The sequence below is a fragment of the Burkholderia sp. BCC0397 genome, assembly GCF_902832865.1.
GTDB lineage: Bacteria > Pseudomonadota > Gammaproteobacteria > Burkholderiales > Burkholderiaceae > Burkholderia.
In genome coordinates this window covers 710238-766869 of record NZ_CADFDL010000002.1, presented here as the reverse complement: position 1 = coordinate 766869, position 56632 = coordinate 710238, and the positions used below count along the sequence as shown (strand labels likewise).

Below are 56632 nucleotides of genomic sequence, written 5' to 3'. Positions count from 1 at the left end.
GTCGACGATCTCGAATGCGCGGACGCGCCGGCGCTGCCCGACACGCCGCATCCGGCGCTCGAAAAACTGCGCGACATCGATCCCGACGATCTCAAGCCGCGCGAGGCGCTCGACCTGCTGTACGAACTGCGCACGCTGGTCCGGTCGCACGATGCCGACGGGCACGCGTAAGCGCATTCCGCGGGGTCTGCCGGCCCGCGCCGCCGCCGCGCTCGCCGCGGCGGTGCTTGCGCTGGCGCAGGCCGGTGCGCTGGCCGCGCCGCCCAAGCGCAGCGCCGCGCCCTACTCGTTCGCGGTCGTGTCGAGCGTCATCAACGGGCCGGCGGACGAACCGGCCGCGCAGCGGCTGCTCGATGCGATCGCACGCGAGCGCAACCTCGCGTTCGTCGTCTACGCGGGCGATCTCAAAGACTCGAAGGAAGCATGCCGCGACGCGCTGTATTCGCAGCGCGGCGCGATCCTGGATTCAGCACGCGTGCCGCTCGTGTTCATTCCCGGCCACGACGACTGGATCGCGTGCAACACCGCGGCCGGCGGCGGCTACGACCCGGTCGAGCGGCTCGATTTCCTGCGACAGACGCTGCTCGCCGAGTCGGCGCTGCCCGACCCCGGTGCGCTGCAGATTACGCGCGAGAGCGAAGTCGCACGGTTCCGGCCATATCGCGAAAACGCACGCTGGATGCGCGACGACATCGTCTACGTCGCACTCAATGCGCCGGCGCCGAACAACCATTATTTGACGGCGGGCGGCCGCAACGGCGAATTCGAGGACCGCATCATCGCGAACGGCTTCTGGATCGACCACGCGGCCGAATATGCAAAGCGGCGCGAAGCGCGCGCGATGGTCGTGATGTTCGAGGGCGATCCGCAGTTCGAACGCTATGAACGCTCGGAGCGCTTCGCGTGGCTGCGTTTCAACCGGTCGCGCGTGCGCGACGGCTTCCGTGAACTGAAACGAACGCTGGTGAAGGCGGCGGCGACGTTCCGCGGCCCGATACTGGTGATGCACGCGAGCGGCGAACCGCTGGCGAACGGCTTTCTGATCGACCGTCCGCTGCATGCCGACGACGGTGAGCTGGTAGGAAACGTGACGCGGGTCGCGATCGGACCGCGCCATCCGGCGAATCAGTGGGTAAAGGTAAGCGTATCGCCGGCGCGGCAGACGATCTTCAACGTGAGCCTGCAGGAGGTGCCGAAGAACCTGCCGGTACCGCCCACCCTGCCGCTCGTGCCGCGCGACGACGTGCCGCTGCCGCAGATGCCGGAAATCCCCGCGCTGCCGGCGCTGCCCGACTCGTCGTCGGTCGCGCCGCCGTTGCAGGGCGACGGCGCCGCACCGGGCGGCGCGTCGTGGCCGGCACCGCCCCCCGCATCGGGGCCGGCGCCGGGCCTGCCGGCAAGCTCAGTGCAGGGTACGCCCTGACGGCGCTTCGCCGTCTTCGTCGTCATCCTCGTCGACGATCTCGAGCCCTTCCGCGCCATGCGCGTGCTCATGCTCGATTTCGTCTTCGGTGGCTTCGCGAACGTCCTTGACGGTCAGCGCGAAACGCAACGCCATGCCCGCCAGCGGGTGATTGCCGTCGAGCACGACCTTGTCTTCGGCGATATCGGTGACCGTATAGATCAGCGAGTCGACTTCCTCGTCAGCGTCTTCCGGCGTGCCTTCGAACTGCATGCCCACTTCGAGCGGCTCGGGAAAACGATCGCGCGGCTCGATCTTCACGAGCTCGGGATCGTAGTCGCCGAACGCGTCCTCCGGCTCGAGCTGGACCTGCGCCTGGTAGCCCGCCTCGTGCCCGTCGAGCTGTTCCTCGATCTTGGGGAACGTGCCATCATAGCCGCCGTGCAGATAGACCATCGGCTCGTCGCTTTCCTCGATCAGATTGCCCTGTGCGTCCGACAGCTTGTAAGTGACCGATACGACGGTGTTTTTTGCGATTTTCATCCAATTCTCCCAAATACAAGTCTCATTATACGATGCGCAACCGGTCTCAAGCCGAACCGCGGGATGCCGCTGCCGCCCCGCTCGGCGCACCGCACCCCGATCTTCCCACGCCGCTGCTCGGCGGTCTTACGCCGGCGCAATTCATGCGCGGCTACTGGCAAAAGAAGCCGCTGCTGATCCGCCAGGCGATCCCTGGCGTCGCGTCGCCGGTCACGCGCGATGCATTGTTCGAGCTCGCCGCCGACTATGACGCGGAATCGCGATTGATCACCCATTTTCGTAACAAGTGGCAACTGGCGCACGGTCCGTTCGAGCCCGACTCGCTGCCTGCGGTCACGCGCAAATCCTGGACCTTGCTCGTGCAGGGGATCGACCTGCACGTCGACGCGGCTCGCGCGTTGCTCGACCGCTTCCGCTTCATCCCCGACGCGCGGCTGGACGACCTGATGATCTCGTATGCGACGGACGGCGGCGGCGTCGGCCCGCACTTCGACTCATATGACGTATTCCTGCTGCAGGTCGAAGGCCGGCGCCGCTGGCGGGTCGGCGCGCAGAAGGATCTGTCGCTGCAGCCGGACGTGCCGCTGAAGATCCTCGAAAACTTCGAGCCGAGCGACGAATGGGTGCTGGAGCCCGGCGACATGCTGTACCTGCCGCCGCACATCGCGCACGACGGCGTTGCCGAAGGCGAGTGCATGACCTGCTCGATCGGCTTCCGGGCCCCGTCCGCCGGCGAGCTGGGCGCCCAGTTCCTGTACTACCTCGCGGAGCGCGGCGGCCTGCGCGACGCGGCCGGCGACGACCTCTACCGCGATCCGAAGCAGCCGGCCGTCGACGCGCCCGCGCAACTGCCGCCGGCGATGGTCGAACGTGTGACCGAGATCGTCGACGCGATCCGCTGGCGCAAGCGCGACGTCGCCGAATTCCTCGGCTGCTACCTGAGCGAACCCAAATCGAACGTCGTTTTCGACCCGCCCGAGCGTCCGCTGTCCGAAGCCGCGTTCGTCGCGCAAGCATCACGCCGTGGCGTGCGTCTCGACAGAAGGGCCGCATTGATGTATAACGCGCGCTCGTACTTCATTAATGGCGAGGAAGGACCGCTCGAGCAAGCCGATGAATGGCTGCCCGAACTGGCCAATCAACGCCAGATGGAGGCGAAACGGTTTGTAACACTATCCCGGGTTCCCTCGATGACAGCCTTGTTGCACGAGTGGTATCGTGCGGGCTGGCTACGGGTCGGCAGCCGGAATTAGTGTGAGTCGCCCCGTATGCCCGTACAGATCAAATTCTGTATGGGAAAGACAACGTATTGACCCCGCATTTGTCGACGGTCGATAGGAAAGTGCATATAATTTCCGCCCAAGCCGTAGGGAAGATTCACGCTCTAGAAGTGCGTCTCCACCAGCGGCCCAGGTCGGTGTTGGAGCACATTACCGGTATTGTTTCGCGCTGTTGCTTACCTTTAACCATAAAAGGACGTGATCATGAAGAAATCCCTCCTCGTAGCTTCCCTGTTGGCTGCTGTTGCACTGGCTGCTTGCAACAAGAGCGCTGATCAAGCTGCTTCGTCGGCTGCTAGCGACGCATCGGCTGCTGCTTCGTCGGCTGCTTCGGCAGTTGCTGGTGCTGCGAGCGACGCTTCGGCTGCTGCTTCGTCGGCAACGGCTGCTGCGAGCGACGCTGCTGCTGCAGTGGCGTCGGCTGCTTCGGCAGCGACGGCTGCTCCGGCTTCGGGCGCAAGCCAGTAAGCCTTCAGCATCAGCTGAAAAAAAACCGGCCCGAGGGCCGGTTTTTTTACGTCTGCCGCTTTCGCATCGAGCGCCCGGCAGCCGCGTGGGGCCGCCGCAGCAGCCCTTATCCGAGCGTCAACCAGTCGAAGCCCGCGTCCTGCGAGGCCACGATCACGTCTTCCCCGTCCGTCCCGAGTACGCCGCCAAACGCCTGGCGGGCCAGTTCCGGCTGGTTGTTCTGCTGGCTCAGATGGGCCGCGACCAGGTGCTGGAGACGGCTGCGTTCCAGCGACGCGAGGATGTCGGCCGCCGCGTCGTTGCTCAGGTGGCCGTGATTGCCGCCGATCCGCGCCTTCAGCGACTGCGGATAGCGGCTGGCGGCCAGCATCGCGGTATCGTGGTTGGATTCGAGCACCAGCGCGTCACAGCCGCTCAGGACGGCCGTGATGTGCGGCGTGGCCATCCCGACGTCCGTCAGCACGCCGAGCCGGCGGCTTCCGTCCATGAAGACGAACTGGAGCGGTTCCCGCGCATCGTGAGGGACCGTATAGGGCATCACGGCCAGATCGCGTATCGCGGCCGTCTCGTCGCCCCACAGCACGTGGAGATCGACATCGGCCTCGTCCGCGCCGACCGCGCGCGCGGTGCCCCAGCTCATGTAGAGCGGCAGCGACGCACGGCGCGCGAGCGTCAGCGCACTGCCGACGTGATCGCTGTGTTCATGGGTAATGAGGATCGCATCGAGATCGGCGATGCAGAGATTCAGTCGGCCGAGCCGGCGCTCGACCTCCTTGGCGGAAAAGCCGCAGTCGAGCAGCACGCGGGTGGTCGTCGTGCCGCTCGAGGCCTCGACGACCAGCGCATTGCCTTCGCTGCCGCTTCCGAGGCTGGCGAATCGCACGCGCTCAGTTCAGCTGCGCGTGCAGCAGCGAAATGAGCCGCTGCGCGTCCGACGAGTTGTCGACCTGGCCGTTCGCGCCGACCACCGCGACCTGCGTGCCGCCATTGCCCTGCGCGCGCACGTTGATCAGATATTCCTTGCCGGGCTTGGCCGCCGACGGGCCGCCGTAGAACAGCTTGCCGAACAGGCCGTCACGCTTGAGCTCTTCCATCGAATTCGCGTAGCGCACGGTGTACATGCCCTTCTCGCGGTCGCGATTGTCGACCGTGAAGTTGGTCCGGTCGAGCGCCAGGCCCACGCGCAGCCACGCGCGGTCGAACGACTCGGCCAGTTGCAGCGTCGCCGCGCCGCTGCTCGTATCGCCGACCTGCGCCGGCGCCGTCGCGGGGCGCGCATCGGTCAGCAACTGCTTCGCCTGCGCGTCGGTCAGGCCGAACTTCTGCATCAGCTTCGACAGGAACACGGCTTCGAGCACCGGGTTGCGCGGACGCTCTTCCCAGCGCGACGACGTGCCGCCCTGCGGGCCGACCATCATTTCTTCCATCGCGCTGTGCGTGATCGAGATGTCGGTGTTGCCGTCCGACGTCCGGTTCACGAGCGTGCGGAAGCGGTCGCGCGTACCCGACGAATAGGCGAAATCGATGACCTTGCCGATCGTGCGGCGGAACCAGTCGTCCGGAATGTTCGCACGGTTCTCGGCCCAGTCGGTGGCCATGATGCCCGTCGACGGTGCATCGGTCTTCAGCGAGAAGCCATTCTCCTGCCAGAACTCCTTCAGGATCGGCCACAACTGCTCGGGCGTCCGGCCGTCGACGACGAGCCAGCGGCGATCGCCGTCGCGCTCGATGTGCATGCCGAGCGGATCCTGCGCGCTCGGGATGCCGTCGGTCGCGTTGCCGGCCTGCGTGGTGGCCCGCGGCGGCAGCGTGCCGAGCCCGGCGTTGGTCGGCGGCGCGACGAACTGCTGCGTCGTCTGCACCGGCTTCAGGTCGCTCGGCACCGCGAGCGGCGGCGCCGAGCCGGTGTTCTTGTAGTTGACCCGGTCAGGGGCCAGGTAGTCGTTCAGCGTATCGCAGCCAGCGAGCGCGCCCAGCGCCAGCGCCACCACCGACAGCTGGATGGCGCGAGAGGAAAAGGCGAAACGTTTCATGAAATCCTTCGTCTTGCTAGAACGCTCGTCAGGAGCGGCGCCGGACGGAGCCGGCCGGTGCGGGTTGATCAGGGGTCGAGCCGGCGGCCGCAGGACGCGGCCGCCTCGGCATCAGGCGAGAACGCCGGCCTCGACGAGGGCCGAACGCACGGCATCGTGGCAGCGCTCGTCGAGCGCCGTGAGCGGCAGCCGGATGCCGCCCTGCATCTTGCCCATCGCCTGCAGCGCCCACTTCACCGGGATCGGGTTCGCTTCGATGAACAGGTTCTTGTGCAGCGACAGCAGCTTCATGTGCAGCTCGCGCGCCGTCGCTACGTCGCCGGCCAGCGCCGCGCGGCACAGCTCGCTCATCGCGCGCGGCGCGACGTTCGCCGTCACCGAGATGTTGCCGTGGCCGCCGAGCAGCATCAGCGCGATCGCGGTCGGATCGTCGCCGCTGTAGATCGCGAAATGCTTCGGCGCGGCCTTGATCAGGTGCGCGGCGCGATCGATGTTGCCGGTCGCTTCCTTCACGCCGATGATGCCCGGCACCTGCGCGAGGCGCAGCGTCGTCTCGTGCGTCATGTCCGCGACCGTACGGCCCGGCACGTTGTACAGGATCACCGGCAGGTCGACCGCTTCGGCGATCGTCCGGAAGTGGCGGTACATGCCTTCCTGCGTCGGCTTGTTGTAGTACGGCACGACCTGCAGCGTCGCGTCCGCGCCGACCGCCTTCGCCTGCTTCGTCAGCTCGATCGCCTCGGCGGTCGAATTGCCGCCCGCGCCCGCGATGATCGGGATGCGTTTCGACGCATGCTCGACCGCCGTGCGGATCATCAGGATGTGCTCTTCGACGCTGAGCGTTGCCGACTCGCCGCTCGTACCGACGACGACGAGCGCATCGGTGCCTTCCGCGATGTGCCAGTCGACCAGTTTGCGAAACGCCGGCAGGTCGAGACTGCCGTCTTCGAGCATCGGGGTGACGATCGCGGGGATGCTGCCGCGGATTTGAATGCCGTCTTGGGTGCCGTTAGCCATGAAACGCGATTGATTGATGTACCGGTAAACGTTGGATTGTAGCGGATTAGCCGGGCAGTTCGTAACGTGGAATTCCCGCCCCCGCCTTCGGGGTCGCGCCCTCGCGCACTGCGCAGAGACGCTGGACGAACGCCTCGCGCGGCGCGGCGACGAAACCGTCCTCGTACGCGACCACCCGCAGGTGGCCGTGCACGGCGTCCAGCAGCTCGCCCGGGGCGAGCAGGAACGCGGGGTTGGACGGTTTTCCGACCGTTTCGTTTCCTTGCGCGAAGGTTTCGTAGATCAGCACGCCGCCCGGCGCCACCGCATCGAGCAGATGGGGCCAGAGCGGACGATGCAGGTAATTCGTGACGATCACGGCCACGAACCGCTCGTCGGCCGGCAGCGGCCACGGCGCGCCTTCGAGATCGGCCGCGCGGGCGTCGACGCCGGGAATCGCGCGCAACGCGGCCAGCGCGGCCGGATCGCGGTCGAGCGCGACGACCGGATGCCCGCGCGACGCAAACCAGCGCGCATGGCGGCCGCCGCCCGCGGCGACGTCGAGCACCGCACCGCCGGCCGGCACGAGCCGCGCCCATTGCGCAACCCAGCGCGACGGCTCGGCCTGGCCGACGTGGCCGCCCGCGGCGGCGATGACGGATTCGCTCATGCGCCGGATCAGTTGTACGACAGGCCCATCGCGTCGCGCACGTCGCGCATCGTTTCCGTCGCGTACTTGCGCGCCTTGTCGCAACCGTCCGCGACGATCGCACGCAGCAGCGACGGATCGTCCATGTACTTCTGCGCACGTTCGAGCATCGGCTGCTGTTCGCGCAGGATGCCTTCGACGACCGGCTGCTTGCAGTCGAGGCAGCCGATGCCCGCCGAGCGGCAGCCCTTCTGCACCCATTCGTGCGTCGCTTCGTCCGTATAGACCTGGTGAAGCTGCCACACCGGGCACTTGTCGGGATCGCCCGGATCGGTGCGACGCACGCGTGCGGGATCGGTCGGCATCGTGCGGACCTTCTTCGTGATCGTCTCGGCGTCCTCACGCAGGCCGATCGTGTTGCCGTACGACTTGGACATCTTCTGTCCGTCGAGGCCCGGCATCCGCGACGCTTCGGTCAGCAGCGCCTGCGGCTCGACCAGGATGATCTTGCGTGAGCCTTCGAGATAGCCGAACAGGCGCTCGCGATCGCTCATCGACAGGCTTTGCGATTCCTGCAGCATCGCGCGCGCCTGTTCGAGCGCCTCGTCGTCGCCTTCCTGCTGATACGCGTTGCGCAGCTCGTGATAGAGCTTCGCGCGCTTGCCGCCGAGCTTCTTCGCGGCTTCGAGCGCCTTCTCCTCGAAACCGGGCTCGCGGCCGTACAGGTAGTTGAAGCGGCGCGCGATCTCGCGCGTCATCTCGACGTGCGGCACCTGGTCCTCGCCGACCGGCACGAGCGAGCCGCGATACAGCAGGATATCGGCGGCCATCAGCACCGGGTAGCCGAGGAAGCCGTAGGTGGACAGATCCTTGTCCTTCAGCTTCTCCATCTGCTCCTTGTAGGTCGGCACGCGTTCGAGCCAGCCGAGCGGCGTGCTCATGCCGAGCAGCAGCGCGAGTTCCGCGTGCTCGGGCACCTTGCTCTGGATGAACAGCGTCGCCTGCCCCGGATCGATGCCGGACGCGAGCCAGTCGATCAGCACGTCCCACACGTTCTTCTCGATGACCTCGGGCGTCTCGTAGTGCGTCGTCAGCGCATGCCAGTCGACGACGCAGAAGAAGCACGGGTACTCGGACTGCAGCTTCACCCAGTTTTTCAGCACGCCGTGGTAATGACCGAGGTGCAGCGACCCGGTGGGTCGCATGCCGGAGAAAATACGTTCTGGGAACATGATTGTCGTTAGAAAAGCGAGGCGAAGGGAGACAGGATGGCGCTCAGGACGGCGTAGCCGACATTGACGAGCGGGCGCAGCCAGAAATTCGTCAGCACGCCCGTCGTGACGAGCACGAGGACGATGATGAAACCGTACGGCTCGATGCGCGACAGCGCGATCGATTGCCTGGTCGGCAGCAACGCCGCCAGGATGCGGCCGCCGTCGAGCGGCGGCAGCGGAAACAGGTTCAGCACGCCGAGCACGAGGTTCGCGCTGACGCCGGCGAACGCCATCCGCGTGAAGAACGGCTCGTCGACGCCGACGGCCGGCAGCACGAGGGTCAGCAGGCCCCAGACCAGCGCCTGCACGAAGTTGCAGGCCGGCCCCGCGAGCGCGACCCACAGGCTGCCCCAGCGCGGATTGCGCAGGTTGCCGAACGATACCGGCACCGGCTTCGCATAGCCGAACAGGAACGCGCCGCCGGTCAGGAAATACATCGCGAGCGGAATCGCGATCGTGCCGAGCGGGTCGATGTGGCGCATCGGATTGAACGACACGCGCCCCATCGCGTAGGCGGTGTTGTCGCCGAGCAGGCGCGCGGCGTAGCCATGCGCGGCCTCGTGCAGCGTGATCGCGAAGATCACGGGCAGCGCGTAGACGGCGATGGTCTGTATCAGGGAAGCATCCATATCGCGTTATTGTAACAAGCGCACTCGCGCAAAAATGAACGGCACGCTTACGCGACCGAGAGTCCGAACGGTTCGAGCGCGCCGCGCCCCGCGCGGATGAGTTCGGGCGCATCGCCGGTCAGGTCGATCACCGTCGACGGTTCGCGCGGGCAGGCGCCGCCGTCGATCACGAGGTCGACCTGTTTCTCGAGCCGCGTGCGGATTTCCTCGGGATCGTTCAGCGGTTCGTCGTCCGGCGGCAGGATCAGCGTCGTGCCGAGCAGCGGCTGGCCGAGCGACTCCAGCAGCGCGAGCGTGATCGCGTGATCGGGCACGCGCAGCCCGATCGTCTTGCGCGACGGGTGCGACAGCCGGCGCGGCACTTCCTTCGTCGCCTGCAGGATGAACACGTACGGGCCCGGCGTCACCGACTTGATCTGCCGGTACTGGCGGTTGTCGACCATCGCGAAGTTGGCGAGCTCCGACAGGTCGCGCACGAGCAGCGACATGTGCTGCTTCTCGTCGAGGCCGCGAATCCGGCGCACGCGCTCGACCGCATCCTTGTCGTCGAGATGGCACGCGAGCGCATAGCTCGAATCGGTCGGCATCGCGATCACGCCGCCCTTGCTGACGATCTCCACCGCCTGCTTGATCAGGCGCGGCTGCGGATTATCCGGATGAATCCTGAAGAACTGGGACATGGGGACACGTAAAGAGGGAGAAGTCGGATTTGCGCCTCGGCGGCCACGCGGGCGGCCCGAAGCCGCCCGGCGTCAGAGCCAGCGCTCCCAGACCGGTGTCAGGTCGGGCGGCAACGGCGGCAGGCCGCCGAGCTCGACGCGGCCCTCGCCCGGCGCGTGGAAATCCGAGCCGCGCGACACTTCGAAGCCGAAGCGGCGCGCAACGTCCGCGTATTCGCGGTACTGGTCGGGCGTGTGACTGCCCGTGATGACCTCGATCGCGCGGCCGCCGAGATCGATGAACTCGCCGAAGAACGCGTCGAATTCGACCGGCGTATAGCGATAGCGGCCCGGATGCGCGACCACCGCTTCGCCGCCTGCCGCGCGGATCCAGCCGACCGCGTCGGACAGCGACGCCCAGCGATGCGGGACGAAGCCGGGCTTGTCGTCGCCGAGCAGGCGGTCGAACACGTCGGATGTCGATTCGGCGTGGCCGTTCTCGACGAGAAAGCGCGCGAAGTGCGTGCGCGAGATCAGGTCGGGATTCGATACGTATTTCAGCGCGCCTTCGTACGCGCCGGGAATGCCGAGCGTCGCGAGCTGCTCCGCGATCGCCAGCGCGCGCGCCGCGCGGCCGTGGCGCGTGCGGTACAGGCCGTCGACCAGCGCCGGATGGGCGGGATCGATGTGCAGACCGACGATGTGCACGGTGCGCGATGCCCACGTGACCGAGATCTCGACGCCGCTCAGGTAGCGCATGCCGAGCGCTTCCGCCTCGCTGCGCGCCGCCGCCTGGCCGCCGATCTCGTCGTGGTCGGTCAGCGCCCACAGGGTCACGCCGCCCGCATGCGCACGGCGCGCGACGTCGGCAGGCGACAGCAACCCGTCGGAAACATTGGAATGGCAGTGGAGATCGGCGTTCATTGTCGGCATGGCAGGTAAGGCCTCATTCTACTGCAACGCGGCAATTGCGCCGCCCGCCTGCCGTGCCGCCGGCACCACGCGTCTACGCGCAGAACGCCTCGATCAGCGCCGCGATCTGCGCGGGCTGGTCGTGATGCACCATGTGGCCGGCATCCTCGACGAGTTTCTCGCGCCAGTCGGGGAATGCGTTGAAGCGCGCCTTGAATTCGGGCAGCGGGATGTCGCCGGCGAGATGCGCGAGCGTCGGCGAATTGACGGCCTCGACGTGCAGCACCTTCGCGCGCACCTGCTTCCAGATCGCCATCACCTCGTCGAGCCGGTACAGCAGCGGGCCCGGCATCTTGTGCGCCGGGTCGGCCAGCAGGTGGTAGAGGCCGTCGTCGCCGCGTGTCGACCAGTGCGCGGCGAGAAACGCGGCGCGGCGCGGATCGAGCCGCGGATTGGTCTTGATCAGGCGGGCCGCCACGTCGTCGAGGGATGCGTACGGCCGCAGCGCGGGCGGCTCGCGCAGCTCGTCGAGCCAGCCGCGCAGCCGGCGCGGCGCCTGTTCGGCGCGGGCCGGCGCGAGCCCGAACCCTTCGAGGTCGACCACGCGGCGCACGCGTTCCGGCCGTGCGCCGGCATACAGGCACACGACGTTCGCGCCCATGCTGTGTCCGACCAGATTGACCTCGCCGGTCGGCGCATAGCGGTCGACGAGCGCATCGAGGTCGCCCAGGTACTCGTGGAACCAGTAGTGGCCGCCGCCCTGCCGCGCGACCGGCCAGTCGGACAGCCCGAAGCCGCGCGCGTCGGGCGCGATCACCTGCCAGTCGCCCGCGAGCGCATCGACGACGAACTGGAACGACGCCGCGACGTCCATCCAGCCGTGCAGCATGAACAGCGTCGGCGCATCGGGCCGGCCCCAGCGCCGCACATGCAGCTGGACGCCGCGCACCGTGACGAAATCGGAAACAGAGCTCGAGGCACTCATTGCAGCCGCCAAAAAAAGAATGGTCGTTCGATTATAGCGGCGACGCCCCGGTTCCGGCAGCCGGCGATCGAGGTAGCGCTCTAGCGGCGAGGTCGTACGGGCCAAGCAGGAAGATGCCATCGGCCGCGGGCACGCGAGCCCGCCGACGGCCGCCCCCGACGCAGCCGAAAGCGATCCGGCTAATGAGCGGCGCTCCCGTCCGCCGCGTCCTGCGCGGCCAGTTCGTCGAGTTCGGCCTGCTCGAAGCCGGCATCGCGCCGCGCATCGAAATTGAACGGGCCGCGCAGCCGCGGCGCGTGGTATTGCCCGGCGAGTTGCCGATAGGTCGGCACGGGGTCGCGGCCGGCTGCGTCGCACAAATGGCGGAACCAGCGGTTGCCGATCGCGACATGGCCGATTTCGTCGCGCAGGATCACGTCGAGGATCGCGGCCGACGCGTCGTCGCCCGCCTGCACGAGCCGCGCGCGGATCGGCGGCGACGCGTCGAGCCCGCGGGCCTCGAGCGTCCGCGGCACGAGCGCCATGCGCGCCAGCACATCGTCCTTGGTTCGCTCGCACATCTCCCACAGGCCGTTGTGTGCGGGAAAATCGCCGTATGCGTGCCCGAATGCCGCGAGCCGGTCGGACAGCAGCGTGAAGTGATAGGCCTCCTCGGCCGCGACCTTCAGCCAGTCCGCATAGAACGCGTCCGGCTGCCCGGCGAAGCGCCACACGGCGTCGAGCGCCAGGTTGATCGCGTTGAATTCGATATGGGCGAGCGCATGCAGCAGCACGGCGCGCCCTTCGGGCGACCGCATGCTGCGCCGCTCGAGCTGGCGCGGCTCGACGAGCGGCGGCCGCGCCGGGCGCCCGGGCAGATCGGCCGGTTCGCGCAGTTGAAGCGACGGCGCGATCGCGGCCTGCCCGGCCCGCAGCGCATCGTACAGCGCGCGCACCTGCGCGGCCTTGGCCGCCGGCTCGACAACACGCAGCGCATCGAGCGCCACGCTGCGCACACAGGCCGGCGCCTGGCCGAAAGAAGAAGACGCGATGCTCATAAACGGGGACACCTTGCGTACGCATCGCGGGAGCACAGGCACGCGACGGTTTACAATATGCGTTTGCTCCGCGGCGCCATGCGCCGGGCAAACCGGACGCGCCATTCTACCGGCGCCCATCATCGAACAGACAAGGAGACTCCGTGACGATCTACAAGCTGGGCGAGACGGCCCCGACGATCCACGAAAGCGTGTTCGTCGCCGATACGGCGGCCATCATCGGCAAGGTCGTGCTCGAGGAAAACGCGAGCGTGTGGTTCGGCGCGACGATCCGCGGCGACAACGAGACGATTACGGTCGGCACCGGCAGCAACGTCCAGGAAGGCGCGGTCCTGCATACCGACCCGGGCTTTCCGCTGACGATTGCCGAGAACGTGACGATCGGGCACCAGGCCATGCTGCACGGCTGCACGATCGGCGAAGGTTCGCTGATCGGGATTCAGGCGGTGGTCTTGAATGGAGCGGTCATCGGCCGCAACTGTCTGGTCGGTGCCGGCGCGGTCGTGACGGAAGGCAAGACGTTCCCGGACAACTCGCTGATTCTCGGCGCACCGGCGAAAGTCGTGCGCGAGCTGTCGGCCGAAGACGTCGCGCGGCTGCGCGCAAACGCGAAGACGTATGTCGAGCGACGCGCGCATTTCAAGGAGCAACTCGTGCGGATCGGGTGATTCGCACGGATTTCAAGGAAGAAGAGTGAGCGACCAGTTACAGAAATTCATGTTCAATGCGGCGCCCGTGCGCGGCGAGATCGTTTCGCTGCGCAACACGTGGCAGGAAGTGCTCGCCCGCCGCGACTACCCTGCCCCCGTGCGCACGGTGCTCGGCGAGATGATGGCCGCGTGCGCGCTGCTGTCCGCGAACCTGAAATTTCACGGCACCCTGATCATGCAGATCTTCGGCGACGGGCCGGTCCAGATGCTGGTCGTCCAGTGCGGGTCCGATCTGTCGATGCGGGCCACCGCGAAGTTCTCCTCGGGTGAAGCCGCGCAGACGATCGGCGACGACACGAGCTTCGCGGCGCTCGTCAATGCGAGCGGCCACGGCCGCTGCGTGATCACGCTCGACCCGGCCGACAAGCTGCCGGGCCAGCAGCCGTACCAGGGCATCGTGCCGCTGAACGGCGTCGACGGCCCGCTCGAATCGGTGTCGCAGGTACTCGAGCACTACATGCATCACTCGGAGCAGCTCGACACGCGGCTGTGGCTCGCGGCCGATCGCGACCGCGCGGTCGGCATGCTGCTGCAGAAGCTGCCGGGCGACGGCGGCATCGTGCCGCGCAACGCCGAAACCGATATCGACACGTGGGAGCGCGTGTGCACGCTCGGCGGCACGCTGTCCGCGAAGGAGCTGCTCGAGGTCGAACCGGAAGTCGTGTTCCGCCGGCTGTTCTGGCAGGAAAACGTGCAGCACTTCGAACCGGCCGGCACGCGGTTCCAGTGTTCGTGCTCGCGCGAGAAGGTCGGTGCGATGCTGCGCATGCTCGGTCATGAAGAAGTCGACAGCGTGATCGTCGAGCGCGGCCACGTCGAGATCCACTGCGAATTCTGCAACCAGCGCTACGAATTCGATCCGGTCGACGTCGCGCAACTGTTCGCGGCACCCGGTGTCGAAACCGGCATCGCGCCCGCGACCGATCAGCGTCACTGAGCCGCGCGCCCGTGCCCGCCACCGGCGCGGCACGGGCGCATAATGACGCACGAGCGCCGCATGCGCGGCTCAGGCGCCGGAGGCCCGGCCTTCCACGCCAGCCGCTTTCACGATCGGCGCGCTGCAGGAGAAACACATGAATCGCCTCCGCCCGTTTTGCACCATTCGCACCCTCGTCCTGACGAGCACGGCCGCCGGGACGCTCGCGCTTGCCGGCTGCGCGATGCCGCCGCCGACTTCCACGCTCCTGAGCCGCCTGCCCGAACCGGGTGCGTCGGGCGGCCAGCCGCCCGTGCTGTCGAGCGCCGAACGCAAGCGCTACGACGAGATCGACCGGCAGGTCCTGCGCGAGCAGAACAGCGCGATGGCAGCCGAAGCGGCCGCGCGCGCGTGGGCCTATTACTCGCCGCCGCCCGTGACGGTCTACGGCGGGTACTACGGCGGATGGGGCAATCGCTGGGGCACGGGCGTCAGTTACGGCTACCCGGGCTGGTGGTGGTGAGCAAGTATCGCCCGATCGATTGACGACTGGCAGGAAATAAAAAAGCGCGGCATTTCCCGCGCTTTTTCAATGGATTCGACATACCGCGCTCAGTGATGCGCCGCCTTGCCCTTGTCGCCGCCGTGATGCCGCGACGGCTTCGCGATCGACTGCGGATTCGGCACGACCCGCACCGGCGCCGCGGAGACGGTGCCGCGCGTCGACGTATTCGACGGCGTGGTGTTCAGCGGCCCTGCAGGCGCGTTCGGCGACACGAACTGCACGAATACTTCGCCGTCCTTCACCATGCCCATCTCGTAGCGCGCACGCTCCTCGATCGCCGCGGTGCCGCTCTGCAGATCCTGCACTTCGCCGGCGGTGCGCTCGTTGCGCAGCTTCTCGTCCGCGTTCTTCTGGAGCTGGTCGTCGAGCTGCTGACGCAATTCGTGCACCCGCAGCCAGCCGCCGTGTCCCCACCATAGGGGGTACTGAATGAGCGCCAGCAAGGCAATCAGGACGACAGTGACAAGCCGCATGTAAGAGACGCAGATATAAGAAGCGCCGCTCCGCGCACAGGCACAGAGCGGCGTCGAGATGACGAACCCGATAGTAGCGCGTTAGCGCAGGTTATAGAAAGCCGATTTGCCCGGGTAGCTCGCGATGTCGCCGAGATCTTCCTCGATACGCAGCAGCTGGTTGTACTTCGAGATGCGGTCGCTGCGCGACAGCGAACCCGTCTTGATCTGACCGGCGTTCAGGCCGACCGCGATGTCCGCGATCGTCGAATCTTCCGTTTCGCCCGAGCGGTGCGAGATCACGGCCGTGTAGCCCGCGCGCTTCGCCATTTCGATCGCCGCGAACGTTTCGGTCAGCGTACCAATCTGGTTGATCTTGATGAGGATCGAGTTCGCGATGCCCTTCTCGATGCCTTCCTTCAGGATGCGCGTGTTCGTGACGAACAGGTCGTCGCCGACGAGCTGCACCTTCTTGCCGAGGCGATCGGTCAGCAGCTTCCAGCCGTCCCAGTCGCTTTCGTGCATGCCGTCCTCGATCGATACGATCGGGAACTTGTCGGCGAGCGTCGCGAGGTAGTCGGTGAATTCGGCCGACGACAGTTGCAGGCCTTCGCCCGCGAGCTGGTACTTGCCGTCGTGGTAGAACTCGGATGCCGCGCAGTCGAGCGCGAGCAGCACGTCTTCGCCCGCACGGTAGCCGGCCTTCTCGATCGCCTGCAGGATCGTCGACAGGCACTCGTCGTTGCTGCCGAAGTTCGGTGCGAAACCGCCTTCGTCGCCGACGGCCGTGCTCATGCCGCGGTCGCTCAGGATCTTCTTCAGCGCGTGGAATACTTCCGCGCCGCAACGCAGCGCTTCACGGAACGTCGGCTGGCTGACCGGGACGATCATGAATTCCTGGATGTCCAGGCTGTTGTTCGCGTGCGCGCCGCCGTTGACGATGTTCATCATCGGCACCGGCAGTTGCATCGCGCCCGAACCGCCGAAGTAGCGGTACAGCGGCAGGCCGGCTTCTTCAGCGGCGGCCTTCGCGACGGCCATCGACACGGCCAGCATCGCGTTCGCGCCGAGACGCGACTTGTTGTCGGTGCCGTCCAGTTCCAGCAGCGTCTTGTCGAGGAACGCCTGTTCCGACGCGTCGAGGCCCATGATGGCTTCGGAGATTTCGGTGTTGATGTGCTCGACCGCCTTCAGCACGCCCTTGCCGTTGTAGCGGCCGGCTTCGCCGTCACGCAGTTCGATCGCTTCACGCGAGCCGGTGGACGCGCCCGACGGCACCGCCGCGCGGCCCATCGTGCCCGATTCGAGCAGCACGTCGCATTCGACGGTGGGGTTGCCGCGCGAATCCAGAATCTCGCGGCCGATGATATCTACGATTGCACTCATGGGTTTCCTCTGAGAATGACGATGGATTCTTCAAACTGCGACGGCGCGCGCGCCGGAACCGCTTTCGCTACAGACGCGCGAAGCCGTCGCAAGGTTCATTCGATCTTTAATTGAAATCGTTTTCCAGGAACGGATTGCGCTTCACCGCCTGGTCGAGCGTGACGAGCGTCTCCAGCAGCGCACCCATCCGGTTCAGCGGCACCGCATTCGGGCCGTCCGACTTCGCCTCGGCCGGATTCGGATGCGTTTCCATGAAGAGGCCCGCGACGCCCGTCGCGACCGCCGCACGTGCGAGCACCGGCACGAATTCGCGCTGGCCGCCCGAGCTCGTGCCCTGCCCGCCCGGCAACTGCACCGAGTGGGTCGCATCGAACACGACCGGCGCGTTCGTCTCGCGCATGATCGCGAGCGAACGCATGTCCGACACGAGATTGTTGTAGCCGAACGAGACGCCGCGCTCGCACGCCATGAAGCGGTCTTCCGACAGACCGGCCTCGCGTGCGGCGTCGCGCGCCTTGTCGATCACGTTCTTCATGTCGTGCGGCGCGAGGAACTGGCCCTTCTTGATGTTGACGGGCTTGCCCGAGCGCGCGCACGCATGGATGAAATCGGTCTGACGGCACAGGAACGCCGGCGTCTGCAGCACGTCGACGACCGACGCGACCTGCTCGATCTCGTCGATCGCATGCACGTCGGTCAGCACCGGCAGGCCGAGCTGGCGCTTCACCTCGGACAGGATCCGCAGGCCCTCGTCCATTCCGAGGCCGCGAAACGATTTGCCCGAGCTGCGGTTTGCCTTGTCGTACGACGACTTGTAGATGAACGGAACGTTCAGCTTCTCGCAGATCTCCTTCAGGCGGCCCGCCGTGTCGATCGTCATTTGCTCCGATTCGACGACGCAGGTACCCGCGATCAGGAAGAAAGGCTTGTCGAGACCGACCTCGAAATCGCACAGCTTCATGCTTGCACTCCACGCGCTTGCTTGTTGGCGAGCGCGGCTTCGACGAACGACTTGAACAGCGGATGACCGTCACGCGGCGTGGACGTGAATTCCGGGTGGAACTGGACGCCGACGAACCACGGGTGCATCGAACGCGGCAGCTCCATCATTTCCGGCAGATCCTCGCTCGGGGTACGGGCGCTGATGATAAGGCCGCCGGCTTCGAGCTGGGGCACGAAGCGGTTATTGACTTCATAACGGTGGCGATGGCGCTCGTTCACGTCCTTGCCATAGATCTCTGCGGCCATCGTGCCGGGCTTGATCGGGCAGCGTTGCGAGCCGAGGCGCATCGTGCCGCCGAGATCGGATTCCTCGGTGCGCGTCTCGACCTTACCGTCGCGGTCGTACCATTCGGTGATCAGCGCGACCACGCGTTCCGGCGTTTCCGCGTCGAATTCCGTGCTGTTCGCCTGCTTCAGGCCGACGACGTCGCGCGCGAATTCGATCACCGCGAGCTGCATGCCGAGACAGATGCCGAGATACGGCACCTTCGACTCGCGCGCGTAGCGAACCGCGGCGATCTTGCCTTCCGTGCCGCGACGGCCGAAACCGCCCGGCACCAGCACGGCGTCGAGATGCTTCAGGCTGTCGACGCCGTTCGCCTCGAGCTCTTCCGAGTCGATGTATTCGATGTTGACCTTGGTCGACGTGTGGATCGACGCATGGCGCAGCGCCTCGATCAGCGACTTGTACGACTCGGTCAGATCGACGTACTTGCCGACCATGCCGATCGTCACTTCGTGCTGCGGGTTCTCGAGCTTCTCGACGAGCTCCGACCACATGCTCAGGTCGGCGTCCTTCGGCGACAGCTTCAGTTCCTCGCAGATGATCCGGTCGAGGCCCTGGTCGTGCAGCATCTGCGGAATCTTGTAGATGCTGTCGGCGTCCCACACCGAGATCACGGCGTCTTCGGGCACGTTCGAGAACATCGAGATCTTCTTCGATTCGTCGTCGGGGATGCGGCGGTCCGCACGGCACAGCAGCACGTGCGGCAGGATGCCGATCTCGCGCAGCTTCTGAACGCTGTGCTGGGTCGGCTTCGTCTTCAGCTCGCCGGCCGTCGCGACGTACGGCACGAGCGTCAGGTGCACGAAGCACGCGCTGTTGCGGCCGAGGCGCAGGCTCATCTGGCGCGCGGCCTCGAGGAACGGCAGCGACTCGATGTCGCCGACCGTGCCGCCGATCTCGACGATCGCGACGTCCGGCTCGCCGCAGGTGGCCGATGCCGCCCCGCGCTCGATGAACGCCTGGATTTCGTTCGTGATGTGCGGAATCACCTGCACGGTCTTGCCGAGATAGTCGCCGCGGCGTTCCTTGCGGATCACCGATTCGTAGATCTGGCCGGTCGTGAAGTTGTTGGCCTTGCGCATCTTCGTGCTGATGAAGCGCTCATAGTGGCCGAGGTCGAGGTCGGTCTCCGCTCCGTCTTCCGTCACGAACACTTCGCCGTGCTGGAACGGGCTCATCGTGCCGGGATCGACGTTGATGTAGGGATCGAGTTTGAGGAGGGTGACTTTCAGACCGCGCGATTCGAGGATCGCGGCGAGAGAGGCGGCGGCAATACCCTTGCCGAGGGAAGAAACTACGCCGCCGGTGACGAAAACATATTTGGTCATCGCTGGATGCTCGCGGGAAAAACGGATTATACCGTAAAGCCCGCCCTTTTCTCAGCAATTGGCGCGATGATCGCGCCCTTTCGGGCCGACCCGCGCCGGCCCGCGCCGACCGTGCGCGACGGCGCGAACCGGCCGGCCGGTCGGCGCCGCGCGCATGCGCCGGCGGGCGTTCCGGCCGCCCGACGAAACGTCAGGCGCGCTTCGCGAGCGGCGCGCCGGCCTGCAAAGCGCTGCCCTCTTCCGCCTTCAGCGAATTCAGCATCCGCTGCAATGCGCGAGCGGTCTCGATCGGCCGTTCCATCGGGAACAGGTGGCTGCCCTCCAGCCATTCGATGCGCCCGCGCGTCGCGCGGCGCGTCGCATCGAGCCCGACCTGCCGCACCTCGCGCGAGCGCGTGCCGGCGAGAAAGCCGAGCGGCACCGGCGCGCCGTGCGCGAGCCGCGGGCCCAGCGTGTGCGGCAGCGTCCGGTAGATCAGGTATTCGACCTGCCGGTCGAATGCGAGCGCGCGCTCGCCGTCGGCGCCGGCCTGCGGGATCCCGTGGTCGATATAGTCGGCGAGCATCCGCTCATCCCAGCGCGCGAACGCGGGCTTCTCGCGGAAGTGCCGCCACACTTCGTCGCGGCTCATCCAGCGCGTGCGCCGGTTGCGCGTCGCCGCGGCCGGCGACAGCCGCTCGTCGAGCCCCGCCCACTGGCTCGCGCGCAGCGCGCCGGCACGCCAGCCCGCGATGATCGGTGAGTCGATCATCACGACGCCGCGCACCCACTGCGGCTTCTTCAGCGCAGCCATCAACGACAGGTAGCCGCCGAGCGAATGGCCGACGAGCCAGACCGGGCGCTCGTAGCGGCTGCCGATGTCGTCGAGCAGTTGCTCGACGAGATGCGGCCAGTCGCGCGTCACCGGGTAGCGGCGGTCGTGGCCGATCCGTTCGATGTAGCGCAGCTCGTAGTCGTCGGCCAGTTCGGCGAAGATCGTCCGGTACGTCGACGCCGGGAAGCCGTTCGCATGCGAGAAGTGGAGGATGTCCTTCAAAACGCCGATGTCTCCTTTGTCGGTGGGAGTAAGTGCTTCAGCACTTACTCCCACCCCATGCTTCGCGGTCGGCGGGAGTTGGTGCTTCAGCACCTATTCCCACCCCATGCTTCGCGGTCGGTGGGAGTGAGTGCTTCAGCACCTACTTCCACCCCATGCTTCGCGGTCGGCGGGAGTGGGTGCTTCAGCGCTTACGCCAGTCCCATGCTTCGTATTCTGTCGGAACCGTGCTTCGGCACGCTACGCCGGCCCCGCGCTTTCTGTCCTGATACGCCGGCCTTCGCCGCGCTTACCGGTCCATCCAGTACCGGCGCCGTTCGTCGCGATAGCGCGTGAAGGCGAACCCGCCGCCGGCCGGCGCGACGTCGAACCGCACGGCGCCGTCGCGATCGGTGCGCGGCAGCGGAATCCCGCGCGCCTCGTAGCGGGCGAGCACGGTCCGGTGCGGATGCCCGAAACGATTGCGATAGCCTACAGGAAATACCGCGACGCGCGGCCCGACCGAATCGAGGAAAGGCTCGATCGACGACGTGCGGCTGCCGTGGTGCGGAACGACCAGGATCTGCGCGGCCAGCGCGTCGCGCGCATCGGCCACCAGCCGGCGCTCGGCGGCGGCCTCGATGTCGCCCGTCAGCAGGGCCGACGTGCCGCCCGCATCGATGCGCAGCACGCACGATTGTCCGTTCGACGAACCCGTGCCCACCCCGCCCGGCGGCCACAGCATCGTGAAAACGACGCCGTCCCAGGTCCACCGCTGCCCGGCCGCACAAGGCAGCCGATCGGCCACGCCGGCCGCCTGCGCATCGCGCCACAGCCGGTGCCGCGGCGCAATGCCGGCCAGCAGCTGGCGCACGTCGGTGGCCGCATAGACGGCCGGTGCGCCGCCCGCATGATCGGCATCCGCATGACTGAGCACGAGCGAATCGATCGTCGCGATGCCGCGCGCCCGCAACGCCGGCGCGACGATCCGCGTACCGGCGTGGGACGACTCCGCACCCGGCCCCGCATCGAACAGCAAGGTCCGCCGCGCGGTTTCGACCAGCACCGCCGCGCCCTGCCCGACGTCGAGCACGGTCAGCCGGAAGCCGCCCGGCGGCGGTGCATCCGGCGTCGGCGCGACGAGCGGCAGCCACGTGAGCGGCGCCGCCCAGCGCAGCGGCCAGCCGCGCGGCATCAGCGCCCACACGACACCCACGCAGGCCAGCGCCAGCACCGGCCAGTCGGGCATGCGCAGCCAGAACACGCCGCCCGGCCAGTCGGCCAGGTGCCCGAGCAGCGTCATCATCGGTGCGAGCGCCGCATGCGCAAGCCGGAAGGCAGCCGCATCGAGCGGCGGCGGCAACGCGATGCCGGCCAGCACGACCGGCGTCACGACCGAGCTGACCCACGGAATCGCGAACGCATTGCCGAACGGGCCCGACAGGGAAACCTGCGCGAACCACGCGGCGGTGAGCGGCGCGAGACCGATCGTCACCGCGTACTGCACGCGCGTCGCCTCGGCGATGCGGCGCCGGCAGCGCGTAGCCCACCCGCGCAGCCGGCGCCGCAAGCCGGCCGTGCCGCTTTCCGCGCCCGCTTCGTCGATCTCGTCGCCCTCGTCAGCCTCGCGCACCGCGCGCCAGCCGGCGACGGCCAGCAGGATCACGGCGACCGCGCCGAACGACAGCCAGAATCCGGCCGACAGCACGGCCCACGGATCGGCGAGCAGCACACCACCGAGCGCCGCGCACAGCACCGCCGACGTCGGCACGCTGCGCCCGGCCAGATACGCGATGCCGCCGCCCGCGATCATCCACCATGCGCGCTGCGCCGGTACGTTGAAGCCGGCGAGCGCGGCATAGCCCGCCGCCGCGGCCAGCGCGGCGAGCGCGGCCGCGTACGGCGCCGGCAACACGAGCGTCGCGGCCCGCGCGCGCCAGCGCACGCGGCGCCAGACCATCGAGACGAGCCAGCCGGCGATCGCGCCGACCAGCCCGACATGTAGACCGGAAATCGCGACCAGATGGCTCGTGCCGGTGTTGCGCAGGACGCGCCAGTCGTCGTCGCCGATGCCCGACTGGTCGCCGATCGCCAGCGCGGCGACGATGCCGCGATGCGCGGCATCGATACCGAGCACCTCGCCGATGCGCGCCCGCAGCGTGTCGCGCACCCGATCGATCGATGCACGCCATCCCGATGCGCGCGCATCGAGCAATACCGCCCGACGCGGCGCACTGACATAGCCGATCGCACGAATGCCCGCGGCGAGCCACGCCGCCTCGCTGTCGCGCACGCCGGGATTGGCCTCGGCATGCGGACGCTTGAGACGCACGACGAAACGCCAGCGCTGGGCCGCATGCAAATCGGGCAGCGCATCGCGTGTCGCGGATGCGCCATACGCGCGCCACGACAACCGGATCAAGGGCGGAAAACGGGTGAGCCCCGCATCGTTCGATTCGACCGCGAACAGCAGCCGCGCGCCTGTCTCGTCGACGACGGGCAACCCGCGGATCACGCCCGTGACGACGATGTCGCGCCCTTCCCACTCTGCCGGCAGACTGTCGCGCAGCCGCCATTCGGCTCGCGCGGCCGCATAGCCGAACCCCGCGACGCAGGCCGCGAGCGCGCACAGCATCCAGCCGCACACGACGACCGCACGCGTGCGCCGTCGACGCACGCACCACGCGCCCAGCGCCGCGCAGCCCGCGAGCACGGCTGCTCCGACCGCCCATGCGATCGCCCCCGGCAACGCCGCCTGCCGCTGCAGCACGACGACGCCGAGCGCGAACGCGATCCACCACACGCGCATTCCGCCTCCTCGTCGACCCGGCGCCGCCCCTGCCAATGCGGCGCGTTCCGGCAACGATTATGCGGACGAAAGTGCGAGTCGCGGCAGCGCGGCGAGCGCGTTAGCCGAAGTGCATAGGGACAATTCGCCGGCATCGAGCCCGCGCAATTCGGCGAGCACGCCGCCGATGCGCGGCACCTGGTCGGGCGTATTGCGGGATTTGTATGCCCATTCGGGCGCGATGTCGGGCGCGTCGGTCTCGACGACGAGCGCGTCGAGCGGCAATTCGGCGGCGAGCCGGCGGATCTGCCGCGCGCGCGTGAAGGTCACGTTGCCGCCGAAGCCGAGATGCAGCCCCTGCGCCAGATACGCTTCGGCCTGCTGGAAACTGCCGTTGAACGCATGCGCGATGCCGCGCCGCACGCCGAAACGGCGCAGCCCGGCCAGCACGCGGTCCTGCGACTTGCGCACGTGGCACAGCACCGGCAGATCGAATTCCCGCGCCAGCCTGAGCTGGCCCTGGTAGAAGAACTGCTGCCGGTCTTCGTCGAGCCCCGGCACGAAATAGTCGAGCCCGATCTCGCCGATCGCGACGAAACGCGGATCGTCGAGGCTCGCCTCGATCTCCATGCGCAGCCGGTCGAGATCCGCGTCGCGGGCCTGCGGCGTATACATCGGATGGATGCCGAGCGCGTACGCCGCGCCCGGCGTGCGCTGCGCGAGTTCGCGCACCGTCGTGAAGTTGTCGCGCCCGATGCTCGGGATCACGATGCGCGACACGCCGGCCGCGTGCGCAGCCTGCGCGACCGCGTCGCGGTCGGCGTCGAACTCGGCGGCATCGAGATGGCAGTGCGTGTCGATCCACATGGCAGCGGTCCTGCGCCGTTGCGCCGCGCCGGACGAACCGGCGGCCGGCCAAAGGCGCGTTGCTTCTTACACCGGCAGCGCCGGCTCCTCGTGCAGCACCCCGTCGCGCAGCCGCATGATGCGGTCGCAGCGCGCGGCGAGATCCGGGTCGTGCGTGACGATCACGAAGCTCGTTTCGAGCGTCTCGGACAGCTCGAGCATCAGGTTGAACACCGTGTCGGCCGTCGTGCCGTCGAGGTTGCCGGTCGGCTCGTCGGCGAGCACGCAGGCCGGCTTCGTGACCAGCGCGCGCGCGATCGCGACGCGCTGCCGTTCGCCGCCCGACAGCTCGCCCGGCCGATGCTTCGCACGCGGGCCGAGCCCGACACGTTCGAGCATCGCCTGTGCCTGCTCGCGCGCGTCCTCGGTCGTCATCCGGCGGATGCGCAGCGGCATCGCGACGTTGTCGAGCGCCGTGAACTCGGGCAGCAGGTGGTGGAACTGGTAGACGAAACCGAGCGCGCGGTTGCGCAGCTCGTTGCGCTCGCGTTCGGCGAGCTGCGTAAACGGCTTGCCGAGCAACGACACTTCGCCGGCGCTCGGCTCGTCGAGCCCGCCCAGCACGTGCAGCAGCGTGCTCTTGCCGGAGCCCGACGCGCCGACGACCGCGAGCTTCTCGCCGCGCCGCACCGTCAGCTCGGTATTGTTGAGCACCTGCACGTTGAAGCCGCCCTGCACGAACGCCTTCGTGATCCCGCGCGCCTGAAGCACGTATTCCTGCATACCTGCCGAATCCTGTCTGTTGTGTTGTCGTGAATCCGCGAATGCGGTCGCGCGGTCATTCATAGCGGAGCGCCTCCGCCGGCTTCACCTTCGCGCCGCGCCAGCTCGGATAGAGCGTGGCCACGGCCGACAGCGCGAACGCGATCAGCCCGATCCGGATCACGTCGCTCGCGACGAGTTCGGACGGCAGCTCGCTGATGAAGTACACCGACGGCGGCAGGAACTGCACGCCGAACAGGTGCTCGATCATCGGGATCAGCCACGGGATGCTCCACGCGATCAGGCAGCCGAGCGCGACGCCGGTCGCGGTGCCGACGAAGCCGATCGTCACGCCCTGCACGACGAAGATCTTCATGATCGAGCCCGGCTGCGCGCCGAGCGTGCGCAGGATCGCGATGTCGGCCTGCTTGTTGGTCACCGTCATCACGAGCGACGACACGAGATTGAACGCGGCCACCGCGATGATCAGCGTGAGGATGATGAACATCATCCGCTTCTCGATCTGCACGGCCGAGAACCACGTCTTGTTCTGCTGGGTCCAGTCGCGGATGTACAGGCTGCCCGACAGCGTATGCGACAGCTCGACCGCGACCTGCGGCGCCTTCTGCATGTCGGTGAGCCGCAGCCGCACGCCGGTCGGCGCGCTCATCCGGAACAGCGCCTCGGCATCGCGGATGTTGATCATCGCGAGCGTGCTGTCGTATTCGTAGTGGCCCGACTCGAACACGCCGACGACCGTGAACTGCTTCAGGCGCGGCATCATGCCGGCCGGCGTGATCGAGCCTTCGGGCGCGACGAGCGTGACCTTGTCGCCGACCGTCACGCCGAGGTTGCCGGCGAGCGCGTCGCCGAGCACGATGCCGAACTGGCCCGGCACGAGCGCGCCGAGCTGGCCGGCCTTCATGTCCTTGCCGATGTCGGACACCTGCGGTTCGAGCGATGGCTCGACGCCGCGCAGCATCACGCCGCTCACCGCGTCCTGGCGCGTGAGCAGCGCCTGCGCGTCGACGTACGGCGCCGCGCCGATCACCGACGGATTGCGGCGCGCTTCCTGCGCGGTCAGTTGCCAGTCGGGCATCGAACCCGTCGGCGAGAACACCTCGACGTGCGCGAGCACCGACAGCATGCGGTCGCGCACTTCCTTCTGGAAGCCGTTCATCACCGACAGCACGACGATCAGCGCCGCGACGCCGAGCGCGATCCCGAGCATCGACACGAGCGCGATGAAGGAAATGAAGCCGTTGCCGGTCGTGCGTTTGCCGGCGCGCGTGTAGCGCCAGCCGATCTGCCATTCGTACGGAAGTTTCAAGCGAATCCTTTCTGCTGGTTACGGCGGACAGGCGCGCCGCGGCCGGACCGCCGCCGGGTGGCGGCCGGCAGCCCGGGCACGGTCGAAAAACGGCCGCCGGACGCGAACGGGCCGTCAGCCGGCCCGATCACGCGCGCAGTTTGCCATACAATGCGCACCATCATGCACGACCGACGCCTCCATTTTCTCGTTCCGTTCGCGCTGCCGTCGGCGGCCGATGCGGCCTCGTCCCTGCACACGCTGGACAGCCCCGCGCTCCAGAAGTTGCTCGCCCGCGCGAGCCTCGTCGAGCGCGTGGCCGGCGAGGACTTCCAGCGCACGCTGCCGCACGAGCGCTGGCTGGCAAGCCGGTTCGGCGCCACGCAGGGCAACGCCGCGGACGAGGCGCCGCTCGCGCCCTACATGCTGCTGGCCGACGGCGGCGATCCCGGCGCGCACGCATGGGCGTGCGTCGAGCCCGTGCACGTCGAAATCGCGCACGATCACCTGGTGCTCGTCGATCCGGCCGCCCTCGCGCTCGACGACGGCGACGCGGCCGCGCTGCTCGCGGTCGCGCGGCCGCTGATCGAGGAGCTGGGCGTGCGGCTCGAAGCGCCGAACCCGGCGCGCTGGTATCTGTCGAGCGACCAGCTCGCGCGCCTCGCCGGCGCCGCGCCGCTGCGCGCCAGCGGCCGCAACATCGAGATCTGGCTGCCGCACGAGGCGCATACGGGCGAGCGCTCGCGGATGTGGATGAAACTGCAGAACGAAGTGCAGATGGCGTGGTTCCAGCATCCGGTGAACGAAGCGCGCGAGGCCCGCGGGCTGCCGGCCGTCAATTCGATCTGGTTCCATGCACAGGGCACACTGAAGCCTGTGAGCAAGCCGTTCGCACGCGTGCTGTCCGCGTCGCCCGCCGCGCGCGGCCTCGCGCGCGCCGCGCAAACCGAAGCCGGCAGCCCGCCCGCGACGTTCGGCGCGCTGTCCGCTATCGACGGCGCGACGCTCGTCGAACTGCCGGCGCTGACCACCCCGTTCATCGAGCAGGACTGGGCGCGCTGGCACGACGGCCTCGCCGCGCTCGAGCGCGACTGGTTCGCGCCCGCGCTCGCCGCGCTGCAGAACGGCGAGCTGGCCGCCGTCGATGTCACGCTGTGCGGCGACACGAGCTCCGTGACGCTGCACGCGACGCGCGGCGACCTGCGCAAGTTCTGGCGCCGCCGCGCGCTCGCCTCCCTGTTCGAATAACCAGCAGACCCCGAATGACCCGGATCGTTACCCGCCCCGTCGCGCCCGCCGACGCCGAAGTGCTCGCGCGCCACGGCCTGCACCCCGTCCTCGCGCGCCTGTACGCGTCGCGCGGCGTGCAGTCGCCCGTCGACATCGAGACCGCGCTCGCGCGCCTCGTTCCGCCCACCGAGCTGAAAGGTTGCGCCGATGCGGCGGCGCTGCTCGCCGACGCGATCGCCGACAAGCGGCGCCTGCTGGTCGTCGCCGACTACGACTGCGACGGCGCGACCGCCTGCGCGGTGGCGGTGCGCGGCCTGCGGATGTTCGGCGCGCAGATCGACTACCTGGTGCCGAACCGCTTCGAATACGGCTACGGCCTGACGCCCGAGATCGTCGAACTCGCGGCCGCGCGCAAGCCCGACCTGCTGATCACCGTCGACAACGGGATCGCGAGCGTCGCGGGCGTCGAAGCCGCGAACGCACGCGGCATCGACGTGCTCGTGACCGACCACCACCTGCCCGGCGACGCGCTGCCCGCCGCACGCGCGATCGTCAACCCGAACCAGCCCGGCTGCGCGTTCCCGAGCAAGCACCTCGCCGGCGTCGGCGTGATGTTCTACGTGCTGCTCGCGCTGCGCGCCGAGCTGCGCCGCCGCGGCGCGTTCGCGAGCAAGGAAGCCGAACCGCGCCTCGACGGCCTGCTCGACCTCGTCGCGCTCGGCACCGTCGCCGACGTCGTGCGGCTCGACGGCAACAACCGCGTGCTCGTGGCCCAAGGGCTGCAGCGCATCCGCAACGGCCGCATGCAGCCGGGCATCGCCGCGCTGTTCCGCGCCGCCGCGCGCGAAGCGCGCACCGCGTCGGGCTTCGACCTCGGCTTCGGCCTCGGTCCGCGCCTGAACGCCGCCGGCCGGCTGTCCGACATGTCGCTCGGCATCGAATGCCTGATCACCGACGACATCGGCCGCGCGTGGGACCTCGCGCAGCAGCTCGACGTGATGAACCGCGAGCGCCGCGAAATCGAGGCCGGCATGCAGCAGCAGGCGCTCGCGGATCTCGCCGACGTCGATCCGGCCGACGCATGCACGATCACGCTGTTCAATCCCGAGTGGCACCAGGGCGTGATCGGCATCGTCGCCGGCCGGCTCAAGGAAAAATTCCACCGCCCGTCGTTCACGTTCGCGCACGCCGACGACGAAGGCAAGCGGGTCAAGGGTTCCGGCCGGTCGATCGCCGGCTTCCACCTGCGCGACGCGCTCGACCTCGTGTCGAAACGCGAGCCGGACCTGATCGTCGCGTTCGGCGGCCACGCGATGGCGGCCGGCCTCACGCTCGACACCGAAAACGTGCCGCGCTTCGCGGCCGCGTTCGAGGCCGTCGCGCGCGAATGGCTATCCGACGACGCGCTCGCCCGCGTGATCGAGACCGACGGCGAACTCGAGGACGCGTACTTCACGCCGCAGTTCGTCGGCCTGCTCGATGAAGCCGTCTGGGGGCAAGGGTTTCCGGCCCCGCTTTTCTCGGGCGAATTCGACGTCGTATCGCAATCGCTCGTGAAGGAAAAGCACCTGAAGCTACAGCTCGCGCGCGGCCGCCAGCGCTTCAACGCGATCTGGTTCAACCACACCGAGCCGCTGCCGGCGAGCGCGCTGGTCGCGTACCGGCTCGTCGCCGATACGTGGAACGGCGTCACGCGCGTCCAGCTGATCGTCGAACACGCGGCCGGCTGAGCACGCCACCCGGCCCGCGACGCGCCGCCGCACACGTGCGCGCCGCGCCGGACGGGGCCGTCAACACGCGTACAGGCACCGTTTGCGTCACCGGGCAAGCCTGCCGATCAGCTATAATTCCGCTTTTTTACGAAGCCGGAACAGCGAACGATCATGGAAGCGGAACGTCTCAACGCGATCGAAAGCTCCCTGCTCGACCTGCGCAATCGCGCGGGCGAGCTTCGGGGGTATCTTTGACTACGACGCCAAAGCTGCGCGTCTGACCGAAGTCAACAAGGAACTCGAAGACCCGAACGTCTGGAACGATTCGAAGAACGCCCAGGCGCTCGGCCGCGAGAAGAAGCTGCTCGAAGGCGTCGTCACGACGCTCACCGCGCTCGATAGCGACCTGCGCGACGCGCTCGACCTGTTCGAGCTGGCACGCGAGGAAGGCGACGAGGATACGCTGCTCGCGTCGGAGGACGACGCCGCGAAGCTCGAGGCGCGCGTCGGCGACATCGAGTTCCGCCGGATGTTCTCGAACCCGGCCGATCCGAACAACTGCTTCATCGACATCCAGGCCGGCGCCGGCGGCACCGAGGCATGCGACTGGGCGTCGATGCTGCTGCGCCAGTACCTGCGCTACTGCGAACGCAAGGGCTTCAAGGCCGAAGTACTCGAAGAGTCCGACGGCGACGTCGCCGGCATCAAGAACGCGACGGTCAAGGTCTCGGGCGAATACGCGTACGGCTTCCTGCGCACCGAAACGGGCATCCACCGCCTCGTGCGCAAGTCGCCGTTCGACTCGTCGGGCGGCCGCCACACGTCGTTCTCGTCGGTGTTCGTCTATCCGGAAATCGACGACTCGATCGAAGTCGAGATCAACCCGGCCGACCTGCGCATCGACACGTACCGCGCATCGGGCGCGGGCGGCCAGCACATCAACAAGACCGACTCCGCGGTGCGGATCACGCACATGCCGACGGGAATCGTCGTGCAGTGCCAGAACGACCGCTCGCAGCACCGCAACCGCGCCGAAGCGATGGCGATGCTGAAGTCGCGCCTGTACGAAGTCGAAATGCGCAAGCGCCAGGCCGAGCAGGACAAGCTCGAATCGAGCAAGACCGATGTGGGCTGGGGCCACCAGATCCGCTCGTACGTGCTCGACCAGAGCCGCGTGAAGGACCTGCGCACGAACGTCGAAATGAGCAACACGCGGGCGGTGCTCGACGGCGATCTCGACGACTTCATCAGCGCGAGCCTCAAACAGGGCGTGTAAGCGCCGCGGCGCGGCCAGCCCGCGCCGCCCTTTCCGTTTGCGTTGCCGCACCCCACTCCGAATTCCGACCATCATGACCGAACCGACCCAAACGCAGCCCGCCGTCACGGCGGACGACAACCAGATCATCGCCGAGCGCCGCGAGAAGCTGCGCGCGTTGCGCGAGCAAGGCGTCGCCTATCCGAACGACTTCCGGCCCGAGCACCACGCAGCCGACCTGCAGGCCAAATTCGCCGATTCGGACAAGGCCGCGCTCGAAGCGAACCCGGTCGAGGTGTCGGTCGCCGGCCGCATGATGCTCAAGCGCGTGATGGGCAAGGCAAGCTTCGCGACGGTGCAGGACGGGTCGGGCCAGATCCAGTTCTTCGTGACGCCGAACGACGTCGGCGCCGACACCTACGACGCGTTCAAGAAGTGGGACCTCGGCGACATCGTCGCCGCGCGCGGCGTGCTGTTCCGCACCAACAAGGGCGAGCTGTCGGTCCAGTGCAAGGAGCTGCGCCTGCTGTCGAAGGCGCTGCGGCCGCTGCCGGACAAGTTCCACGGCCTGTCCGACCAGGAAATGCGCTACCGCCAGCGCTACGTCGACCTGATCGTCACGCCGGAAACGCGCGACACGTTCCGCGCCCGCACGAAGACGATCGCGTCGATCCGCAAGTTCATGGACAACGCCGAGTTCATGGAAGTCGAGACGCCGATGCTGCACCCGATCCCGGGCGGCGCGGCCGCGAAGCCGTTCGTCACGCATCACAATGCGCTCGACATGCAGATGTTCCTGCGCATCGCGCCGGAGCTGTACCTGAAGCGCCTGATCGTCGGCGGCTTCGAGCGCGTGTTCGAGATCAACCGCAATTTCCGGAATGAAGGCGTGTCGCCGCGACACAACCCGGAATTCACGATGATGGAGTTCTACGCCGCGTACACCGACTACCGCTGGCTGATGGACTTCACCGAGCAACTGATCCGCCAGGCGGCGATCGATGCGCTCGGCACCGCGACGATCCAGTACCAGGGCCGCGAGCTCGACCTCGCGAAGCCGTTCCATCGCCTGACGATCACGCAGGCGATCCGGAAGTACGCGCCCGACTACACCGACGGCCAGCTGTCGGACGATGCGTTCCTGCGCACCGAACTGAAGCGCTTCGGCGTCGACGTGTCGCAGCCGGCGTTCCTGAACGCAGGCATCGGCGCGCTGCAGCTCGCGCTGTTCGAGGAAACGGCCGAAGCGCAGCTGTGGGAACCGACGTTCATCATCGACTACCCGGTCGAAGTATCGCCGCTCGCACGCGCATCGGATACGGTGCCGGGCATCACCGAGCGTTTCGAGCTGTTCATGACCGGCCGCGAGATCGCGAACGGCTTCTCGGAGCTGAACGATCCGGAAGACCAGGCCGCGCGCTTCAAGAAGCAGGTCGAGCAGAAGGATGCGGGCGACGAGGAAGCGATGTTCTTCGACGCCGACTACATCCGCGCGCTCGAATACGGGATGCCTCCGACCGGCGGCTGCGGGATCGGCATCGACCGTCTCGTGATGCTGCTGACCGACAGCCCGACGATCCGCGACGTGCTGCTGTTCCCGCACCTGCGCCGCGAAGACTGACGGCCGCAAGCGCGTGTGCGCCGCGCCCCGTGGCGCGCACGCATCAGCTTTGTAACGACGCGTAAATCCCGCCAGCCGGCGTATGCCGGCCCTCGATCCTCCCCCGTTTTATTCCCTCGTCGCGACGCCCTTCTCCGGGTTTTCCCGGAAACGGCCGCCGGCGCCCCGCTGCAATTCGTTACACCTTGATACGGCGCGCCGCTTGGCCGTGGACGACACTCCGGTTGCGTCACCACGCATGACCACGGGACCAGAACGAGGCGCCGGAACGCCAAGTCTGCTCGCTCCCGAGCGTGGGATCCTGCTCCGGCGCAGCGCGCCGATCCGGATCGACCTTGGAGAAAAAAATGGACAACCAGAATCAGACCACGCCGCAAAAGCAACGCCTCCACCCGCTCATCGCCACCGCGGCCGGCGCCGTCATCGTCGCCAGCCTCGCCGCGACGGCAGCGATCACGGGCGTATTCCCGAAAGCCACCAGCAGCAACGAACAGAACGGCCAGACCCAGGCCGCGCTGATCGCGTCGCAGCCGGCCGTCGATACGGCCGCGGCCGCCAGCGCCACGCTGGCCGCGCAAGCGCAGCGGCAGGCAGCGGAACAGGCCGCCGCGCAGCAGAAGGCCGCCGTCGCGCAGGCCGAGCCGAAGCCGGCCCCGCGCCCGGCTGCGCCGCACCGCCGTCACACGACCGCCCCGCAGCCGCCGCAATACGCGCAGCAGCCGTCGGCGCCTGCGCAAGCCTACTGCCAGAGCTGCGGCACGGTCGTCGCGATCACGCAGACGCGCACGCCGGGCCAGAGCTCGGGGATCGGCGCCGTGGGCGGCGCAGCGGCGGGCGGCCTGCTCGGCAACCAGTTCGGCAACGGCAACGGCCGCACCGCGATGACGATCATCGGCGCGCTGGGCGGCGGTCTCGCCGGCAACCAGGTCGAGAAGCAGGTCCGCGCGGAAACCGACTATCAGGTGCAAGTGCAGATGGAAAGCGGCGCGACGCGCACGTTCACGTACCACAACCCGCCGCCGTTCGGCCAGGGCCAGCGCGTGCGGATCGAGAACGGCACGCTGGTCGGCGCGTAAGCAGCTGATCGCATCATTGCCGGCGTCCCCTGCGCGCGTGTCGTGCGCAGGCAGCCCGCCAAAAACGAAAACGGCTCGCGAGCAAGCGCTCACGAGCCGTTTTTCATGGGCGCGGCGTGCACCGTTGCAGCGCACGCCGTGACCGGTCGGTCAGTCCTCGTCGTCGAAATCCGATTCGTCGATCCAGTGTGCCTGGATCGCCTCGAGGATCTTCTCGCCCGAGTGCGTCGGATCGTCGTCGAAACCGTCGAGCGCGAGCACCCACTGGCGCAGGTCGACGAAGTTGATCCGCTGCGGGTCGATGTCCGGGTGCTTGTCCGCCAGCGCAATGGCTATTTCACGCGAATCGGTCCATTTCATCGCCTGCCTCCGGTTCCTGTCAGTGATTTTCCTTCGCGTGGTTGATCGAGTACTTCGGGATCTCGACCACCAGGTCCGAATCTTCCTTCACGATCGCCTGGCACGACAGGCGCGACGTCGGCTCGAGGCCCCACGCCTTGTCCAGCAGATCGTCCTCGTCCTCCTCGGACGGCGTCAGATCGTTGAAGCCTTCGCGGATCACCACGTGGCACGTCGTGCATGCGCACGACTTCTCGCATGCATGCTCGATCTCGATCCCGTGATCGAGCAGGTTGTCGCAGATACTCTTGCCGGGCGTCGCGTCGATCACTGCGCCATCCGGGCACAGTTCGACGTGAGGCAGCACCACCAGTTGAGGCATGTCCGTTCCGTCAGTCAGGGTGCGGCGCCACGCGCCGCACGGTTCATCATCGCGCGGGCCGTTGCCGGCCGATGCGCGGTTCGTGGATTCAGATCTCGTCGAGCCGGCGGCCCGACAGCGCGCGCTTGATGCTCTTGTCCATCCGGCGCGCCGCGAATTCGTCGGTACCGTCGGCCAGCGCCTTGGTCGCTGCTTCGATCGCATGCGTATCGTCGCCCTGCGCGACCGCGCGCAACGCCCCGGCCAGCGCGTCGACCTGCTCGCGCTCGCCGGCATCGAGCAGTTCGCCGTCGGCCGCCAGCGCGGCCTGCGTCGCCTCGAGCATCCGCTGCGCCTCGACCTGCGCTTCGCGCAGCGCGCGGGCGCGCATGTCGATTTCGGCGGTCTTGAAGCTGTCTTCCAGCATCTTCGCGATGTCGTCGTCGGCGAGGCCGTACGACGGCTTCACGACGACCGATGCCTCGACGCCCGAGTGCTGTTCGCGTGCGAACACCGACAGCAGCCCGTCCGCATCGACCTGGTAGGTCACGCGAATGCGCGCCGCACCCGCCGTCATCGGCGGAATGCCGCGCAGCTCGAAGCGCGCGAGCGACCGGCAGTCGGCGACGAGCTCCCGCTCGCCCTGCACGACGTGGATCGCCATCGCGGTCTGGCCGTCCTTGAAGGTCGTGAATTCCTGCGCACGCGCGATCGGAATCGTCGAGTTGCGCGGAATGATCTTCTCGACGAGGCCGCCCATCGTCTCGACACCGAGCGACAGCGGAATCACGTCGAGCAGCAGCCAGTCGTCGCCGGTGCCGCGATTGCCCGCGAGCAGATCGGCCTGGATCGCCGCGCCGAGCGCGACGACCTGGTCCGGATCGAGGTTCACGAGCGGCGGCTGGCCGAAATACTTCGCGACCGCGTCGCGGATCACCGGCATGCGCGTCGCGCCGCCGACGAGCACGACGCCCTTGATGTCGGCCGGCGTGACCTGCGCATCGCGCAGTGCCTTACGGGTCGGCGTGAGCGTGCGCTGCACGAGCGGCGCGACGAGCGATGCGAAGGTGTCGTGCGAAATCGTCTGCACGAGGTGCGCGCCACTCGACAGCGTCACGTCGAGCGCCGCCTGCGGCGCGGACGACAGCGCTTCCTTCAGCACCCGTACCCGATCGAGCAGCAGGCGCACGTCCTCGGGCGCGAGCGTCTTCGCGTCGATATCGGCCTGCGCGAGCACGTGACCGAACAGCGCGTGGTCGAAATCGTCACCGCCGAGCGCGGAATCGCCGCCCGCGGCCAGCACCTCGAACACGCCCTTCGTCAGCTTCAGGATCGACAGGTCGAACGTGCCGCCGCCGAGGTCGTACACCGCGTAAAGGCCTTCGGCCGCGTTGTCGAGACCATAGGCGATCGCCGCGGCGGTCGGTTCGTTCAGCAGGCGCAGCACGTTGAGGCCGGCGAGGCGCGCGGCGTCCTTGGTCGCCTGGCGCTGCGCATCGTCGAAGTACGCGGGCACCGTGATCACCGCGCCGACCAGATCGTCGCCAAGCGAATCTTCAGCGCGATAACGCAGCGTCGCGAGAATCTCAGCCGATACTTCGACCGGGCTCTTCACGCCGTCGATCGTACGGATCTGCACCATGCCCGGCGCATCGACGAATTCGTACGGCGCGTTCGCCGCGCCTTCGACCTCGGCCTTGCCGCGGCCCATGAAGCGCTTGACCGACACGATCGTGTTGCGCGGATCGGTCGCGGCCTGCTCCTTCGCTTCGTGGCCGATGCGGCGGCCGCCCTTCTCGAGGTAACGGACCACCGAAGGCAGCAGCACGCGGCCCGCTTCGTCCGGCAGGACTTCAGGCACGCTGTTGCGCACGGCGGCGACGAGCGAGTTCGTCGTGCCGAGATCGATCCCGACGGCGAGTCGCCGCTGGTGCGGCGCCGGCGCCATGCCCGGTTCGGAAATTTGCAGTAAAGCCATCTTGGTTCGTTCGGGCGCTCGGCCCGTTTGCTGCGCGTGCCGCAAGGCACGCGGTTAAGTTTCGAGACGCTCGATCTGCGCGCCCACTTCCGACGCGACCCGTTCGATGAACATCAGCTGACGCACGGCTTCCGCGGCGGCCTGGTCGGCACCGCTGTCGAGCAGCGTGCCGAGGCGCTCGACGCGCACGCGCTTCTCGTCGCGCAACTCGGCGAGCAACGCATCGAGCGCGTCGACGTTGCGGGCGGCCGCGGCATCCTCGATGCCCTCGCGCCACTCCATCTGCTGCATCAGGAATGCCGGCTCCATCGCCGTGTTGTTTTCGGCGCCGATATCGACGCCGCGCAGCGACAGCAGATAGGACGCGCGCTTCAGCGGATCGCGCAGCGTGCGGTATGCCTCGTTCGCGCGGGTGGCCCATTGCATCGCGATGCGCTTTTGCGCATCGCCGGCCGCCGCGAAGCGGTCCGGGTGCACCTGCGTCTGCACCGTCCGGTAGGCGGCGTCGAGCGCCGTCTCGTCGAGCGCGAATTGCGCCGGCAGGTGAAACAGGTCGAAATGGCTGTCTTTCAGCGAAACCATCGTCGCGTTCAATTCCGGTTCGTCGCGCGGCAAACGCCGCACATTAAAAAGGCGGCCCGTGCCGCCTCTTGCCCGCATCGCGCGGAGGGAGCCGCGTCACACGCGGAACGATTCCCCGCACCCGCACTCGTCCTTCACGTTCGGGTTGTTGAACTTGAACCCTTCGTTCAGGCCTTCGCGGGCGAAGTCGAGCTCGGTGCCGTCGATATAGGCGAGGCTCTTCGGATCGACGATGACCTTCACGCCGTGGCTCTCGAACACCTGATCCTCGGGAGCCAGCTCGTCGACATACTCGAGCTTGTATGCGAGCCCCGAGCACCCGGTCGTGCGAACGCCAAGCCGCAGGCCCACCCCCTTGCCGCGACGGACGAGGTATTTCTGGACGTGCTGTGCTGCTTTTTCGGTCAGTGTAATTGCCATGATGTCCTTGCCGCGGCGTGCCACCGGGGCCCGCCGCGTTCCTTCCCTAGCCGCTCTCGATGCCGCTCAGGCTGCTGCCTGATCGCTTTCCTTGGTGTCGTGGCGCTTCTTGTAGTCGGCCACGGCTGCCTTGATCGCGTCTTCCGCGAGGATCGAGCAGTGAATCTTCACCGGCGGCAGCGCGAGTTCTTCGGCGATCTGCGTGTTCTTGATCGACAGTGCCTCGTCGAGCGTCTTGCCCTTCACCCATTCGGTGACGAGCGAGCTCGATGCGATCGCCGAACCGCAACCGTAGGTCTTGAACTTCGCGTCTTCGATCACGCCGTCCGCGCCGACGCGGATCTGCAGCTTCATCACGTCGCCGCAAGCCGGCGCGCCGACCATGCCCGTGCCGACCGTGTCGTCGTCTTTCGCGAACGAACCGACGTTACGCGGGTTTTCGTAGTGATCCAGAACCTTGTTGCTGTAAGACATGACTCAGACTCCTTGACTCGTTACGCCTGCGTGCGCGAACCCGCCCGCGAAGGTATTCAATGCGATGTTCAGTGTGCGGCCCATTCGATCGTTGACAGATCGATGCCGTCCTGGTGCATTTCCCAGAGCGGCGACAGCTCGCGCAGCTTCGCGATCTTGCTGTTCAGCAGGTTGATCACGAAGTCGACTTCCTGCTCCGTCGTGAAGCGGCCGACCGTGAAGCGGATCGAGCTGTGCGCGAGTTCGTCGTTGCGACCGAGCGCACGCAGCACGTACGACGGCTCCAGCGACGCCGACGTGCACGCGGAGCCCGACGACACCGCGACGTCCTTGATCGCCATGATCAGCGACTCGCCTTCGACGAAGTTGAAGCTGATGTTCAGGTTGTGCGGGACACGGTGATCCATGTCGCCGTTCACGTAGGTTTCCTCGATCTGCGACAGGCCACGCAGCAGCTTGTCGCGCAGCATGCGGACGCGCTCGTTCTCGGTCGCCATTTCCTCGCGCGCGATGCGGAACGCTTCGCCCATGCCGACGATCTGGTGCGTCGGCAGCGTGCCCGAACGCATGCCGCGCTCGTGGCCGCCGCCGTGCATCTGCGCTTCGATGCGCACGCGCGGCTTGCGACGCACGTACAGCGCGCCGATGCCCTTCGGGCCGTAGGTCTTGTGTGCCGAGAACGACATCAGGTCGACCTTCAGCTTCGCGAGGTCGATCCCGACCTTGCCGGTCGACTGCGCGGCATCGACGTGGAACACGATGCCCTTCTCGCGGCAGATCTCGCCGATCGTCTCGATGTCCTGAATCACGCCGATCTCGTTGTTCACGTGCATCACCGACACGAGGATCGTGTCCGGGCGCAGCGCGGCCTTGAACACGTCGAGGTCGATCAGGCCGTCATCCTTCACATCGAGGTAGGTGACTTCGAAACCGTCGCGCTCGAGCTCGCGGCACGTGTCGAGCACGGCCTTGTGCTCGGTCTTCACCGTGATGATGTGCTTGCCCTTGCCCTTGTAGAAGTTCGCGGCGCCCTTGATTGCAAGGTTGTCCGACTCCGTGGCGCCGGACGTCCAGATGATCTCGCGCGGATCGGCGTTCACGAGTGCGGCCACCTGCTCACGCGCTTCCTCGACTGCACGCTCCGCGTCCCAGCCATAGGCATGGCTGCGCGACGCCGGGTTGCCGAACTGCTCGCGCAGGTACGGCACCATCTTGTCGACCACGCGCGGATCGACGGGCGTCGTCGCGCTGTAATCCATATAGATGGGCAGGTGGAGAGTCTCTTGGGTCATCTGTCGCTCCGGGTATTCTGTGCAGGGACTATGTGCGTTATGGGGTATGGCGGGCGCCTTCGCGCTCACGAACTCGCGATGTTGAACACCGAATTGGGGCCGAGCGGCATCGTGCGCACGGGCTCGGCCGGTGCGGCGACGGGCTCCGGCGCGCGACGGTCGCGCAGCACCGCAGGGGCGCCCTCGCGTGCGCGCTGCTGATCGACGAGATCCTGCAGCGACACCGAATCGAGGTATTCGACCATCTTCTGGTTCAGCGTCGACCACAGCTCGTGCGTCATGCAATGGCCGTCGGGCTGCTTCGAGCCGTCGCACGTGCCTTTGCCGCCGCACTGCGTGGCGTCGAGCGGTTCATCGACCGCGATGATGATGTCGGCAACGGTGACGTCCTGCGCGCGACGCGCGAGGTTGTAGCCGCCGCCCGGGCCGCGCACGGATTCGACGATTTCATGCCTGCGCAGCTTGCCGAACAGCTGTTCGAGATACGAGAGCGAAATCCGCTGGCGCTGGCTGATGCCTGCAAGCGTCACCGGGCCCTGCTCCTGGCGCAGTGCCAAGTCAATCATCGCCGTGACGGCGAAACGGCCTTTGGTGGTGAGTCTCATGGTGTCTAGGGGACTGCAATCTTGATGATTTTGGTCAAGTATAAATATTTGACGAATTTAGTCAAGTATCCATGCCTTTGAAAGGGTATTCGCAGACCGCTGAATATCGCGCGGTCAGCGCGCCGTACGCGCGCGGAGCGTCTCCAGCAGGCCCGCGCATGCGCGCTCGACCTGGTCGAGCACCTGCTCGAAGCCCTGCGTGCCGCCGAAATACGGATCGGCCACTTCGGTTTCGGTCGCGCCCGGCGCGAATTCCATCAGCAGGCGCACCTTGTCGCGATGCTGCGGCGGGCAACGGCGGCGCAGCTCGGCGAGATTCGCTTCGTCCATCGCGAGCAGCAGGTCGAACTGCTCGAAATCCGCCGCGCTCACCTGCCGCGCGCGCAGCGCCGACAGATCGTAGCCGCGGCTGCGCGCGGCCGCCTGCGCACGCGTATCGGGCGGCTCGCCCACGTGCCAGTCGCCGGTGCCGGCCGAATCGATCGCGATCCGGTCGGCCAGCGCGGCCGCGTCGACCTGGTGGCGCATCACGCCTTCCGCGGTGGGCGAACGGCAGATGTTGCCGAGACAGACGAAACAGATCGCAACGCGGGTCATCGCACTATCGAAAAGCCGCGGCGGGCCGCGTGGGAGAAGAACGCGCCATTATACAAAGGCGACCGAAATCGCGCCGCCACGCAAAGCGACGGCGCCATGCGTTACAGCGCCTTCGGCACCGCGAGCACGATGTCGCCGGACGCCGCCGGCAGCGGCTGCGCCGCGTCGCCGACCAGCCCGAACGACACCGCGCGCGCCAGTTCGGCGGACGCCTGGTGAACCGCGAGCGGGCCGCGCGACGGCGCACCGGCCATCGCATGCAGATAGGCAACCGCTGCCAGCGGAACCACGATTGCCAGCGGCCAGTACATCGATATTGTCTTTTTCATGATGCGGACCTCCTTGACCTTCGTACCCCGAAACCCAATTCCGGGGACTACAGACGAGATTCTATAGACCGCATCTATCGAGATAAATATACAAATAGCGAACGCACTGTTGCCGCCCGCTGAACAGTGTCAGCCGAGGTGACTTTGCGACGCCGCGTACAACTCGCGGAACGTGCGTCCGGTCGGCGTCGGCATGTCGCGCGTATCCATCCAGCCGCCCATCATCGGCAAGCGCCGCAGCGTGCCGCCGTTACCGCCCAGCCGCTCGAGGATGCGCACCGCGAGCTTGGTCGTCAGCGCATACAGCATCGGCCGCCGTGCGAAGAAGCCCCACGCGGCGAGCGCCGCACGCTCGCGCCACGGCCGCAGATGGCGCTCGACCTGCTTCTCGCGCAGCGTGCGCAACAGGTGCGACAACGGAATCCCGACCGGGCATACGCTGTCGCATTCGCCGCACAGCGTCGCGGCCTGCGGCAGGTCGAGCGCGCGGTCGAGCCCGACGTAGCTCGGCGTCAGCACCGATCCCATCGGCCCCGGATAGACCCAGCCGTACGCATGACCGCCGACCTTCTGGTACACCGGACAATGGTTCATGCACGCGCCGCAGCGGATGCAGCGCAGCATCTCCTGGAATTCGCCGCCGATCAGGCCGGTGCGGCCGCCGTCGACGAGCACCACGTAGTTGTGCTCGGGGCCGTCCTCGTCGCCCGGCCCGCGCGGCCCGGTCAGCAGCGAGAAATAGTTCGACGTCTTCTGCCCCGTCGCAGAACGCGGCAGCAGGCGCATCGCGGTCGCGAGATCCTCCAGCGTCGGCAGCACCTTCTCGATGCCCGTCACCGCGACATGCACGCGCGGCATCACCGTGCACATGCCCTCGTTCCCTTCGTTCGTCACGATCGCGACCGAGCCCGTCTCGGCAATCACGAAGTTGCCGCCCGTCACGCCCATGTCGGCCGACATGAAATGCGGGCGCAGCACCTCGCGCGCCTCGCGCGTCATGTCCGGGATCTCGGTGAGCCGCTCGCGCTGGTGCGTGCGCGCGAACAGGTCGGCGATCTCGTCCTTGTCCTTGTGCACGACGGGCGCAATGATGTGGCTGGGCGGCTCGTTGTCGTTGATCTGCAGGATGTATTCGCCGAGGTCCGTCTCGATCGACTGCACGCCCATCTCGGCGAGCACCGCGTTCAGGCGCATTTCCTCGGACACCATCGACTTGGTCTTGATGACCTTCTTCACGTCGTGCCGGCGTGCGATGTCGGCCACGAGCCGCGCGGCGTCCTCGGTCGTCTCGGCGAACAGCACCGTCGTGCCGCGCCGCGTCGCCTCGCGCTCGAACGCCTCGAGCCACACGTCGAGATTCTCCAGCGCGCGGTTGCGGCGCGCCTTCAGCGCGGCGCGCGTGGCCGGGAAATCGATCGCGGTCATCGCATCGGCGCGCGCAGACACGAACTTCGTCGACAGCTTCTTCAGGTTCTGCTGCAGGCGCTGGTCGGCCAGTTTCTGGCCGGCGCGCGCCTTGAAATGCATCGATTGGACTTGCATCGCGGTATCGGGGGGGAAAGTGAGCGGAACCGGGCGTCAGACGTCGCCCGCCAGCACCTGCGCGACGTGCAGCACGCGGGTGTCGCGGTCGCCGGTGCGGCGCAACCGCCCTTCGATGTTCAGCATGCAGCCGAGATCGCCGAGCACGACGGCGCCCGCGCCCGACGCGCGCACGTTCGCGCATTTCTCGTCCGCGATGGCCGCCGAGATGTCGCCGTACTTGATAGCGAACGTGCCGCCGAAGCCGCAGCAATGCTCGCAGTCCTTCATCTCGGTGACGGCCACGCCGCGCTGCGCGAGCAGCGCGCGCGGCTGCGCCTTCACACCGAGCTCGCGCAGGCCCGAGCACGCGTCGTGATAGGTGACCGGGCCGGCGAATTCACCCGGCGCGAGCGACACCTTCGCGACGTTCGCGAGGAAATCGGTCAGTTCGTAGACTTTCTGCTGGAACCGCGTGTAGCGCCCCATCAGCTCGGGATCGTCGCGGAACAGGTCGCCGTAGTGCGCGCGAATCATCCCGCCGCACGAACCCGACGGCGCGACGACGTAATCGAACGGCTCGAACTCGCGCAGCGTCTTTTCCGCGAGGTCGCGCGCGAGCGCGCGGTCGCCCGAGTTGTAGGCCGGCTGGCCGCAGCAGGTCTGCGCGGGCGGCACGATCACCTCGTAGCCGGCGTCGCGAATCAGCTTGAGCGCCGAAAAGCCGATTTCGGGGCGCATCAGGTCGACCAGGCAGGTCACGAACAAACCGACTCGCATACGTGCTCCTTCGAGAAAACGGCTCTCATTATCCGACGTTTGGCCGGCAAGACCAACGCCGGCCCGCGCGCAAGCCCGCAGCGCACGAAACGAGGACTTCCTCGAACGGCGTTCGCTTTTTTCACGATACGAGATACAATCGACCAACACCGCCTGACGCGTCAACCGATTCCTCCCCCGACATGAGCCAACCCACTCCGGATTCAAAAACGTCGATCCAGGTGATCGAACGCATGATGCGGTTGCTGGACGCGCTCGCCGCGCACAGTGACCCCGTCAGCCTGAAGGAACTTGCGCAGCGCACGGAGCTGCACCCGTCGACCGCGCACCGCATCCTCAACGACATGGTGACCTGCCGCCTCGTCGACCGCTCCGATCCCGGCACCTACCGCCTCGGCATGCGGCTGCTCGAGCTCGGCAATCTCGTGAAGGCGCGCCTGTCGGTGCGCGACGCGGCGCTGATGCCGATGCGCGAACTGCACCGCCTCACCGGACAGACCGTGAACCTGTCGGTGCGCCAGGGCGACGAGATCGTCTACATCGAGCGCGCGTACTCGGAGCGCTCGGGGATGCAGGTCGTCCGCGCGATCGGCGGCCGCGCGCCGCTGCACCTCACGTCGGTCGGCAAGCTGTTCCTCGCGGCCGACGAAACGTCGCGCGTGCGTGCCTATGCGACGCGCACGGGGCTGTCCGGCCATACGCAGAACAGCATCACCGATATCGCGAAGCTCGAGCGCGAGCTGACGATCGTCCGCCAGCAATCGTGCGCGCGCGACAACGAGGAGCTCGAACTCGGCGTGCGCTGTATCGCGGCCGGCATCTACGACGATTCGGGCAAGCTCGTCGCGGGCCTGTCGCTGTCGGCACCGGCCGACCGTCTGCAGGACGCGTGGCTCGGCCAGTTGAGCCGGACGGCGCTCACCATCTCGGAATCGCTCGGCTACCGGCCGGCGCCCGCGAAGGACGTGGACGGGCTGCAGCGGCAGGCGTAAGCCGCGCCATCGGCCCGGCTCCGACTCCGGTTTCGCCGGACAAAAAAAGCCCTGCGATTGCGGGGCTTTTTCGTTGCGGCGACCGGTACGGCGGCGAACCGCCGCACCCGATCAGGTGCCGCCGTTCGGCGTGTTGGCCGCCGTCAGGCGTTCGCCGCCGCCGGCATCGAGCCAGTTGCGCAGGCGCGAGGCGTCGGCGAAGCGCGAGTACTTGCCGAACGAATCGAGCAGCACCATCACCATCGGCCGGCCGTGGATCGTCGCCTGCATCACGAGGCATTCGCCCGCTTCGTTGATGAAGCCCGTCTTCTGCAGCCCGATGTCCCACGAGCCGTTGCCGCGGATCAGCGCGTTGGTGCTGTTGTAGACCAGGTTGCGCTTGCCCGTGTACACCTCGTAGGTGCGATCGGTCGAGAACTGGCGGATCATCGGGTACTGGTACGCCGCATTGACCATCTTCACGAGGTCGCGCGCGCTCGACACGTTCGAGCTCGACAGGCCGGTCGAATTCTCGAAATGCGTATCGGTCATGCCGAGCGACTTCGCCTTCGCGTTCATCGCCGCGATGAACGCCGGACGGCCGCCCGGGTAGTAACGCGACAGCGCGGCGGCCGCGCGGTTTTCCGACGCCATCAGCGCGATGTGCAGCATGTCTTCGCGCGACAGCACCGAGCCGACCGACAGGCGCGAGCCCGTGCCCTTCTCGTAGTCGCGGTCTTCGTCGGTGACTTCGAGCGAGTCGGTCATCGGCGACTTCGAGTCGAGCACGACCATGGCCGTCATCAGCTTCGAGATCGACGCGATCGGCACGACCGCGTGCGAATTCTTGTCGAACAGCGGCTCGCCGGAATTCTGGTCGACGACGTACGCGACGCTGGAGCGCAGCGCGAGCGCGTCGGGCGTGTCGTGCAGGCCGAACGCCTGGCCGACCGTCGGCCGGCGCGGCTGGAACGCGACCTTGCGCACCGCGCCGCGATGGCCGCCATGCACGTTGTTCGCCGCGAGCGTCACGCGCTTTCGCGACGCTTTCGCGCGCGGCGCATCGGCCGCGGCGACCTTCGCGGATTTGTCGGAGCTCGCCTGGGCCGACTTCTTCTTCGCTGACGAAGCAGGAGCGACGGCCTTTTTCTTGGCGGCTTGGGTCTTCGCAGTGGCGGCGAAGGCGTCAGCAGGCGTGACGGACGCGGTGGTCGCCAGCAACGCGACTGCGACCGACACAGCGGTGCCGAGCGTCATGCTCTGCAACAGTCTGCGCGGTGAAAACGATTCGGCTTTCATTGGGGTCTGGACAAAGCGGGCGGGAGGTTTCCGCAAGTGTAGTTAAAGCTTAAAAAAAGAGCAATATTAGGCACTTACCGATCGTCTTTAAACCGGAATGTAAGAGTCGGCCAACCTCCGGCCAATCGACCCTTCCGATCCCATCGAAAAAATCCATGGGATGCACTGCCCGACAGCGCCCGTCTCCCGATTACCACACGGTTAATTGAGATAACGTCACTTCGGAGGCGATTTAAAGCGGGGAAACTACGTATCCGGTGCTCGGCGTGCCAAAGGCGCCGGTCTCGACCGTGGCGGCGGCACGTCGCCACGGCACGCGCATCGAAACGGCGCGTTTTTCGACAGGAGCAGAAGGATAACGTTCCATGGGCCTGTCAGGTTTACCTGTGCGTGATCATGGTGCGGCGCGCTTGCCCCGTCGCCGTGCGCACCATGTGGGAACGCGGCTGAAACCGATTCCGGACGGCCGCGATAACTCGTTGTTTTATCGATAATTTGTCGCGATTGTGCAACGCACAAAAAGTACTTGACATCCGTTTTCTGTGCCCTAAAATAGGCCTCATTGCTGCGTTGCACAAAGCACGTATCGCCGAAGTTCCCCAGTGTAGTGCCCTTTATCCTGCGATCGACGCGATCGCTTTTCAGGAGCTTGACATGTCCTTGCTGACCCCCGAGCAAATCGCCGCCGCCCAAAAAGCCAACCTCGAAAGCCTGTTCGGTCTGACGACCAAGGCGTTCGAAGGCGTCGAAAAGCTGATCGAACTCAACCTGCAGGTCGTGAAGTCGACGCTGACCGAGAGCCAGGAAAATGCCCAGCGTCTGCTGTCGGTGAAGGACGCGCAGGAACTGATCGCGCTGCAGGCGAGCCTGTCGCAGCCGGTCGCGGAAAAGGTGCTGTCGTACGGCCGTCACCTGTACGAAATCGCATCGTCGACGCAAGCCGAGTTCGCGAAGGTTGCCGAAGCGCAATTCGAAGAGCAGAACAAGAAGGTCCAGGCACTCGTCGACAACGTCGCGAAGAACGCCCCGGCCGGTTCGGAAACGGCTGTCGCCGCACTGAAGTCGGCACTGAACGCTGCAAACACCACGTACGAAACGGTTCAGAAGGCCACGAAGCAAGCCGTCGAAATCGCTGAAACGAACTTCAACGCCGCTGCTGCCGTCGCCACGAAGGCTGCAACCGCCGCTGCCGCACGTCGTTCGAGCAAGCCGGCCGCGTAAGCGTCCCCTGCTCCTGAAAGAGCCGCGCCCAGCGCGGCTTTTTCGTTTCTGGCGCCGGACCGTGCAATCTGGTGGCACCCCTTCCGGGAAATTGCCATCGTCGGTTGCGCGACCACACGGGGCCGTCACGAAGAAGAACGTTGCGCCCGCATTTCATTCATGTACGGAACGCTCAGATACATCACCTTCGCAGCAGTCATTTCCGTCGCGGCAGCGCTGGCTGACCGTGCCACGGCCGCCCCGGCCACCGCGCCGCCTCAACGGACGCAAACACCGCCGTCGACGGAAATGTACGCACTCCAGTTGCCCTTCGCCAACGTCGTGGATGCGGCCCGGTCATTGCTGGCGAAGAACGGGACGGTCGACATTGCCGACGAACATGTGATCGCTGGAGAGGACGAGATCAGCCACTACCGATATGTAATCGCGGTCATGCCGGCGAAATCGAATCCGGACAAAACCTACCTGACGATCGATATCTCGACGGGCGAGCAGCCCCCGCCCCACGGCGCTGCCGCACCGCGCGACGAATCGCGGTCGTTCATCAAACGACTCGGCGAAAAACTCGGCACCGTTGCACAATTTATCAGGGCCGCGAATTAGTCCCGTCGGTTCTGCGTGTGTCCGGTACCGCGCTTCGGCATAGGCAGCCACACCTGGCCGCGCTGCCAGGTGCCGAAAAAAACGCCGCCTCCCGGGAGGTCCCGAGCGGCGGCGCTTTTTCTGGCCGACCCTTTGGCCGGCCGTGCCGGTCGCGTTACTTCTTGCGCTGCGGCGGCAAGTCCGTACAGACGCCTTCGTACAGCTCGGCGGCCATGCCGACCGATTCGCCGAGCGTCGGGTGCGGATGGATCGTCTTGCCGATGTCTTCCGCGTCCGCGCCCATCTCGACGGCGAGGCACACTTCGCTGATCAGGTCGCCTGCGTTCAGGCCGACGATCGCCCCGCCGATCACGCGATGGGTTTCCTCGTCGAAGAGCAGCTTCGTGAAGCCTTCGTCGCGGCCGTTCGCGATCGCGCGGCCCGAAGCGGCCCACGGGAACACCGCCTTGCCGTACTTGATGCCTTCGGCCTTGCACTGGTCTTCGGTCTTGCCGGCCCACGCCACTTCCGGATCGGTGTAGGCCACCGACGGGATCTGCAGTGCGTCGAAGTACGCCTTCTCGCCATGCGCGGCTTCCGCGGCGACGTGGCCTTCATGCACGGCCTTGTGCGCGAGCATCGGCTGGCCGACGACGTCGCCGATCGCGAAGATGTGCGGCACGTTCGTGCGCATCTGCTTGTCGACGTCGATGAAGCCGCGATCCGTGACCGCGACGCCGGCCTTGTCGGCACCGATATTCTTGCCGTTCGGGCTGCGGCCCACCGCGACGAGCACGAGGTCGTAGCGCTGCGCTTCCGCCGGCGCCTTCTCGCCCTCGAACTTCACGTAGATGCCGTCTTCCTTCGCTTCCGCGCCGACCGTCTTGGTCTTCAGCATCACGTTGCCGAAGCGCTTCGCGTTGTACTTTTCCCAGACCTTCACGAGATCGCGATCGGCGCCCATCATCAGGCCGTCCATCATTTCGACGACGTCGATCTCGGCGCCGAGCGTCGAGTACACCGTCGCCATTTCGAGGCCGATGATGCCGCCGCCGATCACGAGCATGCGCTTGGGCAACTGGCGCAGTTCGAGTGCGCCCGTCGAGTCGACGACGCGCGGGTCTTCCGGCATGAACGGCAGCTTCACGGCTTGCGAGCCCGCGGCGATGATCGCCTGCTTGAACTTGACGACCTTCTTGCCGTTTTCGCCCTGCACTTCCATGTGGAACGGATCGACGAACGCGCCGACGCCGGTGACCACTTCGACCTTGCGTGCCTTCGCCATGCCGGCGAGGCCCGTCGTCAGCTTCTTGACGACGCCGCCCTTGAAGTCGCGCAGCTTGTCGAGATCGACCTCCGGCTTGCCGAACGTGATGCCGTGCGACGCGAGCGCCGCGGCTTCCTCGACGACGAGCGACGTATGCAGCAGCGCCTTCGACGGGATGCAGCCGACGTTCAAACATACGCCGCCGAGCGTCGAGTAGCGTTCGACGAGCACCGTCTTCATGCCGAGATCGGCGGCGCGGAACGCGGCCGAGTAGCCGCCGGGGCCGGCGCCGAGCACGAGCATGTCGCACTCGACGTCGGCGGCGCCGCTATAGCTGCCGGCTTGCGGCGCGGGCGCCGGAGCGGCTGCGGCCGGAGCCGGTGCGGCCGCTGCGGGCTTGGCCGGTTCCGGTGCTTTCGCGGGAGCGGGTGCGGCTGCGCCTGCCGAGGCTTCGACGATGGCGATGACGGTGCCTTGCGAGACTTTCTCGCCGGCTTTGACCTTGACTTCCTTGACGGTGCCGGCGACGTCGCTGGGCACTTCCATGGAGGCTTTATCGGATTCGAGCGTGATGAGCGTTTGCTCTTGTTCGATCACGTCGCCGGGTTTGACGTTGACTTCGATGACATCGACGCCGCTGAAATCGCCGATATCCGGAACCTTGACTTCGATGAGACTCATGACTGTCCCCTTCTTGATTAGCTGCAGAGAGAGAGGGAGGGACTGGCGTAAAGACGGAACCTGACGACATGCGGCCTGACAAGAGAACGCGACGTTGGGCAGGACCACCTTTGCCGTCCGCCCAAGGACGCGCCTTTCTTTTGGTTACTTTTCTTTGGAAGACAAAGAAAAGTGACCGCCGCCCCGCGCAGGGGCGACGCTAATAGACCGTTAGCACAACAGGTTCAACGACGGGACATGGCGAACCGACAAAAAACCCACGCCCCCGCGAGCCCCTCAGCTCATCAAAGAATGATGCGACGGAAATCCCCGAGCAACGCTCCGAGATACGCATTGAACCGCGCGGCCTCGGCGCCATCGATCACACGATGGTCATAAGACAGCGACAGCGGCAGCATGAGCCGCGGCACGAACTGCTTGCCGTCCCACACCGGCTTCATCTGGCCGCGCGACAACCCGAGGATCGCCACTTCCGGCGCGTTGATGATCGGCGTGAAGTTGGTCCCGCCGATCCCGCCGAGCGACGAGATCGAGAAGCAGCCGCCCTGCATCTGGTCCGGCTTCAGCTTGCCCTCGCGCGCGGCCTTCGACAGGTCGCTCATTTCCTTCGCGATGTCGACGAGGCCCTTCTTGTCCGCATCGCGGATCACCGGCACGACGAGGCCGTTCGGCGTATCGGCCGCGAAACCGACGTGGAAGTACTGCTTGAACACGAGGTTGTCGCCGTCGAGGCTCGCGTTGAAGGTCGGGAATTTCTTCAGCGCGGCGACGACCGCCTTGATCACGAACGCGAGCATCGTGAACTTCACGCCCGCCTTTTCGTGTTCCTTGTTCAGCTGGACGCGCAGCGCTTCGAGCTCGGTGATGTCCGCTTCGTCGTTGTTCGTGACGTGCGGGATCATCACCCAGTTGCGATGCAGGTTCGCGCCCGAGATCTTCTTGATGCGCGACAGCGGCTTCGCCTCGAACGGGCCGAACTTCGAGAAGTCGACCTTCGGCCAGGGCAACAGGTTCAGCTCGCCGCCGCCTGCCGGCGCGGCTGCCGCGGCCGGTGCCGCGCGCTGGCCCGTCATCACGCCCTTCACGAAGCCCGTGACGTCTTCCTTCGTAATGCGGCCCTTCGGACCCGAGCCCTGCACGCGTGCGACTTCGACGCCGAGTTCGCGCGCGAACTTGCGGACCGACGGCGATGCGTGGCTGGCGCGGTATTCGCCCGACGGCGCGGCGGCCGGTGCGGCGGCAGCCGGGGCCGGCGCAGCCTTCGCGGGTGCCGGTGCAGCGGCGGGCGCCGGCGCGGCAGCGGCCGGAGCCGGTGCGCTGGCCTGCGGTGCGGCGGCAGCCGGTGCGCCGGCGGCTTCGAGCAGCACGATCAGCGTGCCTTCCGACACCGAATCGCCCACCTTGACCTTGATGTCCTTCACGACGCCGGCGGCCGGGCTCGGCACGTCCATCGTCGCCTTGTCCGACTCGAGCGTGACGAGCGACTGTTCCTTCTCGACCGTGTCGCCGACCTTCACGCCGATCTCGATCACCGGGACGTCCTTGTAGTCGCCGATGTCGGGCACCTTCACTTCGAGCGTGCCGCCGGACGCTGCCGGTGCGGCAGCGGGCGCTGCGGCGGCCGGTGCCGGCGCTGCTGCCGGAGCCGGAGCCGCGGCCGGCGCAGCCGCGCCGTTCGCCTGGGCGGCTGCGCCGCCCTCGAGCAGGACGATCAGCGAACCTTCCGACACGGAATCGCCGACCTTGACCTTGATTTCCTTCACGACGCCGCCCACCGGGCTCGGCACGTCCATCGTCGCCTTGTCCGACTCGAGCGTGACGAGCGACTGCTCGGGCTCGACCGTATCGCCGACCTTCACGCCGATCTCGATGACCGGCACGTCCTTGTAATCGCCGATATCCGGCACCTTCACTTCGATCGCTTGACTCATCTGTTTCTGTCTCCATGGCCGCGCGCGCTCCTCACGGGAGCGGCGCGCGGCATCACACGGCGTGTGCGTTAAACGGTCATCGGGTTGGGCTTGGACGGATCGAGGTTGTACTTGGCGATCGCGTCCGCGACCACCTTGCGCTCGATCGTGCCTTCGTCGGCCAGCGCGTTGAGCGCGGCGACGGTGACCCAGTGACGGTCGACCTCGAAGAAGTGACGCAGCTTCTCGCGGGTGTCCGAACGGCCGAAGCCGTCGGTGCCCAGCACGACGAAGCGGCGATCGATCTGGCCGCGGATCTGGTCGACCAGCGCACGGACGTAGTCGGTCGACGCGATGATCGGGCCCTGCGTGTCCTTCAGGCACTTCTGCACGTGCGACAGGCGACGCTCTTCGGTCGGATGGAGCAGGTTCCAGCGCTCGACCTGATGGCCTTCGCGCGCGAGTTCGGTGAAGCTCGGCACGCTCCACAGATCGGCGGCGACGCCCCAGTCGTTCTTCAGCAGGTCAGCGGCAGCGATCACTTCGTTGAAGATCGTGCCCGCGCCGAGCAGCTGGACGCGCGGCGCCTTCTTGTCGGCGTCGGCCTTCTTGAACGCGTACATGCCCTTGATGATGTCGGCCGCCACGTGCTCGCCCTGCGGAATCGCCGGGTGCTCGTAGTTCTCGTTCATCACCGTGATGTAGTAGTACACGTCTTCCTGGTCCTGCACCATGCGGCGCAGGCCGTCCTGGATGATCACCGCGAGTTCGTAGCCGAACGTCGGGTCGTAGCTCACGCAGTTCGGCACCGATGCCGCCCACAGGAGCGAGTGACCGTCTTCGTGCTGCAGGCCTTCGCCGTTCAGCGTCGTACGGCCCGCCGTGCCGCCCAGCAGGAAGCCGCGCGAACGCATGTCGCCCGCGGCCCATGCGAGGTCGCCGATCCGCTGGAAGCCGAACATCGAATAGAAGATGTAGAACGGCACCATGATCTCGCCGTGCGTCGAATACGACGTCGCCGCCGCGATCCAGTCGCACATGCCGCCCGCTTCGTTGATGCCTTCCTGCAGGATCTGGCCGGTCTGCGATTCCTTGTAGAACATCAGCTGGTCGGAATCTTCCGGCACGTACTTCTGGCCTTCCTGGTTCCAGATACCGATCTGGCGGAACAGGCCTTCCATGCCGAACGTACGCGATTCGTCCGGGACGATCGGCACGACGCGCTTGCCGAGCGCCTTGTCCTTCAGCAGGATGTTCAGGACCCGCACGAACGCCATCGTCGTCGAGATCTCGCGGCCTTCGCCCGTACCCTTCAGCAGCGGCTCGAACGCGTCGAGCGCCGGCACCGGCAGCGAGGTCGCCTTCTCGCGACGCTGCGGCAGGTAGCCGCCGAGGTCCATGCGCTGCTTGCGCATGTATTCGAGTTCCTTCGAGCCTTCCTCGAACTTGAGGTACGGCACGTCGGCGATCTGTTCGTCGGTGATCGGCAGGCGGAACTGGTCGCGGAACTTCTTCAGTTGCTCGACCGGCAGTTTCTTCTGCTGGTGCGTGATGTTCATCGCCTGACCCGACTCGCCCATCCCGTAACCCTTGATGGTCTTCGCGAGGATGACGGTCGGCGCGTCCTTCGAGTTGCTGGCCTCGTGGAACGCCGCGTAGATCTTGTGCGGATCGTGGCCGCCGCGGTTCAGCGCCCAGATGTCGTCGTCCGACCAGTCGGCGACCAGCGCCTTCAGTTCAGGCGTGTTGAAGAAGTGCTCGCGGACGAACGCGCCCGATTCCGACTTGTACGTCTGGTATTCGCCGTCAACGACTTCCATCATGCGGCGCATCAGCGCGCCCGTCTTGTCGCGTGCGAGCAGCGCATCCCAGCGGCTGCCCCAGATGACCTTGATCACGTTCCAGCCGGCACCGCGGAATTCCGATTCCAGTTCCTGGATGATCTTGCCGTTGCCGCGCACCGGGCCGTCGAGACGCTGCAGGTTGCAGTTGATCACGAACACGAGGTTGTCGAGCTTCTCGCGGCTCGCCATGCCGATCGCGCCGAGCGATTCCGGCTCGTCCGTCTCGCCGTCGCCGAGGAACGCCCACACCTTGCGGCCCTGCGTCTTCGCGATGCCGCGCGCTTCGATGTACTTCATGAAGCGCGCCTGGTAGATCGCCATGATCGGGCCCAGGCCCATCGACACGGTCGGGAATTGCCAGAAGTCCGGCATCAGCCACGGGTGCGGGTACGACGAAATGCCGTTGCCGTCGACTTCCTGGCGGAAGTTGTCGAGCTGCTCTTCCTTCAGGCGGCCGAGCAGGAACGCGCGCGAGTACACGCCCGGCGACGAGTGGCCCTGCACGAACACGAGATCGCCGCCGTGGTTTTCGGACGGCGCGTGCCAGAAGTGGTTGTAGCCGACGTCATAGAGCGTCGCGGCCGATGCGAACGATGCGATGTGGCCGCCGACGTTGGTGTCCTTGCCTGCGCGCAGCACCATCGCCAGCGCGTTCCAGCGCGTGTACGAACGGATGCGGTGCTCGAGGTCCTGGTCGCCCGGAATCTTCGCCTGGGCTTCGAGCGGAATCGTGTTGATGTACGGGGTATTGGCGGAGAACGGCAGGTGTTCGCCGTGCATGCGGGCGAATTCGATCTGCTTTTCGATCAGGTAATGCGCGCGGCCGGTGCCCACGGAGGAGATCACGCCATCGAGCGACTCGAGCCACTCGACGGTTTCTTGCGGGTCGTCGTCACGTTCGGCGGCGACATACTTCATCACTTCGTTCGGTACAGCGGACATTCTCGTCTCCTGGGTCCTGGAATGTGAGGATCGCTCTCGTGCAGACGACGCGGCGCGACCGGCTGCGGGCAAGCTCCGACGGATTGTAATGAGCGTGGACGGGGCCGCGCAACAAAATTTTCGAATCGTGAGATCTTTTCTCGTAATGCGGAATATTGCTGCGCTGCACCGCTATTTCGGGGCTCCGCGGCCCGTCTCGTCGGAACAAAACCGTTTCCGTTCAACCTATCCGGTATCGGTTTTCCATGTATTGCGCTGCGCTACAATCCTGCCATGTTGACCGATCGGCTTTTCGCACGCTCGGCGCGACCGCCGGGCCCGCCGGCGGAGTCGCAGCCGTCCCGTTGGCACCACGGACCGTGGTGGTCCAACTCTTATTTGCTGACGCCGCTGCTGTCGATCCTGGTGTTCCTCGTCGTGATGAGCCTCATCCTGTGGAGTCTCAACCGGCGCGAACAGCAGCAGCAGGAAGACACCCTGTTTCGCAACGTCGCGTGGGCCCAGCAGCAGATCCGCCTGTCGATGACGGGCGCGCAGGAACAGCTGCAGGCGCTGTCGCGCGACCTCGCGTCCGGCCGCCTCGACCAGAACGCGTTCCAGATGGCCGTCGCGGACGTGATGCAGACGCATCCGGAAATCCTCTACCTGAACTGGTATACGGCGCCGGGCGTGCAGCGCTGGCCGGCCGTGCATCCGCCGCTGCTCGGCCAGCGGCTCGCGAAGCCCGGCGACGCGCAGATGCAGGACGCCGTGCGCGGCGCGTACGACGAGGCGCGCGGCACGCGCCGCCAGGCCTATTCGCCGCTGATCTACGACGACTTCGGCAACGGCTTCATCACGTTGCAGACGCCCGTGATGCGCGGCGACCGCGAATATCTCGGCTCGATCGCCGCGGTGTTCTCGGTCGAGGGCATCCTGAAGCACGACATCCCGCAGGAACTGTCGTCGAAGTACAAGATCTCGATCACCGATTCGAACAACCGCGAGCTGTCGTCCACGTCGACGCGCCCGCGCCTGCCGCGCGACTCCCACTACGATCTCCCGCTCGACCCGCCCGGCCAGGGGCTGACGGTGCGCGTGTACGCGTTCCCGCAACTCACGAACCTGACCAACAACACGCTCGTGTGGCTCGTCGCCGGCCTGTCGTGCTTCGTGCTGTGGAGCCTCTGGAGCCTGTGGAAGCACACGCGCCAGCGCTTCGAAGCGCAGCAGGCGCTGTACGCGGAAGCGTTCTTCCGCCGCGCGATGGAGAACTCGGTGCTGATCGGCATGCGCGTGCTCGACATGCATGGCCGCATCACGCACGTGAACCCCGCGTTCTGCCGGATGACGGGATGGGACGAAACCGATCTGGTCGGCAAGGTCGCGCCGTTCCCGTACTGGCCGCGCGACGCGTACCCGGAAATGCAGCGCCAGCTCGACATGACGCTGCGCGGCAAGGCGCCGAGCTCGGGCTTCGAGCTGCGCGTGCGGCGCAAGAACGGCACGCTGTTCCATGCGCGCCTGTACGTGTCGCCGCTGATCGACAGTTCGGGCCGCCAGACCGGCTGGATGTCGTCGATGACCGACATCACCGAGCCGAAGCGCGCGCGGGAAGAGCTCGCGGCCGCGCACGAACGCTTCACGACGGTGCTCGAAAGCCTCGACGCCGCAGTGTCGGTGCTCGCCGCCGACGAGGCCGAGCTGCTGTTCGCGAACCGCTACTACCGCCACCTGTTCGGCATTCGCCCGGACGGCCACCTCGAATTGTCCGGCGGCGGCTTCGACCGCGCGCAGGCGTCGTCCGACTCGATCGACATGGTCGACGCGTTCGCGGGCCTGCCGGCCGCCGCGCTGACGAACAGCACCGCCGATGCGCAGGAGGTGTACGTCGAGAGCATCCAGAAGTGGTTCGAGGTGCGCCGCCAGTACATCCAGTGGGTGGACGGCCACCTCGCGCAGATGCAGATCGCGACCGACATCACGACCCGCAAGAAGGCGCAGGAACTCGCGCACCAGCAGGAAGAAAAGCTGCAGTTCACGAGCCGATTGATGACGATGGGTGAAATGGCGTCGTCGATTGCTCACGAATTGAATCAGCCGCTCGCCGCGATCAACAACTACTGCTCGGGCACGCTCGCGCTCGTGAAAAGCGGCCGCGGCACGCCCGAGACGCTGCAGCCCGCACTGGAAAAGACCGCGCAGCAGGCGCTGCGCGCCGGGATGATCGTCAAGCGGATCCGCGAATTCGTGAAGCGCAGCGAGCCGAAGCGCCAGCCGGCGCGGGTCGCGGACATCGTCGCCGACGCGGTCGGGCTGGCCGAAATCGAGGCCAGAAAGCGCAGGATTCGGATCGTCACGGAAATCCTCGCAAGAATGCCTATTATTTATGTCGACCCCGTGCTGATCGAACAGGTGCTGATGAACCTGATGAAGAACGCAGCCGAGGCGATGGCCGACGTGAAGCCGGCGTCGGCGGACGGCGTGATCCGCGTCGTCGCCGACATCGATGCGGGCTTCGTCGACATCCGTGTGATCGACCAGGGCCCGGGCGTCGACGAAGCGACCGCCGAGCGCCTGTTCGAACCGTTTTACAGCACCAAGTCCGATGGCATGGGCATGGGGCTGAACATCTGCCGTTCGATCATCGAATCGCATCGGGGGCGTCTGTGGGTGGTCAACAACGTCGAGCCGGATGGCCGCATTTCCGGCGCGACGTTCCACTGCAGCCTGCCCATTGGGGAACCCGCTGATCTCGGCCAAGGGGGGCGCGAGGCATCGGCATCACATACCGTTACGGGAGAACTATGAATAGCCCTGTCACCACCACTCAGGAAACCGTCTTCGTCGTCGACGACGACGAGGCCGTACGGGACTCGCTGCGCTGGCTGCTGGAGGCGAACGGCTATCGCGTTCAATGCTTCTCGAGCGCGGAGCAGTTCCTCGATGCGTACCAGCCGGCGCAGCAGGCCGGCCAGATCGCGTGCCTGATTCTCGACGTGCGGATGTCGGGCATGAGCGGCCTCGAATTGCAGGAACGCCTGATCGCCGACAATGCCGCGCTGCCGATCATCTTCGTCACCGGTCACGGCGACGTGCCGATGGCCGTGTCGACGATGAAAAAGGGTGCGATGGACTTTATCGAGAAACCGTTCGACGAAGCCGAGCTGCGCAAGCTCGTCGAGCGGATGCTCGACAAGGCCCGAAGCGAAAGCAAGAGCGTCCAGGAGCAGCGTGCCGCGAGCGAACGCCTGTCGAAGCTGACCGCGCGCGAGCAGCAGGTGCTCGAGCGGATCATCGCGGGCCGCCTGAACAAGCAGATCGCCGACGACCTCGGCATCAGCATCAAGACGGTCGAAGCGCACCGCGCGAACATCATGGAAAAGCTCAACGTCAACACGGTGGCCGACCTGCTGCGCCTCGCGCTGTCGAAGAAACAGGCCTGAGCGTGTGCTCCGGCCGCGGCGGCACGGCCCGCCCGGCCCGCAACCGGTGTTTGCTGCCCCGCGCGACGCGGCCCACTCGCGCGGCG

53 protein-coding genes and 1 pseudogene (1 of these 54 running past the window's edge) are annotated in these 56632 nt (G+C 66.9%); 16 read left to right on the top strand and 38 right to left on the bottom strand.

The genetic code is table 11. The features are described from left to right. Positions 1 to 171, top strand: partial view of a DNA mismatch repair protein MutS gene (gene mutS / locus HWX03_RS08310; RefSeq protein ID WP_175870948.1) — the 3' end only. 2487 nt of this gene lie to the left of the window's left edge; the window shows 171 of its 2658 coding nt (coding positions 2488-2658); the start codon falls outside the window, past its left edge; it ends in the stop codon at positions 169 to 171. Next, positions 152 to 1423, top strand: a complete 1272-nt coding sequence (locus tag HWX03_RS08305) for a hypothetical protein (protein ID WP_175870947.1) — start codon at positions 152 to 154, stop codon at positions 1421 to 1423. The genes mutS and HWX03_RS08305 overlap by 20 nt, the downstream gene beginning before the upstream one ends. Here HWX03_RS08305 and HWX03_RS08300 read toward each other — a convergent pair. Continuing rightward, positions 1403 to 1945 carry a peptidylprolyl isomerase gene (locus HWX03_RS08300; protein WP_174431805.1) on the bottom strand — a complete coding sequence of 181 codons (543 nt, stop codon included), beginning with the start codon at positions 1943 to 1945 and terminating at the stop codon, positions 1403 to 1405. The genes HWX03_RS08305 and HWX03_RS08300 overlap by 21 nt on opposite strands. A gap of 32 nt (positions 1946 to 1977) precedes the next feature. Here HWX03_RS08300 and HWX03_RS08295 point away from each other — a divergent pair, with 32 nt between their 5' ends. Then, complete coding sequence (locus HWX03_RS08295) at positions 1978 to 3198, top strand: cupin domain-containing protein (protein ID WP_175870946.1); 1221 nt, start codon at positions 1978 to 1980, stop codon at positions 3196 to 3198. 322 nt (positions 3199 to 3520) lie between these two features. Here the strand turns inward: HWX03_RS08295 and HWX03_RS08290 are convergent, their stop codons facing one another. The 11 genes from HWX03_RS08290 to HWX03_RS08240 form a co-directional block, all read right to left on the bottom strand. After that, positions 3521 to 3685, bottom strand: coding sequence for a hypothetical protein (locus HWX03_RS08290; RefSeq protein WP_174389636.1), 165 nt, complete (start codon positions 3683 to 3685; stop codon positions 3521 to 3523). 114 nt (positions 3686 to 3799) lie between these two features. Further along, a complete protein-coding gene (locus tag HWX03_RS08285) occupies positions 3800 to 4576 on the bottom strand; it encodes an MBL fold metallo-hydrolase (protein WP_175819542.1) in 777 nt (258 codons plus the stop codon). A gap of 4 nt (positions 4577 to 4580) precedes the next feature. After that, positions 4581 to 5726, bottom strand: coding sequence for an outer membrane protein assembly factor BamC (gene bamC, locus HWX03_RS08280; RefSeq protein ID WP_175819541.1), 1146 nt, complete (start codon positions 5724 to 5726; stop codon positions 4581 to 4583). A gap of 111 nt (positions 5727 to 5837) precedes the next feature. Further along, entirely contained in the window at positions 5838 to 6743 is a 906-nt protein-coding gene (dapA, locus tag HWX03_RS08275; RefSeq protein WP_175819540.1) for a 4-hydroxy-tetrahydrodipicolinate synthase, read from the bottom strand. 46 nt (positions 6744 to 6789) lie between these two features. Next, entirely contained in the window at positions 6790 to 7392 is a 603-nt protein-coding gene (locus HWX03_RS08270) for a class I SAM-dependent methyltransferase (protein ID WP_175870945.1), read from the bottom strand. Positions 7393 to 7400: 8 nt separating this feature from the next. After that, complete coding sequence (locus tag HWX03_RS08265) at positions 7401 to 8603, bottom strand: tryptophan--tRNA ligase (RefSeq protein WP_174431800.1); 1203 nt, start codon at positions 8601 to 8603, stop codon at positions 7401 to 7403. Positions 8604 to 8611: 8 nt separating this feature from the next. Beyond that, positions 8612 to 9274 carry a site-2 protease family protein gene (locus HWX03_RS08260; RefSeq protein ID WP_011549479.1) on the bottom strand — a complete coding sequence of 221 codons (663 nt, stop codon included), beginning with the start codon at positions 9272 to 9274 and terminating at the stop codon, positions 8612 to 8614. A gap of 47 nt (positions 9275 to 9321) precedes the next feature. After that, positions 9322 to 9954 carry an L-threonylcarbamoyladenylate synthase gene (locus HWX03_RS08255; protein ID WP_174431798.1) on the bottom strand — a complete coding sequence of 211 codons (633 nt, stop codon included), beginning with the start codon at positions 9952 to 9954 and terminating at the stop codon, positions 9322 to 9324. A 72-nt stretch (positions 9955 to 10026) separates the two neighbouring features. After that, complete coding sequence (locus HWX03_RS08250) at positions 10027 to 10857, bottom strand: 3',5'-nucleoside bisphosphate phosphatase (RefSeq protein ID WP_175871143.1); 831 nt, start codon at positions 10855 to 10857, stop codon at positions 10027 to 10029. An 82-nt stretch (positions 10858 to 10939) separates the two neighbouring features. Beyond that, a complete protein-coding gene (locus HWX03_RS08245) occupies positions 10940 to 11830 on the bottom strand; it encodes an alpha/beta hydrolase (protein WP_175870944.1) in 891 nt (296 codons plus the stop codon). 179 nt (positions 11831 to 12009) lie between these two features. Further along, a complete protein-coding gene (locus HWX03_RS08240; protein WP_175870943.1) occupies positions 12010 to 12867 on the bottom strand; it encodes a ferritin-like domain-containing protein in 858 nt (285 codons plus the stop codon). A gap of 143 nt (positions 12868 to 13010) precedes the next feature. Between HWX03_RS08240 and HWX03_RS08235 the strand changes: the two genes are divergently transcribed. The 3 genes from HWX03_RS08235 to HWX03_RS08225 all read left to right on the top strand — a co-directional run bounded on the left by HWX03_RS08235 (position 13011) and on the right by HWX03_RS08225 (position 15016). Continuing rightward, positions 13011 to 13535, top strand: coding sequence for a gamma carbonic anhydrase family protein (locus HWX03_RS08235; protein ID WP_175870942.1), 525 nt, complete (start codon positions 13011 to 13013; stop codon positions 13533 to 13535). 25 nt (positions 13536 to 13560) lie between these two features. After that, positions 13561 to 14514, top strand: coding sequence for an Hsp33 family molecular chaperone HslO (gene hslO / locus HWX03_RS08230; protein WP_175870941.1), 954 nt, complete (start codon positions 13561 to 13563; stop codon positions 14512 to 14514). A 136-nt stretch (positions 14515 to 14650) separates the two neighbouring features. After that, a complete protein-coding gene (locus HWX03_RS08225) occupies positions 14651 to 15016 on the top strand; it encodes a hypothetical protein (RefSeq protein WP_175870940.1) in 366 nt (121 codons plus the stop codon). An 89-nt stretch (positions 15017 to 15105) separates the two neighbouring features. Here HWX03_RS08225 and ftsB read toward each other — a convergent pair whose 3' ends face one another. The 9 genes from ftsB to HWX03_RS08180 form a co-directional block, all read right to left on the bottom strand. Beyond that, positions 15106 to 15531 carry a cell division protein FtsB gene (gene ftsB / locus HWX03_RS08220; protein ID WP_175870939.1) on the bottom strand — a complete coding sequence of 142 codons (426 nt, stop codon included), beginning with the start codon at positions 15529 to 15531 and terminating at the stop codon, positions 15106 to 15108. A gap of 81 nt (positions 15532 to 15612) precedes the next feature. Then, complete coding sequence (gene eno / locus HWX03_RS08215) at positions 15613 to 16896, bottom strand: phosphopyruvate hydratase (protein WP_006478406.1); 1284 nt, start codon at positions 16894 to 16896, stop codon at positions 15613 to 15615. 106 nt (positions 16897 to 17002) lie between these two features. Further along, positions 17003 to 17857 (bottom strand): 3-deoxy-8-phosphooctulonate synthase, encoded by an 855-nt coding sequence (gene kdsA, locus HWX03_RS08210; RefSeq protein ID WP_114177450.1) that lies wholly within the window; start codon positions 17855 to 17857, stop codon positions 17003 to 17005. Then, entirely contained in the window at positions 17854 to 19512 is a 1659-nt protein-coding gene (locus HWX03_RS08205; protein WP_175870938.1) for a CTP synthase, read from the bottom strand. The genes kdsA and HWX03_RS08205 overlap by 4 nt, the downstream gene beginning before the upstream one ends. Positions 19513 to 19702: 190 nt before the next feature. Beyond that, the gene (locus tag HWX03_RS08200) at positions 19703 to 20548 is read right to left on the bottom strand and encodes an alpha/beta hydrolase (protein WP_174389650.1); all 846 of its coding nucleotides are present in this window, start codon (positions 20546 to 20548) and stop codon (positions 19703 to 19705) included. A 289-nt stretch (positions 20549 to 20837) separates the two neighbouring features. After that, on the bottom strand, positions 20838 to 23336 hold the full coding sequence (locus HWX03_RS08195) for a DNA internalization-related competence protein ComEC/Rec2 (RefSeq protein WP_175870937.1): 2499 nt from the start codon (positions 23334 to 23336) through the stop codon (positions 20838 to 20840). Positions 23337 to 23393: 57 nt separating this feature from the next. Continuing rightward, complete coding sequence (locus HWX03_RS08190) at positions 23394 to 24182, bottom strand: TatD family hydrolase (protein WP_175819531.1); 789 nt, start codon at positions 24180 to 24182, stop codon at positions 23394 to 23396. A 66-nt stretch (positions 24183 to 24248) separates the two neighbouring features. After that, a complete protein-coding gene (lolD, locus tag HWX03_RS08185; protein ID WP_034174517.1) occupies positions 24249 to 24944 on the bottom strand; it encodes a lipoprotein-releasing ABC transporter ATP-binding protein LolD in 696 nt (231 codons plus the stop codon). A 55-nt stretch (positions 24945 to 24999) separates the two neighbouring features. Beyond that, positions 25000 to 26253, bottom strand: a complete 1254-nt coding sequence (locus HWX03_RS08180) for a lipoprotein-releasing ABC transporter permease subunit (RefSeq protein ID WP_174389654.1) — start codon at positions 26251 to 26253, stop codon at positions 25000 to 25002. A gap of 162 nt (positions 26254 to 26415) precedes the next feature. Between HWX03_RS08180 and HWX03_RS08175 the strand changes: the two genes are divergently transcribed. From HWX03_RS08175 to HWX03_RS08155, 5 genes are all read left to right on the top strand, one after another. Further along, positions 26416 to 27480: a regulator gene (locus HWX03_RS08175; RefSeq protein ID WP_244132605.1), complete on the top strand. Its 1065-nt coding sequence runs from the start codon at positions 26416 to 26418 to the stop codon at positions 27478 to 27480. 14 nt (positions 27481 to 27494) lie between these two features. After that, positions 27495 to 29192, top strand: coding sequence for a single-stranded-DNA-specific exonuclease RecJ (recJ, locus tag HWX03_RS08170; protein WP_174389656.1), 1698 nt, complete (start codon positions 27495 to 27497; stop codon positions 29190 to 29192). A gap of 153 nt (positions 29193 to 29345) precedes the next feature. Continuing rightward, a protein-coding gene (gene prfB / locus HWX03_RS08165) for a peptide chain release factor 2 (RefSeq protein ID WP_174431786.1) occupies positions 29346 to 30450 on the top strand; the annotation gives its coding sequence in 2 pieces (ribosomal slippage) (positions 29346 to 29426 and positions 29428 to 30450; 1104 coding nt in all). A gap of 73 nt (positions 30451 to 30523) precedes the next feature. Then, on the top strand, positions 30524 to 32050 hold the full coding sequence (lysS, locus tag HWX03_RS08160; RefSeq protein ID WP_174389657.1) for a lysine--tRNA ligase: 1527 nt from the start codon (positions 30524 to 30526) through the stop codon (positions 32048 to 32050). 347 nt (positions 32051 to 32397) lie between these two features. Continuing rightward, positions 32398 to 33126, top strand: a complete 729-nt coding sequence (locus tag HWX03_RS08155) for a glycine zipper 2TM domain-containing protein (RefSeq protein WP_175870935.1) — start codon at positions 32398 to 32400, stop codon at positions 33124 to 33126. Positions 33127 to 33276: 150 nt separating this feature from the next. On the opposite strand, the gene iscX is transcribed toward HWX03_RS08155, so the two are convergent. The 12 genes from iscX to HWX03_RS08095 form a co-directional block, all read right to left on the bottom strand. Continuing rightward, complete coding sequence (gene iscX, locus HWX03_RS08150; protein ID WP_175870934.1) at positions 33277 to 33486, bottom strand: Fe-S cluster assembly protein IscX; 210 nt, start codon at positions 33484 to 33486, stop codon at positions 33277 to 33279. A 19-nt stretch (positions 33487 to 33505) separates the two neighbouring features. Next, on the bottom strand, positions 33506 to 33847 hold the full coding sequence (gene fdx / locus HWX03_RS08145; RefSeq protein WP_006478392.1) for an ISC system 2Fe-2S type ferredoxin: 342 nt from the start codon (positions 33845 to 33847) through the stop codon (positions 33506 to 33508). A gap of 88 nt (positions 33848 to 33935) precedes the next feature. Beyond that, positions 33936 to 35804 (bottom strand): Fe-S protein assembly chaperone HscA, encoded by a 1869-nt coding sequence (hscA, locus tag HWX03_RS08140; RefSeq protein ID WP_175870933.1) that lies wholly within the window; start codon positions 35802 to 35804, stop codon positions 33936 to 33938. 54 nt (positions 35805 to 35858) lie between these two features. Continuing rightward, entirely contained in the window at positions 35859 to 36386 is a 528-nt protein-coding gene (hscB, locus tag HWX03_RS08135; RefSeq protein ID WP_006491598.1) for a Fe-S protein assembly co-chaperone HscB, read from the bottom strand. A gap of 96 nt (positions 36387 to 36482) precedes the next feature. Next, a complete protein-coding gene (iscA, locus tag HWX03_RS08130; protein ID WP_014896627.1) occupies positions 36483 to 36806 on the bottom strand; it encodes an iron-sulfur cluster assembly protein IscA in 324 nt (107 codons plus the stop codon). Between the two features lie 66 nt (positions 36807 to 36872). Continuing rightward, on the bottom strand, positions 36873 to 37280 hold the full coding sequence (gene iscU / locus HWX03_RS08125) for a Fe-S cluster assembly scaffold IscU (protein ID WP_006478389.1): 408 nt from the start codon (positions 37278 to 37280) through the stop codon (positions 36873 to 36875). 68 nt (positions 37281 to 37348) lie between these two features. Further along, the gene (locus HWX03_RS08120; RefSeq protein WP_175870932.1) at positions 37349 to 38572 is read right to left on the bottom strand and encodes an IscS subfamily cysteine desulfurase; all 1224 of its coding nucleotides are present in this window, start codon (positions 38570 to 38572) and stop codon (positions 37349 to 37351) included. A gap of 65 nt (positions 38573 to 38637) precedes the next feature. Next, a complete protein-coding gene (iscR, locus tag HWX03_RS08115) occupies positions 38638 to 39177 on the bottom strand; it encodes a Fe-S cluster assembly transcriptional regulator IscR (RefSeq protein WP_006401955.1) in 540 nt (179 codons plus the stop codon). A gap of 114 nt (positions 39178 to 39291) precedes the next feature. Next, entirely contained in the window at positions 39292 to 39774 is a 483-nt protein-coding gene (locus tag HWX03_RS08110) for a low molecular weight protein-tyrosine-phosphatase (protein ID WP_175870931.1), read from the bottom strand. A gap of 101 nt (positions 39775 to 39875) precedes the next feature. Further along, entirely contained in the window at positions 39876 to 40103 is a 228-nt protein-coding gene (locus HWX03_RS08105; RefSeq protein WP_175819524.1) for a hypothetical protein, read from the bottom strand. 129 nt (positions 40104 to 40232) lie between these two features. After that, positions 40233 to 41645 (bottom strand): lactate utilization protein B, encoded by a 1413-nt coding sequence (locus HWX03_RS08100; protein ID WP_175870930.1) that lies wholly within the window; start codon positions 41643 to 41645, stop codon positions 40233 to 40235. A gap of 36 nt (positions 41646 to 41681) precedes the next feature. Continuing rightward, on the bottom strand, positions 41682 to 42404 hold the full coding sequence (locus HWX03_RS08095) for a (Fe-S)-binding protein (RefSeq protein WP_174431780.1): 723 nt from the start codon (positions 42402 to 42404) through the stop codon (positions 41682 to 41684). Positions 42405 to 42586: 182 nt separating this feature from the next. On the opposite strand from HWX03_RS08095, the gene HWX03_RS08090 reads away from it, so the two are divergent. Continuing rightward, on the top strand, positions 42587 to 43396 hold the full coding sequence (locus tag HWX03_RS08090) for an IclR family transcriptional regulator (protein ID WP_050013008.1): 810 nt from the start codon (positions 42587 to 42589) through the stop codon (positions 43394 to 43396). Positions 43397 to 43507: 111 nt separating this feature from the next. On the opposite strand, the gene pbpG is transcribed toward HWX03_RS08090, so the two are convergent. Then, complete coding sequence (gene pbpG, locus HWX03_RS08085) at positions 43508 to 44674, bottom strand: D-alanyl-D-alanine endopeptidase (protein ID WP_175870929.1); 1167 nt, start codon at positions 44672 to 44674, stop codon at positions 43508 to 43510. 654 nt (positions 44675 to 45328) lie between these two features. Here pbpG and HWX03_RS08080 point away from each other — a divergent pair. Continuing rightward, entirely contained in the window at positions 45329 to 45895 is a 567-nt protein-coding gene (locus tag HWX03_RS08080; protein ID WP_006478382.1) for a phasin family protein, read from the top strand. A gap of 159 nt (positions 45896 to 46054) precedes the next feature. Continuing rightward, positions 46055 to 46498, top strand: coding sequence for a hypothetical protein (locus HWX03_RS08075; protein ID WP_244132604.1), 444 nt, complete (start codon positions 46055 to 46057; stop codon positions 46496 to 46498). A 154-nt stretch (positions 46499 to 46652) separates the two neighbouring features. Here the strand turns inward: HWX03_RS08075 and lpdA are convergent, their stop codons facing one another. The 4 genes and pseudogenes from lpdA to HWX03_RS37315 all read right to left on the bottom strand — a co-directional run. Continuing rightward, the gene (gene lpdA / locus HWX03_RS08070; protein WP_175870928.1) at positions 46653 to 48425 is read right to left on the bottom strand and encodes a dihydrolipoyl dehydrogenase; all 1773 of its coding nucleotides are present in this window, start codon (positions 48423 to 48425) and stop codon (positions 46653 to 46655) included. 284 nt (positions 48426 to 48709) lie between these two features. Further along, a complete protein-coding gene (gene aceF, locus HWX03_RS08065) occupies positions 48710 to 50356 on the bottom strand; it encodes a dihydrolipoyllysine-residue acetyltransferase (RefSeq protein WP_175870927.1) in 1647 nt (548 codons plus the stop codon). A gap of 68 nt (positions 50357 to 50424) precedes the next feature. After that, on the bottom strand, positions 50425 to 53121 hold the full coding sequence (gene aceE, locus HWX03_RS08060; protein WP_175870926.1) for a pyruvate dehydrogenase (acetyl-transferring), homodimeric type: 2697 nt from the start codon (positions 53119 to 53121) through the stop codon (positions 50425 to 50427). 136 nt (positions 53122 to 53257) lie between these two features. Next, a pseudogene (locus tag HWX03_RS37315) lies at positions 53258 to 53475 on the bottom strand (hypothetical protein); the annotation flags it as partial. Here HWX03_RS37315 and fixL point away from each other — a divergent pair. Both fixL and fixJ read left to right on the top strand, forming a co-directional pair. Beyond that, positions 53395 to 55911, top strand: a complete 2517-nt coding sequence (gene fixL, locus HWX03_RS08055) for an oxygen sensor histidine kinase FixL (protein WP_175819517.1) — start codon at positions 53395 to 53397, stop codon at positions 55909 to 55911. The pseudogene HWX03_RS37315 and the gene fixL sit on opposite strands and share 81 nt — an antisense overlap. Continuing rightward, positions 55908 to 56546 (top strand): oxygen response regulator transcription factor FixJ, encoded by a 639-nt coding sequence (gene fixJ, locus HWX03_RS08050; RefSeq protein WP_006493245.1) that lies wholly within the window; start codon positions 55908 to 55910, stop codon positions 56544 to 56546. The genes fixL and fixJ overlap by 4 nt, the downstream gene beginning before the upstream one ends. Positions 56547 to 56632 lie beyond the last annotated feature (86 nt).

What these genes read in the sequence shown, in the direction of transcription:
- dapA (WP_175819540.1), bottom strand. Translation starts at nt 6,743, where the DNA reads ATGGCTAACGGCACCCAAGACGGCATTCAAATCCGCGGCAGCATCCCC.
- HWX03_RS08265 (WP_174431800.1), bottom strand. Translation starts at nt 8,603, where the DNA reads ATGTTCCCAGAACGTATTTTCTCCGGCATGCGACCCACCGGGTCGCTG.
- lpdA (WP_175870928.1), bottom strand. Translation starts at nt 48,425, where the DNA reads ATGAGTCTCATCGAAGTCAAGGTTCCGGATATCGGCGATTTCAGCGGC.
- HWX03_RS08120 (WP_175870932.1), bottom strand. Translation starts at nt 38,572, where the DNA reads ATGACCCAAGAGACTCTCCACCTGCCCATCTATATGGATTACAGCGCG.
- pbpG (WP_175870929.1), bottom strand. Translation starts at nt 44,674, where the DNA reads ATGAAAGCCGAATCGTTTTCACCGCGCAGACTGTTGCAGAGCATGACG.
- HWX03_RS08255 (WP_174431798.1), bottom strand. Translation starts at nt 9,954, where the DNA reads ATGTCCCAGTTCTTCAGGATTCATCCGGATAATCCGCAGCCGCGCCTG.
- iscR (WP_006401955.1), bottom strand. Translation starts at nt 39,177, where the DNA reads ATGAGACTCACCACCAAAGGCCGTTTCGCCGTCACGGCGATGATTGAC.
- HWX03_RS08155 (WP_175870935.1), top strand. Translation starts at nt 32,398, where the DNA reads ATGGACAACCAGAATCAGACCACGCCGCAAAAGCAACGCCTCCACCCG.
- HWX03_RS08295 (WP_175870946.1), top strand. Translation starts at nt 1,978, where the DNA reads ATGCGCAACCGGTCTCAAGCCGAACCGCGGGATGCCGCTGCCGCCCCG.
- fdx (WP_006478392.1), bottom strand. Translation starts at nt 33,847, where the DNA reads ATGCCTCAACTGGTGGTGCTGCCTCACGTCGAACTGTGCCCGGATGGC.
- HWX03_RS08190 (WP_175819531.1), bottom strand. Translation starts at nt 24,182, where the DNA reads ATGTGGATCGACACGCACTGCCATCTCGATGCCGCCGAGTTCGACGCC.
- HWX03_RS08260 (WP_011549479.1), bottom strand. Translation starts at nt 9,274, where the DNA reads ATGGATGCTTCCCTGATACAGACCATCGCCGTCTACGCGCTGCCCGTG.
- HWX03_RS08110 (WP_175870931.1), bottom strand. Translation starts at nt 39,774, where the DNA reads ATGACCCGCGTTGCGATCTGTTTCGTCTGTCTCGGCAACATCTGCCGT.
- HWX03_RS08095 (WP_174431780.1), bottom strand. Translation starts at nt 42,404, where the DNA reads ATGCGAGTCGGTTTGTTCGTGACCTGCCTGGTCGACCTGATGCGCCCC.
- HWX03_RS08240 (WP_175870943.1), bottom strand. Translation starts at nt 12,867, where the DNA reads ATGAGCATCGCGTCTTCTTCTTTCGGCCAGGCGCCGGCCTGTGTGCGC.
- HWX03_RS08090 (WP_050013008.1), top strand. Translation starts at nt 42,587, where the DNA reads ATGAGCCAACCCACTCCGGATTCAAAAACGTCGATCCAGGTGATCGAA.
- HWX03_RS08300 (WP_174431805.1), bottom strand. Translation starts at nt 1,945, where the DNA reads ATGAAAATCGCAAAAAACACCGTCGTATCGGTCACTTACAAGCTGTCG.
- ftsB (WP_175870939.1), bottom strand. Translation starts at nt 15,531, where the DNA reads ATGCGGCTTGTCACTGTCGTCCTGATTGCCTTGCTGGCGCTCATTCAG.
- hscA (WP_175870933.1), bottom strand. Translation starts at nt 35,804, where the DNA reads ATGGCTTTACTGCAAATTTCCGAACCGGGCATGGCGCCGGCGCCGCAC.
- fixJ (WP_006493245.1), top strand. Translation starts at nt 55,908, where the DNA reads ATGAATAGCCCTGTCACCACCACTCAGGAAACCGTCTTCGTCGTCGAC.
- kdsA (WP_114177450.1), bottom strand. Translation starts at nt 17,857, where the DNA reads ATGAAGCTGTGCGATTTCGAGGTCGGTCTCGACAAGCCTTTCTTCCTG.
- HWX03_RS08245 (WP_175870944.1), bottom strand. Translation starts at nt 11,830, where the DNA reads ATGAGTGCCTCGAGCTCTGTTTCCGATTTCGTCACGGTGCGCGGCGTC.
- recJ (WP_174389656.1), top strand. Translation starts at nt 27,495, where the DNA reads ATGACCCGGATCGTTACCCGCCCCGTCGCGCCCGCCGACGCCGAAGTG.
- eno (WP_006478406.1), bottom strand. Translation starts at nt 16,896, where the DNA reads ATGAGTGCAATCGTAGATATCATCGGCCGCGAGATTCTGGATTCGCGC.
- iscA (WP_014896627.1), bottom strand. Translation starts at nt 36,806, where the DNA reads ATGGCAATTACACTGACCGAAAAAGCAGCACAGCACGTCCAGAAATAC.
- aceF (WP_175870927.1), bottom strand. Translation starts at nt 50,356, where the DNA reads ATGAGTCAAGCGATCGAAGTGAAGGTGCCGGATATCGGCGATTACAAG.
- HWX03_RS08080 (WP_006478382.1), top strand. Translation starts at nt 45,329, where the DNA reads ATGTCCTTGCTGACCCCCGAGCAAATCGCCGCCGCCCAAAAAGCCAAC.
- lysS (WP_174389657.1), top strand. Translation starts at nt 30,524, where the DNA reads ATGACCGAACCGACCCAAACGCAGCCCGCCGTCACGGCGGACGACAAC.
- fixL (WP_175819517.1), top strand. Translation starts at nt 53,395, where the DNA reads ATGTTGACCGATCGGCTTTTCGCACGCTCGGCGCGACCGCCGGGCCCG.
- aceE (WP_175870926.1), bottom strand. Translation starts at nt 53,121, where the DNA reads ATGTCCGCTGTACCGAACGAAGTGATGAAGTATGTCGCCGCCGAACGT.
- HWX03_RS08175 (WP_244132605.1), top strand. Translation starts at nt 26,416, where the DNA reads ATGCACGACCGACGCCTCCATTTTCTCGTTCCGTTCGCGCTGCCGTCG.
- HWX03_RS08225 (WP_175870940.1), top strand. Translation starts at nt 14,651, where the DNA reads ATGAATCGCCTCCGCCCGTTTTGCACCATTCGCACCCTCGTCCTGACG.
- HWX03_RS08075 (WP_244132604.1), top strand. Translation starts at nt 46,055, where the DNA reads ATGTACGGAACGCTCAGATACATCACCTTCGCAGCAGTCATTTCCGTC.
- iscU (WP_006478389.1), bottom strand. Translation starts at nt 37,280, where the DNA reads ATGTCTTACAGCAACAAGGTTCTGGATCACTACGAAAACCCGCGTAAC.
- HWX03_RS08100 (WP_175870930.1), bottom strand. Translation starts at nt 41,645, where the DNA reads ATGCAAGTCCAATCGATGCATTTCAAGGCGCGCGCCGGCCAGAAACTG.
- HWX03_RS08270 (WP_175870945.1), bottom strand. Translation starts at nt 7,392, where the DNA reads ATGAGCGAATCCGTCATCGCCGCCGCGGGCGGCCACGTCGGCCAGGCC.
- hscB (WP_006491598.1), bottom strand. Translation starts at nt 36,386, where the DNA reads ATGGTTTCGCTGAAAGACAGCCATTTCGACCTGTTTCACCTGCCGGCG.
- HWX03_RS08250 (WP_175871143.1), bottom strand. Translation starts at nt 10,857, where the DNA reads ATGAACGCCGATCTCCACTGCCATTCCAATGTTTCCGACGGGTTGCTG.
- HWX03_RS08305 (WP_175870947.1), top strand. Translation starts at nt 152, where the DNA reads ATGCCGACGGGCACGCGTAAGCGCATTCCGCGGGGTCTGCCGGCCCGC.
- HWX03_RS08205 (WP_175870938.1), bottom strand. Translation starts at nt 19,512, where the DNA reads ATGACCAAATATGTTTTCGTCACCGGCGGCGTAGTTTCTTCCCTCGGC.
- lolD (WP_034174517.1), bottom strand. Translation starts at nt 24,944, where the DNA reads ATGCAGGAATACGTGCTTCAGGCGCGCGGGATCACGAAGGCGTTCGTG.
- HWX03_RS08105 (WP_175819524.1), bottom strand. Translation starts at nt 40,103, where the DNA reads ATGAAAAAGACAATATCGATGTACTGGCCGCTGGCAATCGTGGTTCCG.
- iscX (WP_175870934.1), bottom strand. Translation starts at nt 33,486, where the DNA reads ATGAAATGGACCGATTCGCGTGAAATAGCCATTGCGCTGGCGGACAAG.
- HWX03_RS08195 (WP_175870937.1), bottom strand. Translation starts at nt 23,336, where the DNA reads ATGCGCGTGTGGTGGATCGCGTTCGCGCTCGGCGTCGTCGTGCTGCAG.
- bamC (WP_175819541.1), bottom strand. Translation starts at nt 5,726, where the DNA reads ATGAAACGTTTCGCCTTTTCCTCTCGCGCCATCCAGCTGTCGGTGGTG.